Annotated in this window: 52 protein-coding genes, 2 tRNA genes, 2 rRNA genes and 3 pseudogenes (1 of these 59 running past the window's edge); 33 read left to right on the top strand and 26 right to left on the bottom strand. The window is 59.7% G+C overall.

Annotated features, from left to right (window positions below):
* Positions 1–458 precede the first annotated feature (458 nt).
* Positions 459–1,967 (top strand): malate dehydrogenase (quinone), encoded by a 1,509-nt coding sequence (mqo, locus tag ACYZTK_RS19945; protein WP_462011404.1) that lies wholly within the window; start codon positions 459–461, stop codon positions 1,965–1,967.
* Between the two features lie 172 nt (positions 1,968–2,139).
* Here the strand turns inward: mqo and ACYZTK_RS19940 are convergent, their stop codons facing one another.
* The 4 genes from ACYZTK_RS19940 to ACYZTK_RS19925 form a co-directional block, all read right to left on the bottom strand.
* Positions 2,140–2,427: a PA4642 family protein gene (locus ACYZTK_RS19940; protein WP_462011403.1), complete on the bottom strand. Its 288-nt coding sequence runs from the start codon at positions 2,425–2,427 to the stop codon at positions 2,140–2,142.
* Between the two features lie 63 nt (positions 2,428–2,490).
* Positions 2,491–2,976, bottom strand: a complete 486-nt coding sequence (locus ACYZTK_RS19935; protein ID WP_462011402.1) for a hypothetical protein — start codon at positions 2,974–2,976, stop codon at positions 2,491–2,493.
* 157 nt (positions 2,977–3,133) lie between these two features.
* Positions 3,134–3,607, bottom strand: a complete 474-nt coding sequence (locus ACYZTK_RS19930; protein ID WP_462011401.1) for a WbuC family cupin fold metalloprotein — start codon at positions 3,605–3,607, stop codon at positions 3,134–3,136.
* Between the two features lie 3 nt (positions 3,608–3,610).
* Positions 3,611–4,168, bottom strand: a complete 558-nt coding sequence (locus ACYZTK_RS19925; RefSeq protein ID WP_462011400.1) for a hypoxanthine-guanine phosphoribosyltransferase — start codon at positions 4,166–4,168, stop codon at positions 3,611–3,613.
* Between the two features lie 175 nt (positions 4,169–4,343).
* Here ACYZTK_RS19925 and upp point away from each other — a divergent pair, with 175 nt between their 5' ends.
* Together upp and ACYZTK_RS19915 are read left to right on the top strand one after the other, a co-directional pair.
* On the top strand, positions 4,344–4,982 hold the full coding sequence (gene upp / locus ACYZTK_RS19920) for a uracil phosphoribosyltransferase (protein ID WP_462011399.1): 639 nt from the start codon (positions 4,344–4,346) through the stop codon (positions 4,980–4,982).
* 2 nt (positions 4,983–4,984) lie between these two features.
* Entirely contained in the window at positions 4,985–6,259 is a 1,275-nt protein-coding gene (locus tag ACYZTK_RS19915; RefSeq protein ID WP_462011398.1) for a uracil-xanthine permease family protein, read from the top strand.
* A 114-nt stretch (positions 6,260–6,373) separates the two neighbouring features.
* On the opposite strand, the gene hemH is transcribed toward ACYZTK_RS19915, so the two are convergent.
* Positions 6,374–7,399 (bottom strand): ferrochelatase, encoded by a 1,026-nt coding sequence (hemH, locus tag ACYZTK_RS19910; RefSeq protein ID WP_462011397.1) that lies wholly within the window; start codon positions 7,397–7,399, stop codon positions 6,374–6,376.
* Positions 7,400–7,412: 13 nt separating this feature from the next.
* Complete coding sequence (locus ACYZTK_RS19905) at positions 7,413–8,315, bottom strand: TIGR01777 family oxidoreductase (protein ID WP_462011396.1); 903 nt, start codon at positions 8,313–8,315, stop codon at positions 7,413–7,415.
* A gap of 195 nt (positions 8,316–8,510) precedes the next feature.
* Between ACYZTK_RS19905 and ACYZTK_RS19900 the strand changes: the two genes are divergently transcribed.
* The 11 genes from ACYZTK_RS19900 to ACYZTK_RS19850 all read left to right on the top strand — a co-directional run bounded on the left by ACYZTK_RS19900 (position 8,511) and on the right by ACYZTK_RS19850 (position 18,325).
* Complete coding sequence (locus ACYZTK_RS19900) at positions 8,511–9,497, top strand: NAD(P)/FAD-dependent oxidoreductase (RefSeq protein ID WP_462011395.1); 987 nt, start codon at positions 8,511–8,513, stop codon at positions 9,495–9,497.
* Positions 9,494–9,709, top strand: a complete 216-nt coding sequence (locus ACYZTK_RS19895) for a TIGR02450 family Trp-rich protein (RefSeq protein WP_462011394.1) — start codon at positions 9,494–9,496, stop codon at positions 9,707–9,709. The genes ACYZTK_RS19900 and ACYZTK_RS19895 overlap by 4 nt, the downstream gene beginning before the upstream one ends.
* A 228-nt stretch (positions 9,710–9,937) precedes the next feature.
* Positions 9,938–10,897: a YbgA family protein gene (locus tag ACYZTK_RS19890; protein ID WP_462011393.1), complete on the top strand. Its 960-nt coding sequence runs from the start codon at positions 9,938–9,940 to the stop codon at positions 10,895–10,897.
* Positions 10,897–11,838 (top strand): MerR family transcriptional regulator, encoded by a 942-nt coding sequence (locus ACYZTK_RS19885; RefSeq protein WP_462011391.1) that lies wholly within the window; start codon positions 10,897–10,899, stop codon positions 11,836–11,838. Before ACYZTK_RS19890 ends, ACYZTK_RS19885 begins: the two co-directional genes overlap by 1 nt.
* A gap of 20 nt (positions 11,839–11,858) precedes the next feature.
* On the top strand, positions 11,859–13,304 hold the full coding sequence (gene phrB / locus ACYZTK_RS19880; RefSeq protein WP_462011390.1) for a deoxyribodipyrimidine photo-lyase: 1,446 nt from the start codon (positions 11,859–11,861) through the stop codon (positions 13,302–13,304).
* A gap of 69 nt (positions 13,305–13,373) precedes the next feature.
* A complete protein-coding gene (locus tag ACYZTK_RS19875; protein ID WP_462011389.1) occupies positions 13,374–14,156 on the top strand; it encodes an SDR family NAD(P)-dependent oxidoreductase in 783 nt (260 codons plus the stop codon).
* Entirely contained in the window at positions 14,153–15,400 is a 1,248-nt protein-coding gene (locus tag ACYZTK_RS19870; protein ID WP_462011388.1) for an NAD(P)/FAD-dependent oxidoreductase, read from the top strand. Before ACYZTK_RS19875 ends, ACYZTK_RS19870 begins: the two co-directional genes overlap by 4 nt.
* Complete coding sequence (locus tag ACYZTK_RS19865) at positions 15,397–16,212, top strand: DUF1365 domain-containing protein (RefSeq protein WP_462011387.1); 816 nt, start codon at positions 15,397–15,399, stop codon at positions 16,210–16,212. The genes ACYZTK_RS19870 and ACYZTK_RS19865 overlap by 4 nt, the downstream gene beginning before the upstream one ends.
* Positions 16,199–17,470: a class I SAM-dependent methyltransferase gene (locus ACYZTK_RS19860; RefSeq protein ID WP_462011386.1), complete on the top strand. Its 1,272-nt coding sequence runs from the start codon at positions 16,199–16,201 to the stop codon at positions 17,468–17,470. Before ACYZTK_RS19865 ends, ACYZTK_RS19860 begins: the two co-directional genes overlap by 14 nt.
* On the top strand, positions 17,463–17,966 hold the full coding sequence (locus ACYZTK_RS19855; RefSeq protein WP_462011385.1) for a DUF2878 domain-containing protein: 504 nt from the start codon (positions 17,463–17,465) through the stop codon (positions 17,964–17,966). The genes ACYZTK_RS19860 and ACYZTK_RS19855 overlap by 8 nt, the downstream gene beginning before the upstream one ends.
* Before the next feature lie 53 nt (positions 17,967–18,019).
* A complete protein-coding gene (locus ACYZTK_RS19850; RefSeq protein ID WP_462011384.1) occupies positions 18,020–18,325 on the top strand; it encodes a YkgJ family cysteine cluster protein in 306 nt (101 codons plus the stop codon).
* A 55-nt stretch (positions 18,326–18,380) separates the two neighbouring features.
* Here ACYZTK_RS19850 and ACYZTK_RS19845 read toward each other — a convergent pair whose 3' ends face one another.
* The 6 genes from ACYZTK_RS19845 to hemA form a co-directional block, all read right to left on the bottom strand.
* Positions 18,381–18,899, bottom strand: coding sequence for an acyloxyacyl hydrolase (locus ACYZTK_RS19845; protein WP_462011383.1), 519 nt, complete (start codon positions 18,897–18,899; stop codon positions 18,381–18,383).
* A gap of 118 nt (positions 18,900–19,017) precedes the next feature.
* Complete coding sequence (gene murI, locus ACYZTK_RS19840; RefSeq protein ID WP_462011382.1) at positions 19,018–19,809, bottom strand: glutamate racemase; 792 nt, start codon at positions 19,807–19,809, stop codon at positions 19,018–19,020.
* Positions 19,802–20,557: a molybdopterin-synthase adenylyltransferase MoeB gene (locus ACYZTK_RS19835; RefSeq protein ID WP_462011381.1), complete on the bottom strand. Its 756-nt coding sequence runs from the start codon at positions 20,555–20,557 to the stop codon at positions 19,802–19,804. Before ACYZTK_RS19835 ends, murI begins: the two co-directional genes overlap by 8 nt.
* Positions 20,551–21,381 (bottom strand): peptide chain release factor N(5)-glutamine methyltransferase, encoded by an 831-nt coding sequence (gene prmC, locus ACYZTK_RS19830; protein WP_462011380.1) that lies wholly within the window; start codon positions 21,379–21,381, stop codon positions 20,551–20,553. Before prmC ends, ACYZTK_RS19835 begins: the two co-directional genes overlap by 7 nt.
* Positions 21,382–22,464, bottom strand: coding sequence for a peptide chain release factor 1 (prfA, locus tag ACYZTK_RS19825; protein WP_462011379.1), 1,083 nt, complete (start codon positions 22,462–22,464; stop codon positions 21,382–21,384).
* The gene (gene hemA / locus ACYZTK_RS19820; RefSeq protein WP_462011378.1) at positions 22,461–23,750 is read right to left on the bottom strand and encodes a glutamyl-tRNA reductase; all 1,290 of its coding nucleotides are present in this window, start codon (positions 23,748–23,750) and stop codon (positions 22,461–22,463) included. The genes prfA and hemA overlap by 4 nt, the downstream gene beginning before the upstream one ends.
* A 319-nt stretch (positions 23,751–24,069) precedes the next feature.
* Between hemA and ACYZTK_RS19815 the strand changes: the two genes are divergently transcribed.
* The 8 genes from ACYZTK_RS19815 to ychF all read left to right on the top strand — a co-directional run bounded on the left by ACYZTK_RS19815 (position 24,070) and on the right by ychF (position 30,995).
* On the top strand, positions 24,070–25,794 hold the full coding sequence (locus tag ACYZTK_RS19815; protein ID WP_462011377.1) for a tetratricopeptide repeat protein: 1,725 nt from the start codon (positions 24,070–24,072) through the stop codon (positions 25,792–25,794).
* A gap of 4 nt (positions 25,795–25,798) precedes the next feature.
* Positions 25,799–26,416 (top strand): lipoprotein insertase outer membrane protein LolB, encoded by a 618-nt coding sequence (lolB, locus tag ACYZTK_RS19810; protein WP_462011376.1) that lies wholly within the window; start codon positions 25,799–25,801, stop codon positions 26,414–26,416.
* A 2-nt stretch (positions 26,417–26,418) separates the two neighbouring features.
* A complete protein-coding gene (gene ispE / locus ACYZTK_RS19805; protein ID WP_462011375.1) occupies positions 26,419–27,270 on the top strand; it encodes a 4-(cytidine 5'-diphospho)-2-C-methyl-D-erythritol kinase in 852 nt (283 codons plus the stop codon).
* A 37-nt stretch (positions 27,271–27,307) separates the two neighbouring features.
* Positions 27,308–27,382, top strand: a tRNA-Gln gene (locus tag ACYZTK_RS19800).
* A gap of 46 nt (positions 27,383–27,428) precedes the next feature.
* Positions 27,429–28,370, top strand: coding sequence for a ribose-phosphate pyrophosphokinase (locus ACYZTK_RS19795; RefSeq protein ID WP_003208392.1), 942 nt, complete (start codon positions 27,429–27,431; stop codon positions 28,368–28,370).
* 141 nt (positions 28,371–28,511) lie between these two features.
* A complete protein-coding gene (locus ACYZTK_RS19790) occupies positions 28,512–29,117 on the top strand; it encodes a 50S ribosomal protein L25/general stress protein Ctc (RefSeq protein ID WP_462011374.1) in 606 nt (201 codons plus the stop codon).
* 169 nt (positions 29,118–29,286) lie between these two features.
* The gene (gene pth, locus ACYZTK_RS19785; protein ID WP_462011373.1) at positions 29,287–29,871 is read left to right on the top strand and encodes an aminoacyl-tRNA hydrolase; all 585 of its coding nucleotides are present in this window, start codon (positions 29,287–29,289) and stop codon (positions 29,869–29,871) included.
* A gap of 23 nt (positions 29,872–29,894) precedes the next feature.
* Positions 29,895–30,995, top strand: coding sequence for a redox-regulated ATPase YchF (gene ychF / locus ACYZTK_RS19780; RefSeq protein ID WP_462011372.1), 1,101 nt, complete (start codon positions 29,895–29,897; stop codon positions 30,993–30,995).
* A gap of 142 nt (positions 30,996–31,137) precedes the next feature.
* On the opposite strand, the gene ACYZTK_RS19775 is transcribed toward ychF, so the two are convergent.
* Entirely contained in the window at positions 31,138–32,355 is a 1,218-nt protein-coding gene (locus ACYZTK_RS19775) for an MFS transporter (protein ID WP_462011371.1), read from the bottom strand.
* A gap of 294 nt (positions 32,356–32,649) precedes the next feature.
* Between ACYZTK_RS19775 and ACYZTK_RS19770 the strand changes: the two genes are divergently transcribed.
* The 3 genes and pseudogenes from ACYZTK_RS19770 to ACYZTK_RS19760 form a co-directional block, all read left to right on the top strand.
* Positions 32,650–32,726 (top strand) — tRNA-Met (locus ACYZTK_RS19770).
* A gap of 138 nt (positions 32,727–32,864) precedes the next feature.
* Positions 32,865–34,697, top strand: coding sequence for a gamma-glutamyltransferase (gene ggt, locus ACYZTK_RS19765; RefSeq protein ID WP_462011370.1), 1,833 nt, complete (start codon positions 32,865–32,867; stop codon positions 34,695–34,697).
* Between the two features lie 184 nt (positions 34,698–34,881).
* Positions 34,882–35,046 (top strand): annotated as a pseudogene (locus ACYZTK_RS19760) (transcriptional regulator); the annotation flags it as partial.
* 53 nt (positions 35,047–35,099) lie between these two features.
* Here the strand turns inward: ACYZTK_RS19760 and ACYZTK_RS19755 are convergent.
* The 4 genes and pseudogenes from ACYZTK_RS19755 to ACYZTK_RS19740 all read right to left on the bottom strand — a co-directional run bounded on the left by ACYZTK_RS19755 (position 35,100) and on the right by ACYZTK_RS19740 (position 38,485).
* Positions 35,100–35,699, bottom strand: coding sequence for a flavin reductase family protein (locus ACYZTK_RS19755; protein ID WP_462011369.1), 600 nt, complete (start codon positions 35,697–35,699; stop codon positions 35,100–35,102).
* A 54-nt stretch (positions 35,700–35,753) separates the two neighbouring features.
* Positions 35,754–36,188 (bottom strand): annotated as a pseudogene (locus ACYZTK_RS19750) (methyl-accepting chemotaxis protein); the annotation flags it as partial.
* A 153-nt stretch (positions 36,189–36,341) separates the two neighbouring features.
* Positions 36,342–36,980: pseudogene (locus ACYZTK_RS19745) on the bottom strand (PAS domain-containing protein); the annotation flags it as partial.
* Positions 36,981–37,171: 191 nt separating this feature from the next.
* The gene (locus tag ACYZTK_RS19740) at positions 37,172–38,485 is read right to left on the bottom strand and encodes an MFS transporter (protein WP_462011368.1); all 1,314 of its coding nucleotides are present in this window, start codon (positions 38,483–38,485) and stop codon (positions 37,172–37,174) included.
* A 170-nt stretch (positions 38,486–38,655) separates the two neighbouring features.
* Here ACYZTK_RS19740 and panB point away from each other — a divergent pair, with 170 nt between their 5' ends.
* Complete coding sequence (panB, locus tag ACYZTK_RS19735) at positions 38,656–39,474, top strand: 3-methyl-2-oxobutanoate hydroxymethyltransferase (RefSeq protein WP_462011367.1); 819 nt, start codon at positions 38,656–38,658, stop codon at positions 39,472–39,474.
* Here panB and ACYZTK_RS19730 read toward each other — a convergent pair.
* A complete protein-coding gene (locus ACYZTK_RS19730) occupies positions 39,459–40,856 on the bottom strand; it encodes an aminotransferase-like domain-containing protein (protein ID WP_462011366.1) in 1,398 nt (465 codons plus the stop codon). The two genes, panB and ACYZTK_RS19730, sit on opposite strands and share 16 nt — an antisense overlap.
* A gap of 56 nt (positions 40,857–40,912) precedes the next feature.
* On the opposite strand from ACYZTK_RS19730, the gene ACYZTK_RS19725 reads away from it, so the two are divergent.
* From ACYZTK_RS19725 to ACYZTK_RS19715, 3 genes are all read left to right on the top strand, one after another.
* Positions 40,913–41,047, top strand: coding sequence for a hypothetical protein (locus ACYZTK_RS19725; RefSeq protein ID WP_462011365.1), 135 nt, complete (start codon positions 40,913–40,915; stop codon positions 41,045–41,047).
* A gap of 105 nt (positions 41,048–41,152) precedes the next feature.
* Entirely contained in the window at positions 41,153–41,473 is a 321-nt protein-coding gene (locus ACYZTK_RS19720) for a hypothetical protein (RefSeq protein WP_462011364.1), read from the top strand.
* 70 nt (positions 41,474–41,543) lie between these two features.
* Entirely contained in the window at positions 41,544–42,716 is a 1,173-nt protein-coding gene (locus tag ACYZTK_RS19715) for a hypothetical protein (protein ID WP_462011363.1), read from the top strand.
* Positions 42,717–42,728: 12 nt separating this feature from the next.
* On the opposite strand, the gene can is transcribed toward ACYZTK_RS19715, so the two are convergent.
* On the bottom strand, positions 42,729–43,364 hold the full coding sequence (gene can / locus ACYZTK_RS19710) for a carbonate dehydratase (RefSeq protein ID WP_462011362.1): 636 nt from the start codon (positions 43,362–43,364) through the stop codon (positions 42,729–42,731).
* Positions 43,365–43,505: 141 nt separating this feature from the next.
* On the opposite strand from can, the gene ACYZTK_RS19705 reads away from it, so the two are divergent.
* The gene (locus ACYZTK_RS19705) at positions 43,506–43,910 is read left to right on the top strand and encodes a serine kinase/phosphatase (RefSeq protein ID WP_462011361.1); all 405 of its coding nucleotides are present in this window, start codon (positions 43,506–43,508) and stop codon (positions 43,908–43,910) included.
* Between the two features lie 122 nt (positions 43,911–44,032).
* Here ACYZTK_RS19705 and rimI read toward each other — a convergent pair whose 3' ends face one another.
* Both rimI and ACYZTK_RS19695 read right to left on the bottom strand, forming a co-directional pair.
* Positions 44,033–44,485: a ribosomal protein S18-alanine N-acetyltransferase gene (rimI, locus tag ACYZTK_RS19700; RefSeq protein ID WP_462011360.1), complete on the bottom strand. Its 453-nt coding sequence runs from the start codon at positions 44,483–44,485 to the stop codon at positions 44,033–44,035.
* A complete protein-coding gene (locus ACYZTK_RS19695) occupies positions 44,478–45,218 on the bottom strand; it encodes an energy transducer TonB (protein ID WP_462014937.1) in 741 nt (246 codons plus the stop codon). Before ACYZTK_RS19695 ends, rimI begins: the two co-directional genes overlap by 8 nt.
* Positions 45,219–45,425: 207 nt before the next feature.
* Here ACYZTK_RS19695 and mksB point away from each other — a divergent pair, with 207 nt between their 5' ends.
* From mksB to mksF, 3 genes are read left to right on the top strand one after another with little or no spacing between them, the layout of a single operon-like run.
* A complete protein-coding gene (gene mksB, locus ACYZTK_RS19690) occupies positions 45,426–46,700 on the top strand; it encodes an Mks condensin complex protein MksB (protein WP_462011359.1) in 1,275 nt (424 codons plus the stop codon).
* Positions 46,690–47,391 (top strand): Mks condensin complex protein MksE, encoded by a 702-nt coding sequence (gene mksE / locus ACYZTK_RS19685; protein ID WP_462011358.1) that lies wholly within the window; start codon positions 46,690–46,692, stop codon positions 47,389–47,391. Before mksB ends, mksE begins: the two co-directional genes overlap by 11 nt.
* A complete protein-coding gene (gene mksF / locus ACYZTK_RS19680) occupies positions 47,388–50,228 on the top strand; it encodes an Mks condensin complex protein MksF (RefSeq protein ID WP_462011357.1) in 2,841 nt (946 codons plus the stop codon). The genes mksE and mksF overlap by 4 nt, the downstream gene beginning before the upstream one ends.
* Positions 50,229–50,399: 171 nt before the next feature.
* Here the strand turns inward: mksF and ACYZTK_RS19675 are convergent, their stop codons facing one another.
* The 5 genes from ACYZTK_RS19675 to ACYZTK_RS19655 all read right to left on the bottom strand — a co-directional run.
* Complete coding sequence (locus ACYZTK_RS19675; protein ID WP_462011356.1) at positions 50,400–52,703, bottom strand: PqiB family protein; 2,304 nt, start codon at positions 52,701–52,703, stop codon at positions 50,400–50,402.
* Entirely contained in the window at positions 52,696–53,319 is a 624-nt protein-coding gene (locus tag ACYZTK_RS19670) for a paraquat-inducible protein A (protein ID WP_462011355.1), read from the bottom strand. The genes ACYZTK_RS19675 and ACYZTK_RS19670 overlap by 8 nt, the downstream gene beginning before the upstream one ends.
* A complete protein-coding gene (locus ACYZTK_RS19665; protein ID WP_462011354.1) occupies positions 53,306–53,965 on the bottom strand; it encodes a paraquat-inducible protein A in 660 nt (219 codons plus the stop codon). The genes ACYZTK_RS19670 and ACYZTK_RS19665 overlap by 14 nt, the downstream gene beginning before the upstream one ends.
* Before the next feature lie 147 nt (positions 53,966–54,112).
* Positions 54,113–54,228: ribosomal RNA gene (gene rrf / locus ACYZTK_RS19660) — 5S ribosomal RNA — on the bottom strand.
* Between the two features lie 169 nt (positions 54,229–54,397).
* Positions 54,398–56,258, bottom strand: a 23S ribosomal RNA gene (locus ACYZTK_RS19655) (it continues 1,031 nt past the right edge of the window).

Below are 56,258 nucleotides of genomic sequence, written 5' to 3'. Positions count from 1 at the left end.
CATGAAGGCAATCCATCCGGGCACAGTGCCAGGCTGGGACAGCCCTTTTTGAGGTTCACGTCTTCAAAAGAGCGTGAAAAAAACGGGTTTTCACAACTTCACAAGAGTGTGGCGAGCAAATGAATAGTTTTGCGTCTGAACATGCACCATTAGCGTCTGATACAGCCCAACGACACAGGACCGAGTACTCCTCGAACACCGGAGCCTGAAGCCTGTCCGCTACGGATTTGGTTGCACAAACGGACGTATCGACCATAAGTCGAATTGCCTCCCGCGCGCTTAAATGAGTTCATGTAACCCATAAGCCCGGCCGGTAGCGTCCGTCGAAGTTGCGATAAATTGCGAAGATTCGGACATGGCGATCCTGGCCATGGGTACCTGGGGCATCACTGTCACGCCCCGTCACTCCTGGCAGCCATGCCGACAAATTGGTGCTGCAGATTTTGGAGACGCGTTAAATGGCGCATAACGAAGCAGTCGACGTAGTACTGGTTGGGGCCGGCATCATGAGTGCCACCCTCGCCGTACTGCTCAAAGAGCTCGACCCCGCGATCAAGCTGGAAGTCGTCGAGCTGATGGATTCCGGTGCTGCGGAAAGTTCCAACCCGTGGAACAACGCCGGTACCGGCCACGCCGGGCTGTGTGAGCTGAACTACACGCCACAGGCCGCCGACGGCACCGTCGACATCAAGAAAGCCGTGCACATCAACACCCAGTTCGAGGTGTCGAAACAGTTTTGGTCGTACCTGACCCGCAAGGGCACGTTCGGCTCGTGCAAATCCTTCATCAGCCCGGTGCCGCACCTGAGCTTCGTGCAGGGTGACAGCGGCGTTTCCTTCCTCAAGGAACGCTTCAACGTCCTCAGCAAGCACCACGCTTTCTCGGATATGGAATACACCGAGGACAAGGCCACCATGGCCGAGTGGATGCCATTGATGATGCCGGGGCGTCCGGCCGGTGAAGTCCTGGCCGCCACCCGTGTGATGAACGGTACCGACGTCAACTTCGGCGCGCTGACCAATCAATTGCTCAAGCACCTGACCAGTGCACCCGATGCCCAGGTCAAGTACTGCAAGCGCGTCACCGGCCTCAAGCGCAACAACGGTGGCTGGACCGTCAGCATCAAGGACGTCAACAGCGGCAGCACCCGCGAAGTCGACGCCAAGTTCGTCTTCCTTGGCGCTGGCGGCGCGGCCCTGCCGTTGCTGCAGGCTTCCGGCATCGAGGAAAGCAAAGGCTTCGGCGGCTTCCCGATCAGCGGCCAGTGGCTGCGTTGCGACAACCCGGAAGTGGTCAAGCACCACCAGGCCAAGGTCTACAGCCAGGCTGCCGTGGGTTCGCCGCCGATGTCCGTGCCGCACCTGGACACTCGCGTAGTCGACGGCAAGAAGTCCCTGCTGTTCGGGCCTTACGCCGGTTTCACCACCAAGTTCCTCAAGCACGGTTCCTTCATGGACCTGCCGCTGTCGGTTCGCGCCGGCAACATCGGCCCAATGCTCGCCGTGGCGAAAAACAACATGGACCTGACCAAATACCTGGTCAGTGAAGTCATGCAATCGATGGAGCAGCGCCTGGATTCCCTGCGTCGCTTCTATCCCGAGGCGAAAGCCGAAGACTGGCGCCTGGAAGTGGCCGGCCAACGGGTGCAGATCATCAAGAAGGATCCGAAAAAAGGCGGCGTTCTGCAGTTCGGTACCGAACTGGTCGCGTCCAAGGACGGTTCTCTGGCGGCACTGCTCGGTGCTTCGCCGGGTGCTTCGGTGACTGTTTCGATCATGCTGGAGCTGATCGAGAAATGCTTCCCGAACAAAGCTGCCGGCGAGTGGGCGACCAAGCTGGCGGAAATCTTCCCTGCTCGGGAAAAAGTCCTGGAAACCGATGCTGCGTTGTATCGCAAGATCAATGTGCAGAACAACGTTGCGTTGGAGCTGGTTGAAGCCAGTAGCGAGACTGAAAGCTACGCTTGATTTGCGCCCCATGAAAAATGCCCCGTATGTCGGGGCATTTTTTTGTGTAATCAAAAGATCGCAGCCTCGTTTCACTCGACAGCTCCTACACGGCTCCCACATGAAATTGGGTATATCCGTAGGAGCTGTCGAGTGAAACGAGGCTGCGATCTCTTGATCTTGTTTATTACCTTCAGCCACGAGCCTTGTTGATGAGCTCGATGTATTCGGCCGCATTACGCTGATCCTTGATCACCGCAACAAAATCCTGACCCTGCTCATCCTTGCCATCAAGGTCGTATCCGGCCTCGACAAAAAACGTCAGAAAACGCTCGAAATCATCGATCCGCAAACCGCGGTAAGCCTTGATCAGCTTGTGCAGCGACGGCGAAGTGGCGTCGACCGGCTCGAAATTGAGAAACAACTTGATCTGCTCATCGCCAATCTCGTCACCAATCACTTGTTTCTTATCTTTACGCATCGCCGACTCCAGCTCGCAGACATTTCACGGGGCGGGCAGTTTACCCCTCACTTGGCGCCTCACTCAACGCGGACGAACGCTGCCAGTGTGCAGATCGGCCCAGATATGGCCATTGGCATAGCTGAGGAACTGGCAATACACCGTGTCGTTGCGCAACAAGTCGATCACTACCCGGTATTGCGCCATGGGGTAGAAGAGCGTCAGGGTTTTGCTCGAACTGTCGTAGGTCGGTTTCTTCAGGCTTTTGCTTTCGCCGTCGAAGTTGACCAGCACTTGATTGATGGTCGCGCCCTTGTTCAGGGGTTTGCCCTTGAGGCGGATCATCAGCGGTGAGGTGACGGGGATGGGTTGCTGGTTGGACTGGCGCTGGCTGGCGACGACCACTGAGTATTCGGTGACCTGGAGCAGTTGTTGCTGTTCGGGTTCTGCGCCGCGCAGGGTCAGGTCGTCCGGGGGCAGGAACTGTGCGTGCATTGGCGCCGGGGCGGCCACAAGTGGCAGGCTGAATGTGAGCAACAAAAAGGCGCAGCTGCGAATCAAAAGGCTCATGACAGGCTCCCGGGATGAAGCCGAGCACTTTAGCATGTGGAAATAGAACTCACTGTGGGAGCGGGCTTGCTCGCGAAGGCGGTGTGTCAGGCAACATATTTGTGGCTGACACACCGCTTTCGCGAGCAAGCCCGCTCCCACATTGGAGTGGTGTTTATCAATCGAACTGCGCGCGCATCCAGGCCTGGTATTCAGCCACGCCAGGCTCACCTTCACGCGGTGCCCAATTTGGGAGCTCACCCTCACCTACGGGGCGATACGGGCCGGCCTTGCACTCGAACATCAAGCTGTCGGCTTCCAATACCACAATGGCGTGAAATACACCGGTAGGCAGATCAACGCCAATACTGTCGCCACCCGCCTGCAGGATGCGTTTGCTCACCACCGCGCCGGCCTCATCAAAGATCAACAAGCCAAGACGCCCCTTCAATACCAGCAAAGTCTCGGCCTTGTTATCACCCAAATGCCGATGAGGCGGAATATAGGTGCTTGGCTGCAAGCCTACCGCCATGCGGTGGCAGGCATCTTCCATCTGGTGGAAGTTGTGATGCTGGCGTCCGCGCGGATTCGCCGCAGCTTTCTCGGCCAGTTCAGCGAACAGCGTTTGATCAAGAAAGCTCGGCGTGGTCATTGCTTACATTCCTTTGACGGCAAAAATGCCGTTGGCGTTGCGCCAGTAGCCTTTGTAGTCCATGCCATAACCGAAGATATAGCGGTCGATGCATGGCAGTCCGACGAAATCGGCTTTCAGGTCCGGGCGCGCCTTGCGGTTGTGGTCCTTGTCGATCAGCACGGCGGTGTGCACTTTGCGCGCGCCGGCGTGTTTGCAGAAATCGATGATGGCGCCCAGGGTGTGCCCTTCATCGAGGATATCGTCGATGATCAGCACGTCACGGTCGATGAACGACACTTCCGGCTTGGCTTTCCAGAACAGATCGCCGCCACTGGTTTCGTTGCGATAACGAGTGGCGTGCAGGTAGGACGCTTCCAGCGGGAAGTGCAAATGAGTGAGCAGCTTGCCAGCGAAAATCAGGCCGCCGTTCATCACGCAGAACACCACCGGGTTAGTGTCAGCCATTTGTTCGTTGATGTGCGCACCGACGCGGGCGATGGCCGCCTCGACTTCAGCTTCGGTGTACAGGCAGTCAGCCTCTCGCATGATTTGACGGATATGCTCGAGATCAGCGGACATGGTGCTCTCCTGGGGGTGGTATCGGGGGGGCTAAGTACGGAAAAGCGGGCAAAGGTACGCATCAAGCCCGGCCAGATCAAGCCTTTGTGGACTAACGTACTCTATGTCTATAGGACAACACCCTCGGATAGATTAATCTAGGCCGGTTTTTTTGCCCGCCGCCGGAGCTTTTCCCATGCCCATCCTCGAGATCCGCCATCCGCTGATCCGCCATAAACTTGGCCTAATGCGCCGCGCAGACATCAGCACCAAGAATTTCCGCGAGCTCGCTCAGGAAGTCGGTGCCCTGCTGACCTATGAAGCCACCAAAGACCTGCCCCTGGAATCCTACGATATTCAAGGCTGGTGCGGCACCGTGTCGGTCGAGAAAATCGCCGGCAAGAAAATTACCGTGGTGCCGATCCTGCGCGCCGGTATCGGCATGCTCGAAGGCGTGCTCAGCCTGATCCCGGGCGCCAAGGTCAGCGCTGTAGGCGTAGCCCGCAATGAAGAAACCCTGCAGGCTCACACCTACCTGGAAAAACTGGTTCCGGAAATCAACGAACGTCTGGCGATGATTATCGACCCGATGCTCGCTACCGGCAGCTCCATGGTTGCGACCATCGACCTGCTGAAGAAAGCCGGCTGCCGCGACATCCGCGCCATGGTCCTGGTGGCAGCGCCAGAAGGCATCGCTGCTGTGGAGAAGGCTCACCCGGACGTGACCATCTACACCGCCTCGATCGACGAGCGCCTGAACGAACACGGTTACATTATCCCGGGCTTGGGCGATGCCGGTGACAAGATCTTCGGCACCAAGCAGAAGGACGCTTGAGCATGCAGGATGAGTTCAACGATCCGCTCTGGCGCACCGTACTGTCGGGCGCGCAGATGCTGTTCGTGGCCTTTGGCGCCCTGGTATTGATGCCATTGATTACCGGCCTTGACCCGAACGTGGCGCTGTTCACCGCCGGTCTGGGGACGATTCTGTTCCAGATCGTCACCGGCCGTCAGGTTCCGGTATTCCTGGCATCGAGCTTCGCCTTCATTACCCCGATTATTCTTGCCAAGGGCCAATTCGGCCTTGCGGCGACCATGGGCGGCGTGATGGCGGCAGGTTTCGTCTACACCTTCCTCGGCCTCGCCGTGAAGATCAAAGGCACCGGCTTCATCGACCGTCTGCTGCCACCGGTGGTGATTGGCCCGGTGATCATCTCCATCGGCCTGGCCATGGCGCCGATTGCCGCTAACATGGCGATGGGCAAGGCTGGCGACGGCAGCGAACTGATTCATTACCAGACGGCAATGCTGATTTCGATGCCCGCCCTGCTCACCACCCTGATCGTTGCAGTGTTCGGCAAAGGTATTTTCCGCCTGGTGCCGATCATCTCCGGCGTGCTGGTAGGCTTTGCCATGGCGTTCTACTTCGGCGTGGTCGACACGGCGAAGATCGCCGCCGCACCCTGGTTTGCGATCCCGCACTTCACTGCGCCCGAGTTCAACTGGCAGGCGATCCTGTTCATCGTTCCGGTTGCCCTGGCGCCCGCCATCGAGCACATCGGCGGCGTGATTGCAGTCGGCAGCGTGACCGGTCGCGACTACCTGAAGAAGCCGGGCCTGCACCGCACTCTGCTGGGTGACGGCATTGCGACCACGGCAGCCGGCCTGTTCGGCGGTCCGCCCAACACCACCTACGCCGAAGTGACTGGAGCGGTGATGCTGACCAAGAACTACAACCCGAAAATCATGACCTGGGCGGCGGTCTTCGCGATCAGCCTGGCGTTCGTCGGCAAGTTCGGCGCACTGCTGCAAAGCATTCCAGTACCAGTGATGGGCGGGATTCTCTGCCTGCTGTTCGGCTCAATCGCTGCGGTGGGGATGAACACGTTGATTCGCCACAAGATCGACCTGGGCGAGGCGCGTAACCTGGTGATTGTCTCGGTGACCCTGGTATTTGGTATTGGCGGAGTGCTGGTCGGCACCGGCACTGGTCCGGATGACTTCGGCCTGAAGGGCATTGCGCTGTGCGCGGTGGTGGCGATTGCCTTGAACCTGTTGCTGCCGGGGAATGACAGCTGGAAGCACAAGAAGGCGGATGAGCCGCTGATTTAAGCAGGCTCAAGGTTTTCACAGGCTGACAGGACGCTTTCGCGAGCAAGCCCGCTCCCACACTGGACATGTGTCGTTAACATATCCCCTGTGGGAGCGGGCTTGCTCGCGAAGCTTTTACAGCGCCAAAGGCGCTCTTTCGCACAACGTGTTCAACGCCTTCGCCCACTGCGGATCATCGTTCAGACAAGGCACCAGCACCAACTCCTCGCCCCCCGCTTCGCGGAACTGCTGCAAGCCGCGATCTCCGATCTCTTCCAGGGTCTCGATGCAATCGGCGACGAACGCCGGGCACATCACCAACACCTTTTTCACTCCCATCCCGGCCAGCTCATCAAGGCGTGCCTCGGTGTAGGGCTCGATCCACTTCGCCCGGCCCAAACGCGACTGAAATGCCACCGACCATTTGCCGTCCGGCAGCCCCATGCGCTTGGCGAATTCCGACGCCGTGCGCAGGCATTGGGCGCGGTAGCAGGTGGCCAATACTTCTGGCGAAGCATTCTTGCAGCAGTCTTCGTTCTTGAAGCAATGCTGCCCCGTGGGATCGAGCTTGGTCAGGTGCCGTTCGGGCAAGCCGTGGAAACTCAGCAACAGGTGGTCGTGGTCCTGCGCAATATAAGGTTTGGCACTGGCGACCAGCGCGTCGAGGTATTCCGGCTGATCGTAAAACGGCTGCAGGATCGAAAACTGCACATCGAGCTTCTGCTCGCGCACCACTCGCCGGGCCTCTTCAATCACCGTGGTCACGGTGCTGTCGGCGAACTGTGGATAAAGCGGTGCGAGGGTAATTTTCTTGTGGCCCTTGGCAGCCAGTTGCACCAGCTGCGTTTCGATCGACGGCTCGCCGTAGCGCATGGCCAGTTCAACCGGGCCCTGTGTCCACTGCGAAGTCATCGCCTGCTGCAGGCGACGGCTAAGCACTACCAGCGGCGAGCCCTCCTCCCACCAGATCGAAGCGTAGGCATGGGCCGACTGTTCCGGACGCTTGATCAGGATCAACGACACCAGCAGGCGTCGCACCGGCCACGGCAAGTCGATCACGTACGGGTCCATGAGAAATTGATTGAGGTAACTGCGCACATCCGCCACCGAAGTGGAGGCAGGCGAGCCCAGATTGACCAGAAGCAACGCGTGATCGGTCATGCAACGTCCTATTTCAAAGGCGGCTGGACAAGTCGTCCAGAGCCGCGCGCAAATCGGTGAACTGGAAAGTGAAACCCGCTTCCAGCAAGCGCACCGGCATGGCCTTCTGGCCACCCAGCAACAGCAGGGACATTTCCCCCAGACACACTTTCAGCGCCAGGGCCGGCATCGGCATGAACGCAGGGCGATGCAGCACGGCCCCCAGGGTCTTGGCGAATTCGCTATTGCGCACCGGTTTCGGCGCGCAGGCATTATAAGGACCGCTGGCAGTGTTCTGGTGCAGAAGAAAATCAATCAGGGCGATCTGATCCTTGATATGGATCCACGGCATCCATTGCCGCCCATTGCCCAGAGGCCCGCCCATAGCGAGTTTGAAGGGCAGCAGCAGGCGCGACAAAAAGCCGCCATCAGCCGACAGCACCAGCCCCGTTCGAATCAGGATTACCCGAATGCCCAAGACTTCCGCGCGCTGGGCAGTCTCTTCCCAGGCAATACACAGCTGACTGGCAAAATCGTCTATCACCGGCGCCGATTCCTCGGTCAGCTCGCGCTCACCGCCGTCGCCGTACCAGCCGACAGCGGAGCCGGAAATCAGCACTGCAGGTCTATGCTTGCGGCTTTCCAGCCAGGCCAGCAAGGTTTCAGTCAAAGTGATGCGACTGCTCCACAGCAGCGCCTTGCGCCTGGATGTCCAGGGTCGATCGGCGATCGGCGCGCCCGCCAGGTTAATCACGGCGTCGACAACTGCCTGTCCGAGGTCTTCCAGGCGCGCCACCGCACGCACTTGCTCGCCACAGATTTTCGCCACTTTGTCAGGCTGGCGACTCCAGACAGTCAGCGTGTGTCCTTGGCTCAACCAGTGTCGGCAGAGTTGGCGTCCGATCAAACCAGTACCGCCGGTCAGCAATATGTGCATGACTTCTTCCTCGCGTGGCCTTTTATCCTGCTCACTAGTCTATTTTTATAAGCAGGGATCTTTGGTATCGGGCAGTGTCTGTTTTAACAATAGGCCAAGCTGTCAGAACTAGAACGCTAAAAGCTATACCAAAAAACAATATTGTACAGGTTTAATCCACGGCGTAGTCTGTACAGAAAGGTAAACGAGGCCCCTATGACTGTACCTATCGCAATCATCGGCACCGGCATCGCCGGGCTCTCCGCCGCCCAAGCCCTGACAGAGCTCGGGCACGTTGTTCAACTCTTCGATAAAAGCCGCGGCAGTGGCGGTCGCATGTCGAGCAAACGCAGCGATGCGGGGGCTTTGGACATGGGTGCGCAATATTTCACTGCCCGCGACCGGCGCTTCTCCACCGAAGTGCAGCGTTGGCAAGCCCAGGGCTGGGTCGCCGAGTGGACGCCGCAGCTGTATACCTTCCACGGCGGCCAGCTCAACCTGTCCCCGGATGAACAGACTCGGTGGGTGGGTACGCCGCGCATGAGCGCGATAACCCGCGGGCTGCTGGGCGATCTGGAAGTGCAGTTCGGCTGCCGGATTACCGAAGTCTATCGCGGTGAACAACACTGGCACCTGCAGGACGCCGAGGGCTTTACCCATGGGCCGTTCAGCCATGTGGTGATCGCCACCCCTGCCCCGCAGGCGACCGCCTTGCTGGCTTCGGCGCCGAAGCTTGCGGGTGCCGCCGCCGGGGTGAAAATGGACCCGACCTGGGCCATCGCCCTGGCGTTCGAGCGGCCGCTGGATACGCCGATGGAAGGCTGCTTCGTCCAGGACAGCCCGCTCGACTGGCTGGCCCGCAACCGCAGCAAACCCGGGCGTGATACCACGCTGGATACCTGGGTACTGCATGCCACCAGCGCCTGGAGCCGGCAGCACATTGACCTGCCCAAGGAAGCCGTGATCGAACAATTGCATGGCGCGTTCGCCGAATTGCTGCACAGCGCGATGCCCGCTCCAACCTTCAGCCTGGCCCACCGCTGGCTCTATGCCCGGCCTGCCAGCAGCCACGAATGGGGCGCCCTGGCCGACGCCGACCTGGGCCTTTATGCCTGCGGCGACTGGTGCCTGTCCGGCCGCGTCGAAGGCGCATGGCTCAGCGGCCAGGAAGCTGCGCGCCGTCTGCACGAGCACCTGCAGTGAACCGCATCAACCCGAGCAAATTGCTGCTGTCGAAGTGGACGGCAGCCCAGCCGCAACACCGCGAGAAACATTTTCTGGTAACCGAGTTGTTCCGGGATGAGGAAGGTGTGGTTCTGGAAGTTGAGTTGCAGGCGGTGTTGACCAAGCGCGGCCAGCGGCTGGATTGGCAAACCCTGAAAAACAGCGACGCCTGGATCCTGGGCTGGAATTAAACCCTCTGTAGGAGCGAGCTTGCTCGCGAAGAACCTACCGAAGCCGTGTACATTCAGTTCCCTGCGTCATCGTTGACGACCATCGCGAGCAGGCTCGCTCCCACAGTGAGCGCAAACACCTCGCATAAAACCTGTACAAATCATTTGACTTGTACAGCTTCGAATCTATGATGAAGACATGTTGTACAGATCTCATGATTTGTACAGGTCTGGATTCGAGGTGCCCCGATGTCCCACTCCGCCGTGAAACCGAAGATCGCCATCAGTGCCTGCCTGCTGGGCGCCGAAGTGCGCTTCAACGGTGGCCACAAGGAATCGCGGCTGTGCAGTCGCACCCTCACCGAATATTTCGACTTCGTGCCACTGTGCCCGGAAGTCGCGATTGGCTTGGGCATCCCGCGCCAACCAATTCGCCTGGTCGGCGATCCCGATCATCCCCAGGCCATCGGCACCGTCGACCCTGAGCTTAATGTCACCGAGCCGCTGGCAGCCTATGGCGAAAAAATGGCCGCCGAACTGGACGACATCTGTGGCTACATCTTCATGCAGAAATCCCCGTCCTGTGGGCTGGACCGGGTCAAGGTCTATCACGCCAACGGGGCGCCGGTCGATGGCGGCGGGCGCGGCATCTACGCCCAGGCCTTTTGCGCGCGCCATCCAGACCTGCCGGTGGAAGAAGACGGCCGGCTCAATGACCCGGTGCTGCGCGAGAACTTCCTGACCCGCGTGTTCGCCTACAGCGCCTGGCAGCAATTGCTGCAAGAAGGCCTGAGTCGCCGCGGCCTCACCGACTTCCACTCGCGCTACAAATACCTGCTGATGGCCCACAACCCGGTGCAGTACAAGACTCTGGGCAACCTGCTGGGCAGCATGGGTCAGACCGCCCCTGAAACAATCGGCCCGCGCTATTTCACCGAGCTGATGGCAGCCTTGAAAAAGTGCGCCACCCGGCGCACCCACTCCAATGTCCTGCAGCACATCAGCGGCTACCTGAAACAGGCCATCAGCGCAGAAGACAAACAGGAAATGCAGCACGTGATTGGTCAGTACCGCCACGGCATCGTGCCGCTGGTAGTGCCCATGACCCTGCTCAAGCATCACTTCCGCCAACACCCCGATCCTTACATCGCGCAACAGGTTTACCTGCAACCGCACCCGGAAAACCTCAGCCTGCGAAATGCGATCTAATGATTAATCAACTCGACACCAGCGCCAGCGAAGACCTCGGCGATGATTTCAAGAAAGCCCTGGATGAAGGCTGGCTGCCGATCCGCGAAGTGGCCCGGCAAACCGGGGTTAACGCCGTCACCCTGCGCGCCTGGGAACGGCGCTACGGCCTGATCGTGCCGCAACGCACGCCCAAGGGGCATCGGCTGTTCTCGGCCGAGCATGTGCAACGCATCCTGACCATTTTGACCTGGCTCAATCGCGGCGTGGCCGTGAGCCAGGTCAAGCAACTGCTCGACACTCCGCAAGTCATCAGCGAACCGATCGAGAACGACTGGCACGTGCTGCGCCAGACATTGCTGCAGGCTGTCACTGGCTTGAACGAGCGCACCCTTGACGACACCGTCAATCAGGCGATGGCGCTGTATCCACCACGCACCTTGTGTGAACAACTGTTGATGCCGCTGCTCAATGAGCTGGAACAACGCTGGCAGGGGCAGTTCGGCGCACAAATGGAGCGAGGTTTTTTCTATTCCTGGCTGCGCAGCAAGTTCGGCGCGCGCATTTACCACAACAACCGCCAGCTGCGCAGCGCGCCACTGTTGTTGGTCAACCAGTCAGACCTGCCACTGGAACCCAACCTGTGGCTCACCGCCTGGCTGATCAGCAGCGCCGATTGTCCGGTCGAAGTGCTCGACTGGCCGCTGCCGACCGGCGAACTGGCCCTGGCAGTCGATCACCTGCAAGCGCGCGGCGTGCTGTTGTATTCCAGCAAGGCGATGAACCTTGCACAGCTGCCGAAACTTTTGAATGGAATCAGTTGCCCAAAATTTATTGCCGGACCGACGGTGTGTATCCACCACGCTGAATTGCCTGCAAGAACCTCCGAAATTGCCGGGTTGTTCCTCGCCGAAGATCCCTTGTCGGCGCAGCAGGAACTGGTGTTGCGGGGGGTCATCTGATGCGTTCAGCGGATACCAGCATGCAATTGATCTGGCTGCGCAGCGACCTGCGCCTGCATGACAACACCGCCCTCTCGGCTGCCGCTGCTCGCGGCCCGTGTGTGGCCCTGTACCTGTTAAGCCCGCTGCAATGGCTGGAACATGACGACGCCCCCTGCAAAGTGGATTTTTGGCTGCGCAACCTTGGCGAACTGAGTCGCTCACTGGGCGAACTGAACATTCCCCTGCTGATCCGCACCGCGTCGCATTGGGATGAAGCGTCGAAAGTATTGCTCGACCTGTGCCAGCAACTGAAGATCGACGCGGTGCACGTCAACGAGGAATACGGCGTGCACGAAAGTCGCCGGGACGAGCAGGTGGCCGAGGCACTCCGGGCCACCGACATCGATTTCTACAGCTACCTCGACCAGCTGTTCTTCAAGCCCGGCAGCGTATTGACCAAAACCGGTACCTACTTTCAGGTCTTCAGCCAATTCCGCAAAGTCTGCTACGAACGCCTGCATCGCTCGCTCCCAGGACGGGTTCCGGCGCCCGCACCTCAGAACCCGATGAACATAAAGAGCGACAAGGTGCCGGTGAGCGTTGAAGGCTTCGCCACCCCGAGCGAACACTTGCGCTCGCTGTGGCCTGCCGGTGAAGCTGAAGCCCAGCGTCGCCTGGACACCTTTGTTGACGCGCAGATCGACTACTACAAAAGCGAGCGTGACTTCCCCGCCAAACCTGGTACCAGCCAGCTGTCCGCCTACCTGGCTGCCGGGGTGATTTCCCCTCGCCAGTGCCTGCACGCGGCCTTGCAAAGTAATCAGGGCGAGTTCGAAAGCGGCAAGGTCGGTTCCGTGACCTGGATCAACGAGCTGCTGTGGCGCGAGTTCTACAAGCACATCCTGGTTGGCTATCCGCGAGTTTCCCGGCATCGCGCATTCCGCCCGGAAACCGAAGCGCTGGCCTGGCGTGACGCGCCTGAAGAACTGCTGGCCTGGCAAGAGGCGCGTACCGGTTTGCCGATTATTGATGCAGCCATGCGCCAGCTGCTGGAAACCGGCTGGATGCATAACCGCCTGCGCATGGTGGTGGCAATGTTCCTGACCAAGAACCTGCTGATCGACTGGCGCGAAGGCGAGCGCTTTTTCATGCGCCACCTGATCGACGGCGACCTGGCGGCGAACAATGGCGGCTGGCAGTGGAGCTCGTCCACCGGCACCGACTCGGCGCCGTATTTCAGGATTTTCAATCCGCTGAGCCAATCGGAAAAATTCGACGGCGAAGGGGTGTTCATCAAACAGTGGCTGCCGGAACTGGATGGGCTGAACAAAAAGGAAGTGCACAACCCGGCGAACGTGGGCGGGCTGTTCGGCGTCGCTGACTATCCGTCGCCGATCGTCAACTTGAGCACTTCCCGCCAGCGGGCGCTGACCGCGTTCAAGAATCTGCCGTCGAGGCGGGCAGCCGGTGGCGACCATGAATGATTTCGCGCGGCGCTTTGCCGAACAGTTTGCCAGGGGCCCGGTGATCGCCGGACTGCAAAGGAGAATGGGATGAGTCTTACACCTCCACGCCGTTACTGGCTGACCGGCGCCAGCAGCGGTATTGGCGCCGCACTGGCCGAAGAAATACTCAAGACCGGCGCCCACCTGGCCGTCAGCTCACGCTCGACGGCGCCGTTGAAAGTGCTGGCTCAACGTTATCCCGGGCAGGTCCTGGTCGTCGCCGGCGACCTGACCAACAGCCAGACGGTGCGCGAAATCGGTGAAGAGATCGCCGAGCAATGGGGATCACTCGACACCGTGATCCTAAATGCCGGCACCTGTGAATACGTCGACGCCCAAAAATTCGACGCCTCGATCATCGAGCACGTGGTGCGCACTAACCTGCTCGCCAGCGCCTACTGCGTTGAAGCCGCCCTGCCCCTGTTGCGCGCCGGCTCCGCGCCGCACCTGGTGGGCGTGGCCAGTTCCGTGACCTACCTGCCACTGCCGCGGGCCGAGGCCTACGGCGCTTCAAAAGCAGGGTTGCGCTACATGTTCGAATCCCTGCGCATCGACCTGGCGTCCGAAGGCATCGAAGTCACGGTGGTCAGCCCGGGATTTGTCGATACACCGCTGACGGCGAAAAACGATTTTCCGATGCCCCTCAGCTGGCCTGTGGATAAAGCGGCGCGGCACATTTTCGCAAAATTGAACAACCGGCCACTGGAGATCGCCTTTCCGGCGCTGTTCATGGCTGCCCTGTGGCCGCTATCGAAGATGCCCAACGGGATCAAACTGGCGATCGGCAAACGCATGGTGCGCAGCAATCCACCCATCCAGGATGTCCCGTGAATATCGCCATCATCGGTAGCGGCATCTCCGGGCTGACCAGCGCCTACCTGCTGAACCGCAGCCACGAGATCACCCTGTTCGAAGCCAGTGACTGGCTCGGCGGGCACACCCACACGGTCGATGTCACCGTGGACGGCCGCGATTACGCGGTGGACACCGGTTTCATCGTGTTCAACGACTGGACCTATCCGAATTTCATCCGTCTGCTTGGGCTGCTCGGCGTGAGCTTCAAGCCGACGGCAATGAGTTTCTCGGTCAGCGATCCGGACAGCGGGCTGGAGTACAACGGCAACAACCTCAACAGCCTGTTCGCCCAGCGCCGCAACCTGCTGTCGCCGGGATTCTGGGGCATGCTGCGCGACATTTTGCGCTTCAATAAAGAGGCATTGCGCGACCTCGAAGAACAGCGCATCAGCGTCGACACCACCCTTGATCAGTACCTCAAGGCCGGCGGCTACGGTGAGCGGTTCATCCTGCATTACATCGTGCCGATGGGCGCGGCGATCTGGTCGATGCCCATGGCCGACATGCTGGGTTTTCCGCTGCTGGCATTCGTGCGCTTCTTCAAGAACCACGGCCTGCTCTCGGTGAGCAATCGCCCGCAGTGGCAGGTGATCGAGGGTGGTTCCAGCGCCTACGTCGCACCTTTGACCGCTTCCCTGGGTGATCGCATCCGCTTGAGCTGCGCGGTAACGCGAGTCGAGCGCGACGAGGACGGAGTACTTATCCACAGCCCAATCGGCATCGAGCGCTTCGACAAGGTGGTATTTGCCTGCCACAGCGATCAGGCGCTGAAGCTGCTGGCCGCACCAAGCGCTGCCGAGCAATCGATCCTCGGCGCCTTGCCCTACGCCGACAACGAAGTGGTGTTACATACCGACACGCGCCTGTTGCCGGAGCGCAAGCTCGCCCAGGCGGCCTGGAACTACCGGCTCAACGGCGCCGGCCATACATCCGCTGCCGTCACCTACGACATGAACCTGCTGCAAGGGATTCAGAGCGATACCCGGTTCTGCGTCAGCCTGAACCAGAGCGCCGGCATCAGTCCGTTCAAGGTGCTCGCCAAATATACCTACGCGCATCCGCAGTACAGCCTGTCCGCCGTCACCGCCCAGGCTCGCTGGGAAGAATTGAATGGCGCCAACCACAGCTGGTATTGCGGTGCCTACTGGGGCAACGGATTCCATGAAGATGGCGTAGTCAGCGCACTGCGCGTGGCTGCGGCGTTGGGAGAAACCCTGTGAACAGCGCCCTTTACAGCGGCTGGATCGCCCATCGGCGCTTCAGTCCCCGGCGCCACGCCTTCCGTTACCGGATCGGCTTGCTGTACCTGGACCTCGACGAGCAGGACGCCGTACTCGGACTCTCACCCCTGTCGGGGCACAGCCGCCTGGCGCCGTTCTCGTTTCGTGAAACCGATTACCTGAAAACCTTCACCGGCAACGGCATGCGCCTGATCGATGCGGTGCGCCAACAGGTCGGTCAGGCCATCGGGCATGAACCGCAAGGTGCAATCTGCCTGCTGACCCAAGTGCGCAGCTGGGGCCTGTCGTTCAACCCGGTGAGTTTTTTCTATTGCCATGAAGCCGATGGTCAACTGGCAGCGATTCTCTGCGAAATCACTAACACCCCCTGGCACGAGCGCTATCACTACGTGCTGCCGGCCAAACCTGCGCAAAGCCTGGCGGATTTTCACCAGCATTTCGCGGTGGCGAAGGCGTTCCATGTGTCGCCTTTCCTGCCCCGGGATCTTGAGTACCGGATGAGCTTCAGCCCTGCCGCCGCAAAATTGGGCGTGCACATGGCGGACTGGCAAGGCGAGCTGAAGTTGTTCGACGCCACGCTCAACCTCGAACGCGAAGTCCTCGACCGCGCCAGCCTGCACCGTTACTTGCGGCGTTTTCCCTGGATGACCGCGAAAACCTGCCTGGCGATTTACTGGCAGGCCATTCGCCTGCTGCTCAAGGGTGCACCTGTTTTTGCTCATCAACCTGCCAACGGCAGCGTTCAAACCGCCACTGTTGTCCCCAAGGACTGCCGCCATGAAATCCCCTGACGTTTCGGCCAAGGCCTCCCTGTTCAATACCAACGGCATCACGGGACAGTTGCTGCGTCGCGGGGTATTGCGGCAATTGGCGCACCTCAAGCACGGGCAGTTGGTCATCGTCGAAGACGGCGAGCGCCAGCTGTTCGGCAGTCCTGGCAGTCATTTGCTCGGCGAGATACAGATTCTCGACGCTGCGGTCTGGGGCCTGGTCGCAAGCAACGGTTCGATTGGCGCCGGGGAAGCATTCATTCACGGCTACTGGAGCTCCCCGGACCTGACCGCCGTGGTCAGGGTGTTTGTCAGCAACCTGGAAGTGCTGGACGCGCTGGAGGGCGGCCTGGCGAAACTCGGTCGGCCGCTGGTGCGCGGTTTGCACTGGATCAACCGCAATACCCGCAAGGGCTCGCAGAAGAACATCGCCGCCCATTACGACCTGGGCAATGACCTGTTCGAGCAGTTTCTCGACCCGACCATGATGTATTCCGCCGCACAGTTCCTCACGCCCGAGGACACCCTTGAACAGGCGCAGCTGAACAAGCTCGAGCGCATCTGCCAGAAGCTCGCCCTCAAGCCGACCGATCACCTGCTGGAAATCGGCACGGGCTGGGGCAGCATGGCGCTGTACGCCGCGCAGCAATATGGCTGCAAGGTCACGACCACTACGCTGTCCAAAGAGCAGTTCGCCTTTACCGCGCAACGGATTGAGGCACTGGGGTTGCAGGGCCAGGTCACGCTGCTGCTGTCCGATTATCGCGACCTCACCGGCCAGTACGACAAGCTGGTGTCGATCGAGATGATCGAAGCCGTCGGCCACCGCTTTCTGCCGACCTACTTCAAGCAATGCGCGCAGTTGCTCAAGAGCAACGGGCTGATGCTGTTGCAGGCGATCACCATTCGCGACCAGCGCTACGAGCAGGCCAAGAGCAATGTCGACTTCATCCAGCGCTACATTTTTCCCGGGGGCGCCCTGCCCTGCGTGCAGAAAATGCTCGAGATCGTCAGCCGTGACACCGACATGAACCTGCTGCACATGGAGGACTTCGGCCTGCACTACGCGAAGACCCTGCGCCTGTGGCACGAGAATTTTCGCCGGGCGCACAACCGCCTGGGCGAGTTGGGTTACGACGATCATTTCCTGCGTTTATGGGAGTTCTACCTGTGCTACTGCGAAGGTGGCTTCCTAGAGCGCACCATCGGCACCGCGCAGATGCTGTTGGCCAAACCGGCGGCAATCACTGCCCCGCTGCTGGGTCGATTTGATGCTTGAACGCCTGGCCAACGCCGTATTGTTCCAGGTGGGCTGGTTCGCTTGCGTATTGGGTGGCGACAGTCTGTGGTTGCTGGTAGCACTTGCAGCTCTGGTGATCCATCTGCTGTGGGTAAGTCGCTGGAGCGATGAAGGCCGCTTGATTCTCAGCGTGGTCCTGCTGGGTACGACCGTCGACAGTACATTGCGCTGGCTGGGCGTGTTCGATTTCACCGAAGTTACGCCCTTGATTCCGCTGTGGCTGATGGTGTTATGGGCGCTGCTGGCCACGACCTTGCGCCACTGCCTCGCTTGGAGCGCCAGCCCCTGGTGGCTGGCCAGTGGACTGGGTGCGTTCGGCGGGCCGCTGTCGTATTACGCCGGCAGCCAGCTGGCCGGCGTGCAGTTTCCTTTTGGGCCCTGGCCGACGCTGGTGGGCATCGGCGTGCTCTGGGCGCTGCTGTTTCCGGCGTTGCATTTCATGGCACGGCGCCTCGCATCGGACACTCCCGGTTAAACGTCTGTCAGGCCTTTCACACTCGCGCCGCCCACTGCCTTACACTGCGCGCCATGAAAACCATTCCCCTCACGCCAATTTCCGAGCCTGCAGTCACCTGCTCGACCTGTGCAGCCTGCTGCTGTCAGCTCGAAGTCATGCTGATTACCGACACGGGCGTGCCCGAGCGTTTTATCGACACCGATGATTGGGGTGGGGAAGTCATGCTGCGTCTGGATGACGGCTGGTGCGCCGCGCTGGATCGCAACAGCATGATGTGCACGATCTACGAAAAACGTCCGCTGATCTGCCGGGAGTTCGAGATGGGGGCACCGGAGTGCATCGAGGAACGCCAGGGAATTACCACGGCGTATCGTTGAAAACAGATCCATGTGGAACCCGGCATAGCCCGGTCCCACAGGAGTTTTCCCGGTGTTACAACGGCATCGTGTAATGCAGGGCGTAGCTTTCTACGCCATCGTTGCTGCTGCTCAGGCCGGCGTTGGAATAGTGCGTCGCACGGATTCCAACTTCGTGCCCGCCCGCGAAGCGCAGGCCAAAACCGAGCCGGTCTTCAAACTGGAAGGACTGGCCGATATTGTTGTCTTCAAGCTGAGTGTTGGAGAAGAACGCGACACCCACCCCGGCCTCAATGTATGGCTTGACGTTCTCGCCGGCAAACTCGTAAACGAACACTGGCGCGAACGACAGGCTGTTGTTGCTGGAAGTCTTGTCGCCTTCCCAGTGGGTATAGGCGCCGCTCCAGAAACCGGTCAGACGACCCGTGTCGGTCCGCCACCAGCTCTTGTCCCAATCAAACTGCATGCCCAACCGATAAGTCATGGTTGAATCGCTCGTGGCCCCGACTCCGAACTCCACGCCTGCCGCCTGTGCGTTAAAACTGTGCCCCATTAGTGCGGCCGCAATCGCGGCCAAGCAGAATAGTCGCTTCACTAGAAACATCCTTTTCCGAACGAATTCGTATGGTTTTTTGGTGTAGCTAACAATCACAGCTGTAGAAGGCAGCGCATAGTCAGAAGTTCAGACTACTTCGGTACATTTCACATTTTTTTTACAAGTCGAAACTACGCACAACTCCGGAAGAACTCCAGAGTAATGGCAAGATATTGCTGAAATGTTCCGGATCGGCACTGGTCCAGAATTGCGCGGCCCGCGACGGGCCTTCGGCGAGCAGCTCACGTTCCGCCAACAGACGCTGAAGCTGGCGCGCTACTGCAGCACCCGTATCGATGAGGCTGATGTGTTCGGGGATCATCTGCCTGAGCAGAGGCTTGAGGAAGGGATAGTGGGTGCAGCCGAGAATGATCGTGTCGCAACCCGCATCCAGCAGGGGTTGGACGTAGCCGTGCAGTAACTTGCACAGGTCGGGGCTATGCAGGTCGCCGTTTTCGATCAGCTCCACCAGGCCAGGGCATGGCTGGGTAATCACCCGCACATCAGTGGCGAAGCGGTCGAGCAAGGCGGCGAACTTGGCACTTTGTAATGTGCCGGTCGTGGCGAGTACCCCGACCACACCACTGCGAGTGGCTGCCGCCGCGGGCTTCACCGCAGGCTCCATGCCGACGATGGGCCAGTGCGGATAATCGCGGCGCAAATCGGCCACGCCCGCCACCGTTGCGGTATTGCACGCCAGCACCAGCGCCTTGGCACCCTGCTGCTGGAAAAACTCAGCCATCACGCTGCAGCGCTGGCGGATAAACTCCGGGGTCTTCTCGCCGTAGGGCACATTGCCGCAATCGGCGACGTACAACAAAGACTCGCCGGGCAATAAACGCTGGATCTCGGCCAGCACCGAAAGCCCGCCGACTCCGGAGTCGAACACGCCGATGGGCGCCTCACGCACGGGCAGCACCGCAGACTGCGCAACCCGGATCGCGCTTGACCCGCAGCTCGCGAAAGCGCGTGCCCAGGGCATCGATCAGTAACAGGCGTCCTACCAGCGGCTCGCCAAACCCCGCCAACAGCTTGAGCGCTTCAAGCGCTTGCAGGCTGCCGACCAGGCCTACCAACGGACCGATCACTCCAGCCTCACTGCAGGTCAGTTCGGCTTCGCTGCCGTGGCCGTACAAACAGTGGTAGCAGGGGCTCTCGGGGCGACGCGGGTCGAACACCGACAATTGCCCTTCGAGGCGAATGGCGGCGCCACTGACCAGGGGTTTGCCGGCGATCACGCAGGCCGCATTGACCGCTTCGCGGGTGGAAAAATTGTCCGAGCAGTCGAGTACCAGATCCACCGCCGCAACGGCAGCCGCCAGGGAATCCTGGTCCAGCGCGGTGCGATGGGCGATCAGTTGGACTTCAGGATTGATCGCGCTCAGTCGGCGCATCGCCGAGTCGACCTTGCTCACGCCGACGCTGTCGGTGTCGTGAATGATCTGCCGCTGCAGGTTGGTCAGGTCGACCGTGTCGAAGTCCGCCAGGTGCAGTTCGCCAACACCCGCAGCCGCCAGATACAGGGCCACCGGCGAGCCAAGGCCGCCAAGACCGACGATCAATACACGGCTGGACTTGAGCCGCAGCTGGCCGTCTATGTCAACGTGCTGTAGCAGGATCTGCCGGCTGTAGCGCAACAGCTCCTGATCATTCAGCACGGCAGGCATCCCAGGCTGATACGTTCGTGGCCGCCCAGGTCCGTGCGACTGTGGACTTGTTCAAAACCACGGTTCAGCAGCAAATCACGCACGGCGACAGCCTGATCGTAGCCGTGTTCGAGCATCAGCCAGCCGCCGGCATCGAGATGGTCTGGCGCCTGGTCGACGATCAGGCGCAGGTCGTCGAGCCCATCGATGCCGGCGACCAACGCGCTGGCGGGTTCGAAGCGCACGTCACCCTCGGCCAGGTGCGGATCGGCGCTGGCGATGTACGGCGGGTTGCTGATGATCAACTCGAAGCGCTGGCCTTCCAGCGCGCTGAACCAGTGGCTGCTCAGCACAGTGGCGTTGTTCAGGTGCAGGCGCTGGCGATTGCGCTCGGCAAGCGCGACGGCTTCCTGCACGCGATCCACCGCGGTGACTTGCCACATCGGACGCTCGCTCGCCAAGGCCAGGGCGATGGCGCCGCTGCCGGTGCCCAGGTCGAGGACCTTGGCAGGTAAAGCTGGCAACAGTTCCAGCGCGGCCTCCACCAGCAGCTCAGTGTCCGGGCGCGGGATCAGGGTATGTGGGGCCACTTCCAGGTCGAGTTTCCAGAACCCCTGCTGGCCCAGGATGTAGGCCACTGGCTCGCCACCGCGCCGACGCTGCAGATATCCGGCAAACTTCAGCGCCGCGTCACTGGGCACGATGCGCTCCGGCCAGGTGTGTAAAAAGCTTCGCGACTTGCCCAGTGCTGCGGCCAGCAACAGCTCGGCGTCCAGGCGCGCGGTAGGCGAGTCCGGTAGATCGGCGGCGCGTAACAAACTGGCAATGATCGTCATTTACTCACCTATCGCTGCCAATTGGTCAGCCTGGTATTCGGCCAGCAACGGCTCGATCACCGCATCGACGCCCCCGGTGAGGATTTCATCCAGGGAGTACAGCGTCAGGTTGACCCGGTGGTCGGTGACCCGGCCCTGGGCAAAGTTGTAGGTGCGAATTCGCTCGGAGCGATCGCCCGAGCCTACCAGCAGCTTGCGCTCGCTGGCGATGGCATTGGCGGCGGCGCTGGTCTGCTGGTCGTTCAGCTTGGCCGACAGCCAGGACATGGCGCGCGCACGGTTCTTGTGCTGGGAACGTTCTTCCTGGCACTCGACCACGATGCCCGACGGCAAGTGCGTGATGCGAATGGCCGAGTCAGTCTTGTTGACGTGCTGGCCGCCGGCGCCGGAGGAGCGATAGGTATCGACTCGCAGGTCCGCCGGGTTGATCTCGATCGCTTCCTGTTCGTCCGGCTCGGGCAATACCGCAACCGTGCAGGCCGAGGTGTGAATCCGGCCCTGGGATTCAGTGGCGGGAACCCGCTGCACGCGATGCACACCGGATTCGAACTTGAGCTTGCCGTAGACGTTGTCACCTTCGACCCGGGCGATGACTTCTTTATAGCCGCCGTGTTCGCCGATGTTCTCCGAGAGAATCTCCACTCGCCAGCCACGCCGCTCGGCGTAGCGCGAATACATGCGGAACAGGTCGCCGGAGAAAATCGCCGCCTCGTCACCGCCGGTACCGGCACGGATTTCGAGGAACACGTTGCGTCCGTCGTTCGGGTCCTTGGGCAACAACATGCGCTGCAGGCTGGCTTCGATTTCGAGCAGTTGCTCTTTGGCTTCGCGGACTTCTTCCACGGCCATCTCGCGCATGTCCGGGTCGCTGTCCTTGAGGAGCGCCTGAGCGCCTTCAAGATCACTCTGAACCTTGAGCAACTGTTTATAGGTTTGCACGATCGGTTCGACTTCCGCGTATTCCTTGGAATAGGTGCGGAATTTAGTCTGGTCGGAAATGACTTCGCCGTCGCCCAGCAAGGCGGTCAGTTCTTCGAAACGGTCCTGGAGGATGTCCAGCTTATTAAGCAGTGAAGCTTTCATTGCGGTTTCTTATCCGAAAAGCTATCCGATGAGCCCTCACCGAGGGCAAAGAGTTCCTGGGCCATGGCCAGCGCATCAAGGCGGCCTTCGGCAGAAAGCTTTTTCAACTGCACGCTCGGGGCGTGCAGGAGTTTGTTGGTCAGGCCGCGCGCCAGTTGAATCAATACGTCTTCGGCGCTACTGCCGTTGGCCAGCATGCGCTGGGCCTTGTGCAGTTCTTCGTCGCGCAGGCGTTCGCTTTGCTGGCGGTAGGCCTTGAGCACGTCCACCGCCGCCAGCTCTCGCAGGCGCACCATGAAGTCTTCGGCGCCGATCGAGACCATCTCTTCCGCCGCTTGCGCCGCGCCCTGACGACTCTTGAGGTTTTCGGCGACCACTTCGTGAAGGTCGTCGACGCTATACAGGTAGACGTCGTCGAGTTCTCCGACTTCCGGCTCGATATCCCGTGGAACAGCGATGTCCACCATGAAGATCGGCTTGTGTTTGCGCAGCTTCAAGGCGCTTTCCACCGCACCCTTGCCGAGGATCGGCAACTGGCTGGCAGTGGAACTGATGACGATGTCACTGCGCACCAGTTCGGCCGGGATGTCCGACAGCAGCACTGCATGGGCGCCGAACTGCTCGGCGAGGATGCTCGCGCGCTCCAGCGTGCGGTTGGCGACCACGATGCGCTTGACCCCCAGCTCATGCAAATGACGGGCGACCAGGGTGATGGTTTCGCCGGCGCCGATCAGCAAGGCCTGGCTGCGTTGCAAGTCGCTGAAGATCTGTTTCGCCAGGCTGACCGCGGCAAATGCCACGGACACCGGGTTTTCGCCAATGGCAGTGTCGGTGCGCACTTGCTTGGCCGCATTGAAGGTGGCCTGGAACAACCGCCCAAGTAACGGCCCGATGGTGCCGGCCTCCCGGGCCACGGCGTAGGCCGATTTCATCTGGCCGAGAATCTGCGGCTCACCCAACACCAGCGAATCGAGCCCGGAGGCGACTCGCATCATGTGACGAACTGCCGCATCATCTTCGTGCACATAACTGCTCGCGCGCAGCTCTTCGAGGCTCAAATGGTGATAATCGGCCAGCCAGCGCAGCACAACGTCGGATGAAAGGTGATCCTGTTCTATATAGAGTTCACTGCGATTGCAGGTGGAGAGGATCGCAGCTTCGCGGCTGTCGGTCAGTCGGCAGAGCTGCTGCAACGCCTCAACCAGCTGCTCAGGGGTAAAGGCCACGCGCTCGCGGACGTCTACTGAAGCAGTCTTGTGATTGATACCGAGTGCGAGGAAGGCCATTCAAGGTCGCTGATAGTGACGTGAAGCCGGCAATTGTCCTACTTCGACAGATTCAGAACAACTACTCGATATCTATTGGGCTTGTAGGCGACACCGCGGATTGAGATCGGTTCTCGTTGTAGGAGCTGCCGAAGGCTCGGGCCGCGATCGGACGATCTTTGCTTTTATGACAGCAGATCAAAAGATCGTCCGATCGCGGCCCGAGCCTGCGGCAGCTCCTACGAATATTGAACGTACGGGTAAATTGCCGGGCCGGTTATGTTTGGCCGAAGGCTTGTGTCATGATGATCCGACCGCAGGTTAGTCGTCCTCTTCCTATATGAATAGATCCTCCGCGTTGCTCCTTGCTTTTGTCTTCCTCAGCGGCTGCCAGGCCATGGCCCCCGTTTCGCCGGACGATTCGTCGCCGGTCGAAGACAGCACTCCAGCCCCTGAAAAGCCCAAGGTCTACAGCTCATTCAGCGAAGAAACCATCTTCAGCCTGTTGAGCGCGGAGCTGGCTGGCCAGCGCAATCGTTTCGACATTGCGCTGGACAACTACGTGACCCAGGCCATCAACACCCAGGATCCGGGAATTTCCGAGCGGGCATTCCGTATCGCCGAGTACCTGGGCGCCGATCAGGCAGCCCTGGACACCGCGCTCATCTGGGCGAAAAACGCTCCGGACGATCTCGAGGCGCAACGGGCAGCAGCCGTACAACTGGCGCGTGCCGGGCGGTATGACGACTCCATGGTCTATATGGAGAAAGTCCTGCAAGGCAAAGGCGACACACACTTCGACTTCCTCGCCCTGTCTGCGGCCGACACCGACCAGGACACACGCAACGGCTTGATGCAAAGTTTTGACCGCTTGTTGCAACGCCATCCAGAGAACAGCCAGCTGATTTTTGGCAAGGCGCTGTTGCTGCAACAGGACGGCGATGCCAAGGGCGCATTGGCGCTGCTGGAAGATCATCCGCCGGAAGATGGCGAAATTGCCCCGATCCTGCTGCGCGCGCGCCTGCTGCAGGCGCTTGATCGTGGCGATGAAGCCCTGCCGCTGCTGCGCAAAAGCATCAAGCAGTACCCGGACGACAAACGCCTGCGCCTGACCTACGCGCGCATGCTGGTTGAACAGGACCGCATGGACGACGCCAAGGTCGAGTTCTCCAGCCTGGTCCAGCAGTACCCTGAGGATGACGAGCTGCGTTATTCCCTTGCGCTGGTTTGCCTGGAAGCCAAGGCCTGGGAAGAAGCCAAGGGCTACCTGGAAGACTTGATCGCCCGGGACAGCCACGTCGACTCGGCACACCTGAACCTGGGGCGTATCGCTGAAGAGCGCAACGATCCGCAAGGTGCGCTGGCCGAGTACGCACAGGTGGGGCCGGGCAATGATTACCTGCCGGCGCAACTGCGCCAGGCCGATATCCTGATGGACAACGGCAAAACCGCCGAGGCCCAGAGTCGCCTGGCGACGCAACGGGACGAGCAACCCGATTACGCAATTCAGCTGTATCTGATCGAAGCCGAAACCCTGTCTGCCAACAAGCAGCAGGACAAGGGCTGGACCGTGCTGGAAAAAGCCTTGCAGCAGTATCCGGACGATCTGAACCTGCTGTACACCCGCGCCATGCAGGCGGAAAAACGCAATGACCTGGCGCAAATGGAGAAGGACCTGCGCCTGATCATCAAGCGCGACCCGGACAATGCGATGGCCTTGAACGCCCTCGGCTACACCTTGTCTGACCGTACGACACGCTACGCCGAAGCCAAGGCCCTGATCGAACAGGCGCACCAGATCAATCCGGAAGACCCGGCGGTTCTCGACAGCCTCGGCTGGGTGAATTTCCGCCTGGGTAATCTCGACGAGGCCGAGCGCTACCTGCGCAAGGCCCTGGAGCGTTTTCCCGATCAGGAAGTCGCCGCGCACCTGGGCGAAGTCCTGTGGGCCAATGGCAAACAACGCGAAGCGAAGCAAATCTGGGGCAAGTTCCTCAAGGAACAACCCGACAGCCCAATACTGCGCGGCACCATCAAGCGCCTGACCGGATCAGAGACTCTTTAAGATTATGTTTTTGCGCCATTTCATCGTATTCAGTTTCATCGCCCTGCTCGCCGGTTGCGCGGGCTTCGGCGCTCGCGAATCAGTCCAGGGCAAAGGCGACCCGGGCCAGTGGCGCGAGCATAAACAGCAGCTGACAGGCCTGGACGGTTGGCAGATCAACGGCAAGATCGGCATTCGCGCGCCGAAAGATTCCGGCAGCGGCACCCTGTTCTGGCTACAACGCCAGGATTACTACGACATTCGCCTGTCCGGCCCCCTGGGTCGTGGCGCTGCCCGCCTGACCGGCCGCCCGGGCAAGGTCTCGCTGGAAGTTGCCAACCAGGGTCGTTACGACGCACCGAACCCGGAAATCCTCCTCGAAGAACAACTTGGCTGGAAGCTGCCGGTATCCAACCTCGCATGGTGGGTGCGCGGGCTTCCCGCCCCGGACAGCAAAAGCCGCCTGACACTGGATGCCGACAGCCGCCTGGCGAGTCTCGATCAGGATGGCTGGCAGGTTGAGTATTTGAGCTATGCCGAACAGAACGGCTACTGGCTGCCTGACCGGATCAAGCTGCATGGCACCGACCTTGACGTCACGCTGGTGATCAAGGAATGGCAACCACGCAAACTGGGGCAGTGAACATGACTGCTCCGCGCCTGACCCTGCCCTCGCCAGCCAAGCTCAACCTGATGCTGCACATCCTCGGCCGTCGTGAAGACGGTTACCACGAGCTGCAGACTATTTTTCAGTTCCTGGATTACGGTGATGAAATCACTTTTGCCGTGCGCGAAGACGGGGTAATCCGTCTGCACACGGAATTTCCCGGCGTGCCGCACGACAGCAACCTGATTGTTCGCGCCGCGAGAAAACTTCAGGAGCAGTCCGGTTGCTCACTGGGTATCGACATCTGGATCGACAAGATCCTGCCCATGGGCGGCGGGATCGGAGGCGGCAGCTCGAATGCGGCGACCACCCTGCTCGGCCTGAACCACCTTTGGCAGCTCGGCTGGGATGAAGATCGCCTGGCTTCACTGGGCCTGACCCTGGGCGCTGACGTCCCGGTTTTCGTGCGTGGACATGCGGCTTTTGCCGAGGGCGTGGGTGAGAAACTGACCCCTGTAGACCCCGAAGAACCGTGGTATCTCGTACTGGTACCGCAAGTATCTGTAAGTACAGCAGAAATTTTTTCAGATCCGCTGTTGACACGTAACACTCCTCCCATTAAAGTGCGCCCCGTTCCCAAGGGAAACAGTCGAAATGACTGCTTACCGGTGGTAGCAAGGCGTTATCCAGATGTTAATAACGCATTGAATTTGTTAGGTAAATTTACCGAAGCAAAACTCACCGGAACTGGAAGTTGTGTGTTTGGGGGCTTCCCAAGCAAAGCTGAAGCTGATAAAGTCTCGGCCCTTCTTACAGAGACCCTTACAGGGTTTGTCGCAAAGGGAAGCAACGTTTCGATGTTGCATCGCAAGCTGCAAAGTCTGCTCTAAAAGGAATCGAGTACTGGGTACTCGTTGCAACAGATACAGGGGCGTCGCCAAGCGGTAAGGCAGCAGGTTTTGATCCTGCCATGCGTTGGTTCGAATCCAGCCGCCCCTGCCATTTTCCTATACTCATCCAGGTTACCCTCAGCCTCTAGGTACTGCGCGTGTCCAAGATGATGGTCTTTACGGGGAACGCCAACCCCGATCTGGCTCGGCGTGTTGTACGTCAGCTGCATATCCCTCTCGGTGACATCTCTGTCGGCAAGTTTTCCGACGGCGAAATTACAGCCGAGATCAATGAAAACGTCCGCGGTAAAGATGTCTTCATTATTCAGCCGACTTGCGCTCCGACCAACGATAACCTGATGGAACTGGTAGTGATGGCTGATGCCTTCCGCCGCTCCTCGGCTACTCGTATCACTGCTGTTATTCCTTACTTTGGTTATGCCCGTCAGGATCGCCGTCCGCGTTCCGCACGTGTGGCTATCAGCGCGAAAGTCGTTGCTGACATGCTTACCGTAGTCGGCATCGATCGTGTTCTCACGGTTGATTTGCATGCTGACCAGATCCAGGGTTTCTTCGATATTCCGGTAGATAACATCTACGGCTCCCCGGTTCTGGTGGATGACATTGAAGATCAGCGCTTCGAAAACCTGATGATCGTATCCCCGGACATTGGTGGCGTCGTGCGTGCACGTGCTGTTGCCAAATCTCTGGGCGTGGATCTCGGGATCATCGACAAACGCCGTGAGAAAGCCAATCACTCTGAAGTGATGCATATCATCGGTGATGTCGAAGGGCGTACCTGTATTCTGGTCGATGACATGGTCGATACCGCCGGCACTCTGTGCCACGCGGCCAAGGCCCTGAAAGAGCATGGCGCTGCCAAGGTTTTCGCCTACTGCACACACCCTGTGCTGTCCGGTCGGGCGATCGAAAACATTGAAAATTCCATGCTGGACGAACTGGTGGTGACCAACACCATCCCGCTGTCCGCTGCTGCTCAAGCCTGCTCGCGTATCCGTCAACTGGATATCGCGCCGGTAGTTGCCGAAGCGGTCCGCCGCATCAGCAATGAAGAATCGATCAGCGCGATGTTCCGTTAAGGGCCCTGCCCTTCTCGAATGTCTCGTTGACGAAAAGCGCCCCGCCCCGGCATTCCTGTCGGGGCGGGGCTTTTTTGCCCATATCGCCTTTAGCGCTGGTCGCAAACGCTGGGGCGAATGTGGTTATTTTGGAGATACAACATGAACGATTTTACCCTGAATGCTGAAGTGCGTTCCGACCTGGGGAAAGGTGCGAGCCGCCGCCTGCGTCGTCTCGCAAGCCTGGTACCAGCTGTAGTTTACGGTGGCGAAAAAGCCCCTGAATCCATCAGCATGCTGGCTAAAGAAGTTGCCAAACTGCTCGAAAACGATGCGGCCTACAGCCACATCATCGAGCTGAACGTTGGCGGCACCAAGCAAAACGTAATCATCAAAGCTCTGCAGCGCCACCCGGCCAAAGGCCACGTGCTGCATGCTGACTTCGTACGCGTTGTAGCTGGCCAGAAACTGACCGCTATCGTGCCTGTACACTTCGTTGGCGAAGAAGCTCCGATCAAGAAAGGCGGCGAAGTTTCGCACGTCACTTCGGAAATCGAAGTGAACTGCCTGCCGAAAGATCTGCCTGAGTTCATCGAAGTCGACCTGTCGAACGCTGAAATCGGCTCGATCATTCACCTGTCCGACCTCAAAGCCCCTAAAGGCGTTGAGTTTGTTGCTCTGGCACATGGTGACGACAAGGCTGTGGCCAACGTTCACGCTCCACGTGTTGCTCCAGAAGAAGCTGCTGAAGAAGGCGCTGCAGAGTAATTTCACTCTGTTCGCCGGAGTGACCGGTAACATCGCGGACTAGTACGTAGCGAGAAAGCGGGCGAGAACGCGGAGTTTACATAATGGTAAATGAGCACTTGTCGTCCACTTTCGCCGCACACACTGATTGCGGCGATGTTAACCACCACTCCAAGGAAGGGCCCCTATCGTGACCGCCATAAAACTGATCGTTGGCCTGGGTAATCCAGGCGCTGAATACGAACAGACCCGGCATAACGCAGGGGCCCTTTTTGTTGAGCGCATCGCGAACGCACAAGGCGTCAACCTTGTGGCGGATCGCAAATATTTCGGCCTGACCGGGCGCTTTTCGCGTCAGGGTCAGGATGTTCGCCTGCTGATTCCCACCACCTACATGAACCGCAGCGGCCAGGCCGTCGCGGCACTCGCAGGATTCTTCCGCATCAAGCCCGAAGAAATCCTGGTGGCGCATGACGAACTCGACCTGCCTCCGGGCGTTGCCAAACTCAAACTGGGCGGCGGCCATGGCGGTCACAACGGGTTGCGCGACATCATTGCGCAACTGGGCAATCAGAATACCTTCTACCGCTTGCGGCTTGGCATTGGCCACCCGGGCGTAGCCAGTATGGTTTCAAATTTCGTCCTGGGTCGTGCGCCACGCGCCGAACAGGAAAAACTCGATGCCAGCATCGACTTTGCCCTCGGCGTGCTGCCGGATATCCTCGCCGGTGAATGGAACCGCGCGATGAAAAACCTGCACAGCCAGAAGGCCTGACTTTTACCCGAAGGGGAAACACCATGGGATTCAATTGCGGCATCGTCGGCCTGCCTAACGTCGGCAAGTCCACCCTGTTCAACGCCCTGACCAAATCCGGGATCGCGGCCGAGAACTTCCCCTTCTGCACCATCGAACCGAACACCGGTATCGTGCCGATGCCGGATGCGCGCCTGGAAGCCCTGGCTGCCATCGTCAATCCGAAGCGCATCCTCCCGACCACTATGGAATTCGTCGACATCGCGGGCCTGGTTGCCGGCGCGTCGAAAGGTGAAGGCCTGGGCAACAAGTTCCTGGCCAACATCCGTGAAACCGATGCCATCGCTCACGTGGTCCGCTGCTTCGAAGACGAGAACGTGATTCACGTCTCCAACAGCGTCGACCCGAAACGCGACATCGAGATCATCGACCTGGAACTGATCTTCGCCGACCTCGACAGCTGCGAAAAGCAACTGCAGAAAGTCGCGCGCAACGCCAAGGGCGGCGACAAGGATGCTGTGGTTCAGAAGGCACTGCTTGAGCAATTGATCGCTCACTTCACCCTGGGCAAGCCTGCACGTACCCTGATGAAGACCATGGGCGCCGACGACAAGGCCGTGATCCGTGGCTTCCACCTGCTGACCACCAAGCCGGTCATGTACATCGCCAACGTCGCTGAAGACGGTTTCGAGAACAACCCGCTGCTGGACATCGTCAAGGCCATCGCCGAAGAAGAAGGCGCCATGGTGGTTCCGGTCTGCAACAAGATCGAAGCCGAAATCGCCGAGCTGGATGACGGCGAAGAGAAAGACATGTTCCTCGAAGCCCTGGGTCTCGAAGAGCCCGGCCTGAACCGGGTAATCCGCGCCGGCTACGAAATGCTGCACCTGCAGACCTACTTCACCGCTGGTGTCGAAGAAGTCCGCGCCTGGACCGTCCGCGTCGGTGCCACCGCACCACAAGCCGCTGGCGTGATCCACACCGACTTCGAAAAAGGCTTCATCCGCGCCGAAGTGATCGCCTACGACGACTTCATCCAGTACAAGGGTGAAGCCGGTGCCAAGGAAGCCGGAAAATGGCGTCTGGAAGGCAAGGATTACATCGTTAAAGACGGCGACGTGATGCACTTCCGTTTTAACGTGTAAGACTCGCACCCAAGAAAAAGCCGCGCAAATGCGCGGCTTTTTTGTGCCTGAGAAACTGTCAAAAGATCGCAGCCTTCGGCAGCTCCTACAGGGGATCTAGGTGCACCTGTAGGAGCTGCCGAAGGCTGCGATCTTTTGATCTTCAGGCTTTTTTGGTTCTCGGCAGGAAGATCGCCAGCACACCCAGCAACGGCAGGAACGAGCACAGGTAGTACACGTACTCAATCCCGTGCGCATCCGCCAGATACCCCAGCAGCGCCGCGCCAATCCCGCCAAAACCGAACATCAGGCCAAAAAACACCCCCGCGATCATTCCGACATTGCCCGGCACCAGTTCCTGGGCGTACACCACGATGGCGGAGAACGCCGAGGCCAGGATAAATCCGATGACTACGCTCAGGACGCTGGTCCAGAACAGGTCAACGTGCGGCAGGAGCAAAGTGAACGGCGCAACGCCGAGGATCGAGAACCAGATCACGGCCTTGCGTCCAATCTTGTCGCCGATCGGTCCGCCAAAGAAGGTCCCCGCCGCTACTGCGCCAAGGAACAGAAACAGATGCAGCTGCGAACTGGCCACCGAGAGGTCGAACTTTTCGATCAGGTAGAAGGTGTAATAGCTGGTGAGGCTGGACATGTAGAAGTACTTGGAAAACACCAGCAGCCCGAGTACCACCAGTGCGCTGATCACTCGCCCCTTGGACAGGCCATGGGTCGCCGCCTGGCCTTGCTTGAGCTTGAACAGGCTCAGGTGATTGGCGTACCAGCGACTGATCCGATAGAGCACAAACAGTGCAAACACCGCGAACAGGCCAAACCAGGCAACATGGCCCTGACCGAACGGAATAATGATGGCCGCAGCGAGCAATGGACCGAACGCCGAGCCCGCATTGCCGCCGACCTGAAAGGTCGACTGCGCCAACCCGAATCGCCCGCCCGACGCCAGTCGTGCTACGCGGGACGCCTCCGGGTGAAAAGTCGAAGAGCCGATGCCGATCAGTCCGGCCGCCAGCAGGATCATAGGGAAGCTGCCGACCACCGACATCATCAGGATGCCGATCAAGGTGCACACGGTGCCGGCAGGCAGCAGCCATGGCTTGGGATGGCGATCCGTGTGGTAGCCAACCCAGGGTTGCAGCAGCGAGGCCGTCAGCTGGAAGGTCAGGGTAATCAGGCCGACCTGGGTAAAGGTCAGGCCGTAATTGGCCTTGAGCATCGGATAGATCGAAGGCAGGACTGATTGGATCAGGTCGTTGATCAGATGCGCCAGCGCCACCGCGCCGATGATGCGCATGACCAGAGGGCTGCTTTGAGAAGTCGCTGATGCCGGCGCGGCGCCGGTCTGGGCATTGCTGATAGCCATGAGAGTTTCCGAACAACGGGTGGGTGCAAACGGGCAGGTACGTCAATGTGCCATTTTTCGGTGCGCCAGCGCCATCCCCTTAGCCTGCTAACGACATCTGCTTACAAGAATGATGCTGCGGCACCACCTGATCTTCTGCCCTGCCCAAAGCCAAACAGGCAGATTTACACCCTGACAGCCCCCTCTGCGGCCACGATTTATCGCGCCAAGTGGATAAGCGGTTGAAAGCGTAGAGAAATATTTTAAATTTACGCTTGACGCATCCCCGTTACCGGTGAATAATGCGCGCCACTTGGCTACATAGCTCAGTTGGTTAGAGCATAGCATTCATAATGCTGGGGTCCGGGGTTCAAGTCCCTGTGTAGCCACCAAGTACTAAAAACGGCTTACCGCGAGGTAGGCCGTTTTTTTATGCCTGCGAAAAAGTGCCTGCCTGCTGCACGGGTTTGCTTCACAGGGAGTCGGCCGATACAGTCGCCGAATCTTTTGCCACGGACGGAGTGCCTAACGTGTCCCCTCCTTTCCACTTGAGTCGCTACCGCCTTTGCGCGCTGTCGCTGGTTGCCTCTGCGCTGACGCTGGTCGCCTGCAATGCCCCGCCGACTTCAACGCTGCCCGTTGCGCCGGAAAACGCCTCGGGCTATCGCAGTGATCTGCAGACCCGCTACGCCAGCAAACACATGGCCGCTGCGGCGAATCCGCTCGCCGCCGAGGCCGGGCGGGAGATGTTGCGCCAGGGTGGTTCGGCCATCGACGCGGCCATTGCGATGCAGGCGGTGCTGACCCTGGTCGAGCCGCAGTCTTCAGGCATCGGCGGAGGCGCACTGATTGTGTTGTGGGATGGCAAGAAAGTCCGCACATATGACGGTCGCGAAACCGCCCCCGCCGGTGCCAGCGAAAAACTGTTCCTGCAAGCCAACGGCAAACCGATGCCGTTCACCCAGGCGCAGATTGGCGGTCGTTCGGTGGGCACACCTGGGGTGCTGCGAGCGCTCGAACTGGCGCATCACAAACACGGACGCCTGCCTTGGGCGAAGCTATTTGAGCCCGCCATCAAGCTCGCGGAACAGGGCTTTGCGATTTCCCCCCGGTTGCATCAACTGATCGCTGCGGACTCCTCCATGAGGCGTTCACCCGACATGATGGCTTACTTCCTGAATGCCGACGGCAGCCCGAAAGCGGCCGGCACGCTGCTGAAGAATCAGCCGCTGGCCGCAGCGTTCAAACGCATTGCCAAGGAGGGTCCGGATGCCTTGTACAAAGGGGCCGTCGCCGAGGAAATCGTGGCCAAGGTGCAAAGGCATGCTAACCCGGGGAGCTTGTCGCTGAATGATCTGCAAGGCTACCAGGCAAAAGAGCGCGAGCCGCTGTGCACCGACTACAAGCGCTGGCAGGTGTGCGGGATGCCACCACCATCATCGGGAGGCATCGCGATCGCGCAGATCCTCGGCACACTCGAGGCCCTGGAAACCCGCGATCCGCGCTTGGCCCTGGCGCCGATGAAACCCCGTGAAAGCTCCGCTCCAGCAGGCATCGAACCGACTCCTGAAGCCGTGCACCTGATTTCCGAGGCAGAGCGCCTGGCCTACGCCGACCGTGCGCAATACGTCGCCGATGCCGACTTCGTGCCAGTGCCGGTCCAGGGTCTGCTGGACCCGCATTACCTTGCAAGCCGCGCGGCGCTGATTGGCGAGCGCAGCATGGACACGGCCGAACCTGGTACACCACCGGGCATCCAGGTGGCCTACGCGCCAGACCGTTCGCCGCTGCGCATATCCACCTCACAAGTGGTCGCGGTCGATGACCAGGGCGGTGCGGTCTCCATGACCACCACCGTGGAATCCGCCTTCGGCTCTCACCTGATGGTGCAAGGTTTCCTACTCAATAACCAGATGACCGACTTCTCGTTCATCCCGGAAGAAAACGGCCAGAAAGTCGCCAACCGCGTCGAGCCGGGCAAACGCCCCCGCTCCTCCATGGCGCCCACGCTGATCTTCGATCGCCAGAGCGGCGAGTTCCTGGCCACTCTCGGCTCGCCGGGCGGCTCGCAGATCATCGAGTACGTCGCCAAATCGACCATCGGCCTGCTCGACTGGAACCTCGACCCGCAAGCGGCCATCAACCTGCCCAACTTCGGCAGCCGCAATGGTCCGACGGAACTGGAGCGGAGGCAGTTCAGCCCCGCGCTGATTCAGGCGCTGAAGGACAAGGGCCACAGCGTGAACGAGATTGATATGACGAGCGGCACCCAGGCGATTGTTCGGGTCAAGGATGCACAGGGGAAAGCGTCGTTGGCAGGCGGTGCTGATCCGCGACGCGAGGGTGAAGCGCTGGGGGATTGAGCGGTTTGCAGGGGTGTGAAAGGGCTTACCGGGTGGTAGGCCCTTTTTTATGGGAAGTGCATCCTGATCGGTCGATACGAGTGGAGTTTTCCTACAGGACTGGACTCATTAACTGTGTAGAGTCGAGTCCCTACCCAAAACTTTTTGGAAACGACAGATCGTCCAGGATTAAAAGGAGTAACACATGGACATTCGTCCGATCCATACCGAAGAGGACTACCGTTCCGCCATCAAGGAAATCTCAGCACTATTCGACGATGAACCAGTGCCAGGGACTTCTGAAGGAAATTCTTTCAACATCATGATTACGCTGATTAGCGCATATGAAACAGAGCAGTTTCCGGTCGACAGTTCACCTACTGTCCCGACATCGAACTAGTGCCGGGAGCCGTGGCGCCCGATTCAACCCGGCAGAACCTTCCCATCCACCGGATCACCGATCTTCAGGAAATGCCCGCCTGCCACGTGGTGCAGGGTGCGCAGGGTGTCCTGGCCTTCGAAGTGCCAGCGGCCGTCGCTGAACACCCGATCATCGGCCTGGGCGGCGATGACTTCGGCGAGGAACAGGTCGTATTGTTGATGATTGCCGGGCTCCGGCAGCAGGCGGCACTCCAGCCAGGCGACGCAGCCTTCGAGCATGGGCGCGGCCACCTCTTCGCCACTGAAGGTCTGCAGGCCGTAAGCCTGGAATTTGTCCTTTCCCTGTCCTTGGGTGATTTCCAAGCCGGAGGTCGAACCCACGGTCTGGACGATGTCGGCCTGGGCGGCGCAAGGCACGTTCAGCACGAAAGTCCCCGAGGCTTCCAGCAGTTGTCGGGTCCAGGTGGACTTGTCCAGCACCACGGCAATTTTTGGCGGTTCGAAATCCAGCGGCATGGCCCACGCCGCCGCCATGATATTGCGCTGGCCGTCGTGGGCCGCGCTGACCAGTACGGTCGGCCCGTGATTGAGCAGGCGGTAGGCCTTGTTCAAGGGAACGGGCCGGCGATGGGAAGCGTGCATGCTGTCTGCTCCTGGAGAAAAAGCCGATTGTAGCGGGATCCGCCTGGGTCCTGCTTAGCTTGCCAATTGATTGGCGAACTGGCCCACCGCGTCGACCACCTTCTGCGCGCCGTCCTGGATCTCGACAATCACCGTACCCGCCTCTGCGGCTAGCGCCAACCCCTGCTCCGCCTGGAGTTTGCCTTCGGTCATCAGGGCGACCGCGTGACGTGCCATGTCCTGGTTCTGGCGCACCACGCCGACAATTTCATCGGTGGCCTGGCTGGTCCGCGAGGCCAGCTGCCGCACCTCATCCGCCACCACGGCAAAGCCGCGGCCCTGTTCGCCAGCACGCGCCGCTTCGATGGCCGCGTTGAGCGCCAGCAAGTTGGTCTGCTCGGCAATGCCGCTGATGGTCTTGACGATGGTGCCGATCACCAGCGACTGGTCGTTCAGCGCTTCGATTCCCTCGCTGGCGGTTTGCATGTGTTTGGCCAGGTCGCGCATCACCTCGACTGCCTGGGTTACCACGGCGTTGCCGCGCTGGGCGCTGTCATCGGTTTGCCGGGAAGTGCTGTAGGCAATGTTGGCCGCCTCGGCGACTGCCTGTTCCTGATTGACCTGGTCGGTGATCACGGTGGCGAACTTCACCACCTTGTAGAGTTTGTTGTTGGCATCGAGTACAGGGTTGTAGGAGGCTTCCAGCCAGACCGTACGACCGTGACTGTCGATACGCTTGAACCGGTCAGCGACGAACTCTCCGGTATTCAACCGACGCCAGAAGCCCTGGTAAGCGGCGCTGGAGGATTCATCCGGTGTGCAGAACATCCGGTGATGTTTGCCCTTGATCTGCGCCAGGCTGTAGCCCATGCCGCTGAGGAACCGGTCATTGGCGGTCAGCACGTTGCCATTGAGGTCAAACTCGATCACCGCCGTCGAGCGCACCAGGGCGCCAATCAGGTTCTCGTGCTCCCGGGACGCCTCGATGGTGCGGGTCAGGTCGCTGGAGTAGATCGAGTAATGCCTGATGCGCCCGTCCGCCGAGCGCACCGGCTGCACGATTGAACGCAGCCACGCTTCCTCGCCATTGCCGCGCAACAGGCGCACGGCACCGGCAAAGTGCTCGCCACGTTGCAGCGCCAGTTTGAAGCGATGGTGGAATTCATCGGATTTGACATGGGCGGGAACCATCTCTTCGATGGGCCGACCGCGCAGGTCCTGGCCCTTGTAGAGCATTTCGTCGATGAAGTTCTGATTGACCGACTGAATCCGTCCGTCCGTATCGAGGGTCAGCACCAGCATTTCGCTTTCCAGGCTTTCCTTCACTTGCTGAAGGCTGGAGAGTTCTTCACGAAGAGCCGACAGCTCCTGCTTCAAGCGTTTATTGAACATGGAATGCACCGATGGACAGGGGTAGAAAGCGAAATGCAGCCTAGCCATCGGCCTTGGGGATATTTTCTGAAGAGCGTTTCAGGGTTGTCCTACAAAAATAGTTACGCCGCGCCAGGCGCCGGGCATCGGCCGACGCTCGGCATGCGCGCACCAAAATAGGCGGCACTGCTGACCCCCACTACGCCCATGACTGCGCTGAAAATCACACAGACCCATGGACTCCAGGGCATCAGGCCGATCAGCAGCAGCGGAGTGATACTGGCCCAAGCGGCGTAGGCAATGTTGTAGGTGAAGGAAATACCCGAAACACGAATCCGCGCCGGGAACAGCCCAACCATCACCGAAGGCACCGCGCCGACCACGCCACAACACAAACCGGCGATGGCATACGCCAGGCCAATCCAGCTACCGCCATTGATCAGGCAGGTGTAGAGCACCGCGATGCCCAGCGGCAGCAGCAGGCTGTACAGCATGACTGTGCGCCAGGCGCCGATGCGATCGACCAGCACGCCGGCGAGTACACAACCAATGTTGAGGAACACGATACCCAAGGCGCTGAGGCCGAAGGTGTAGCTGGCGGTCATGCCGAAAGTTTTCTGCATCATGGTCGGGGTGATGACCACGAACACCACCACTGCCGAGGTCAGCACGCAGGTCAGGATCATCGCCGGCACCATCGCCAGGCGATGTTCACGCAGCACTGTGCGCAGGGGCAGCTCGACCGCCGCTTCGCGCCTGGCCTGCATCGCCATGAATACCGGAGTTTCGCTGAGCCAGCGGCGCAACCAGACGCCAATCACGCCGAATAGTCCGCCCAGCAGGAAGGGATAACGCCAGGCGTAATCGAGGATTTCTGCCGGGGTGAACGCCTGTGCCAGGAACGTCGCCGCCAAAGCGCCGATCAGGTAGCCGAAGGTCAGGCCCGCCTGCAGGAACCCCAGGGCATAACCGCGATGCCCGGCCGGCGCGTGCTCGGCGACGAACACCCAGGCGCTCGGCACTTCGCCGCCAACTGCCGCGCCCTGCAGGATGCGCAGTGCCAGCAGCAGCAACGGTGCGAAATAGCCGATCTGCGCGTAGGTCGGCATGATCCCGATCAGCAGGCACGGCAGCGCCATCATCAGGATGCTCAGGCTGAAGACCTTCTTGCGTCCCAGCCGGTCGGCGAAGTGCGCCATCAGGATGCCGCCCAATGGCCGCGCCAGGTAACCGGTGACGAAGATCCCAAAGCTTTGCAGCAGGCGCAGCCACTCGGGCATTTCCGGCGGGAAGAACAGCTGGCTGAGGGTCAGGGCGAAAAATACGAAAATGATGAAGTCGTAGATTTCCAGCGCCCCGCCGAGGGCGGCAAGGCCGAGGGTCTTGTAGTCCGAGCGGGTGAACGGCGCCGGGCGCACATCGGTTTGGGCAGTCATGAAAAAAACTCTGGCACGGGCAAAAATCCAAGGCGCCCATGGTCTACGCAAAAGCGCCGGTGGACAAGCCGATCAGGTCCCTGGGTTGGTTTTTAGCGCGTTTCTGTGCATTGAATTCAGCCTCGCGACGCCAATAATCGGGCACTTTCCAACCCCACAGGAAAGCCGCCATGAGCAGCCATACCCGCACCCGACGCCTGACCGTGCCCCAATTGGTGAGCATGAAAGGCCAACAGAAAATCGTCTCCCTGACCGCTTACACCCGCTCGATGGCCGAATTGATGGACCCGTTTGTCGACTTCGTGCTGGTCGGCGACTCGACCGCCATGGTCGGCTACGGCCGCACCTCGACCCTGGACATGAGCCTGGAGGAAATCATCGGCCATACCCGCGCGGTGGTCACCAGTACGCGCCTGGCCTGCGTGATTGCCGACATGCCGTTCGGCAGCTATCAGGAATCCCCGCAGCAGGCTTACCGCAATTGCGCTGAAGTCCTCGCCCGCACCGGCTGCGATGCACTGAAGCTCGAAGGCGGCAAAGCCATGGCCAGCACCGTGGAGTTCCTGGTGCAACGCGGCATTCCGGTAATGGCGCACATCGGCCTCATGCCGCAGTACGTCAACGTGATGGGCGGCTTCAAGGCCCAAGGCCTGAATGACAGCACGGCTATCGCCATCGAGGAGGATGCGCGGGCACACCTTGCAGCCGGCGCGTTCAGCCTATTGCTGGAAGGCGTGGCCGAACCGCTGGCCCGGCGCATCAGCGATTTCTCGGTGATGCCGACCATCGGCATCGGCGCGTCACCGGCCTGCGACGGACAAGTACTGGTGACCGAGGACATCCTCGGACTGGGTGGCGAATACGTGCCGCGCTTCGTCAAATCCTACGCAGATGCAGGCGCGCTGATCAGCCAGGCGTTCGAGTGTTTTGCCGATGAAGTGCGTAACGGTCAGTTCCCGCAAATGCAGCACTGTTACGGCGTCAGCTGACGCTCCTGGTAGATGACGCCGGCCAGCGTCTTGACTGCCGAACCGATGTCCTTGCTCCAGTCCACGGTGTAGCTCAGGCGCAGGCAATCGCGCCACAACCCCTGCTGGCTGAACATCGAACCGGGCGCAATCACGATTCCGTTGGCCAACAGGCGCTCGCACACCCGCCGCATGTCCACCGGGTGCACGGATTGCGCCCACACCGTTGCGCCACCGACCGCTGGCACCACCTTGAGCTGGTCGGCGGCGTGCTCGTTCAGCAGCGCGTTCATCTGCATCATGCGCTCCACCAGCAGACCGCGCAGGGCCTGGGTGTGCTGGTCGACCCGCCGCGAGCCGTATAGGCGCGCGAGGGCTTTTTGCCGGATCGGCGAGAGGCGGAAAGCGCGCTCCAGGCACTGGCGCTGCATCGCGGCTTCCTGCCCACGGATCAATACGTAACCGAACGGCGCTTCCGCACCGATGACCTTGTCGAAAGTGGAAAACACCACCAGCCGTTCGGGGTCGGCGTAATCCCGATACCGCGGCTGCTCAGGCAGAAATCCGAACTCACCATAGCTGTCGTTCTCGAACAGCCATGCCCCCCGCTCGCCCAGCCACTGGCACAGCTGCTGTTTGTCGGCCGCCGGCATCTGGCTGCCGTGGGGAATACTCACACCTGACGAGAACACCGCCAGCGCCACGGCTTCACGCTGTAACAGGGCGAAAACCTGTTGCAAGTCGAAGCGGCCATCGACGTGTAGCGGCAATTCGATCACCCGGATGTTCGCCGCCTGCAACTGGCGCAGGATCGCCCAGGAACACGGCGACTCTACCAGCGCCACGCTACCCTGCAGTTTCAACGCAGTGAGCGACATGTCCAGCACACTGCGCAGGTCGGCACCGATATACACCTGTTCCGGCCGCCAATAATCCCCGGTCGAACGGGTGTAGCGCTGCGCCAATACCGTACGTAATTCGAGCTCGCCAAAGGGTTGATATAACGGCACCGTTGCGCGGGGGTATTGGCGCAACAGTTCGCGCTCGGTCATCAGCAGCGGGTTTTCCAGGGACAGCAACATGGATGGCGCATCGCTACTCAGCGCCAGCATGCCGGGCTGCCGCGCGCTGGCGTAAATGTTGTCGAGCAAATCGCCAGCGATTGCCGGGGGCGGCAGCGCAGCCGCCTGGCAGAAATAGCCGAGCTTGGGCCGGGAATAGACGCGGCCCTCATCTTCAAGCAAGGCATAAGCGTACTTGGTGGTGGATACCGAGACATTCAGGCGCAGTGCCAATTGGCGCAACGACGGCAGTTTCAACTCGCCTTGCGTGCGGCTCGAGTCGATCAGCTCCACCAGGTAGCGGTATACGGCCTGATAAGCGAATGTGCTGTCCTTGTTCAAACGCGGTCATCCTGAGGGGGCACGGCGCAGCATCCTCCCCTTTCGGGCGTGATGCAATGTGCGCCCGATTCCTGGGCTGGGCCGTGCAGATCTACAACGCCGCCGAAGCCTTGCCCAATCTGATCCCGCTTTCATTGTGGCGACTGAACGGGTTGGGGATTATTCCTACTTGTTGGTTCACCATCCCCTGACATCAATACAAGGCGCCTCTGACATCGCCAGCCAGCGGGCTGCAGTAGACTTCGACAGTGCCAACATTTCTCCTCTCCCCACACTGTCCAAGGATGATTCAGTCAATGTCTTTTATCTCTAAATCGCTTGAAGAAATGCTCAATGAAATCTACCAGGATGGCCGGATCTCATTCACCGAATACCGAGTGCTGCGTGATGATGCCGATCGCCGAATGGAGGCTGTCACTCAGGAGCTTGGGCATCACAACAACTTGACGGCTTTCCAGAAAGCCATGGATGTGGCGATGCAGTTACTGCAACAGAGCATTATCGATGCCAAAAAAGCCGAGTTGACCGACACCGGTGAAGCCCTGGTCAAGGATGCCGTTGTCGCGCAGGTCGAATACTTGCGCGCTGGGGCTCATTTGGCGCTGCGTTTGTTGTAAGCCTTCGTTCCGAGCCGCCACCCTGGTGTGGCGGCTGCTTGCAGGGACAGACGCTAAAAAGGATCTGAGCATGTTAAAACGCGCAGGACTGACCCTCGCGGCACTCACCCTGAGTGCCGCCGCCCATGCCGATGTCGATCTGAAACTAGGCAGCACCGAACGCGTCACGCGGCTGTTCGCCTACCCTAACAACTGCAGCGTAATCTGCTTTCGCAACTGGACGCTGGAGCAAACCGTCGAGCATTACCTGACCCAAAGCGTGCAGCGCGATGGCTACGGCTCGGCGAAGGTCCGGGTCTCAACCGATAACGATCAGCTCTACGCGCAAATCAGCGGAGTGCCCGCCGGATATGATAAACCCCTGGCAGCGCTGCTCGACGCCGGGGACCTGGCCTGGTCCGCTGCCAACCGGCTGAACACCGATGGTAAGTGGGCGTACAACTGGTCACTTTTCCTGCCATTGGGCATGGCGTTGAACAATCGCAAAAGTGTTGAGTTGCTGCACTTCCCGCCGGATTACTCGCTGACCCAGGCCCAGGATTACCTGCGCTCGGCCACTACCGATCGTTGGGCCACGCTGCTGACCGCCAACGGCATTCCTGCTGCGCAAACGCCGGGCTACCAGACCATCATCGACATTGCTCCGATTGCCGCGCCAGCCACTGCGGGCAAGGACCTGGAAGGCGTCTACCAGTACTTCACGGACTACCAGACCACCATGGTAAAAGAGCTCAGCCGCAACGCCAGCGGCGCGGCATTACCCATGGTCGCGTTTGGCGCGCCGGTACGGAACTGGATCAAGGCGCAATACGGACCCACCGTCAACGTGCTGGGGCTGGCCACGATCAACCCGAACGCCGGGGCAAAGGTGCCAGTGCTGGGTGCAAATCATCCGAGTTACATCTGGTACGCAGCGAATCCTGCGGCTTACTCAGGAAACGATGCCCAGGCCAAGGCGGATGCCGCCGGGCTGAAAGTCATGGGCCAGGATTTGAGCGCGGCCTGCTGGCAGGCCGGCATGGGCAGTACGCCCGGCAAGGATCCGGCCGCACAACTGACGAGCTGTACCCAGACCTGGCAAGTCAGCCGTACGGAGAAAACCTGCGAACTGTTCTACACCTCAATCCGCAACCTGCCCCTGCACCAGGCCGTCGCCAAATGTGCGTCGGCGCCGATCAAATCTCAGCTCAGACAGCTGAAGACTTCGGCCCCGACGGCGGCGAAACCTGCGCAGGGGCAGTAATCGCGAGGAGCGTTACAGCGGACGCAGGCGATACTGCGGCGGCAACTGTTCGAAACCACTGATGGTCGCGTTCAGGCTTTTCCAGCGGCCATCCTTGATGCCGTAGATACAGCCATGGATCGACAGTTTCTGTCCGCGGTGCCAGGCGTTTTGCACAATGCTGGTGTGACCGACGTTGGCCACTTGCTGGACCACGTTCAGTTCGCAGAGGCGGTCAACCCGCTCTTCTTCAGTCGGCAGCAGGGCCAGCTCTTCGCGCTTTTCGTAGTACAGGTCACGAATCGAGCGCAGCCATCCATCGATCAGGCCCAGCTGGCGATCCTGCATTGAGGCCCGCACCCCGCCGCAGCCATAGTGGCCGGTGACGAGGATGTGTTTAACCTTGAGCACGTCGACTGCGTACTGGATCACCGACAGGCAGTTGAGGTCGGTGTGCAGCACCACGTTCGCCACGTTGCGATGGACGAACAGATCGCCAGGCAGCATGCCCACGATTTCATTCGCCGGTACACGGGCGTCGGAGCAACCGATCCACAGGTACTCCGGTGTCTGTTGACGGGCCAGCTTGGAGAAGAAGTCCGGATCTTCCTGTTTGATCGCCTCGGCCCAGCGTTCGTTGTTATCAATCAGATCTTGTAATTCGTTCATGCTGTAAAGCCTCAAGAATGGTGCGATTGTTTGACAGACAACCACCCGTCGGGGTCACGCGATTGATGCAACTAAGGTGGGTGGAATTCTCGCCAGCCCTGTGGGTCCACCTTAGTAAGGCCCACAGTATGAGGAAATACCATGACTGATTCACGACGTCCTTTCGATGCGACTCAGCCAGAGCCCATCGATGACAACGAAGACCGCATGGGTTCGATGCATGAGCTGGATTTTGACGAAGAAGAGCCCAGCGCGAGGATTGGCGACGAGATTGCGGAAAACGAACGCGAGAAGTTGATGCCTGCTGAGCGAGTTCGGGAGGCTGGTCTGACCGGTGCTTCAACCGAAGATCATGAATCGACGGATGATGACATGAGCCCGGAAACGCTGATCCGCGAGGATGGTGCGCGGGATGCCAAAGAAGCGGGTGAGGATGGACAGGCGGACTGGGATTTGAGCATTGTCGATGAAGATGACATCGGTGGTGGTAACGGGCTGGATGAGGCGGAGCTGGCGCAGCGGGATCCGTTGGATGGGAATCGCTGATCTCCCGTAGGAGCTGCCGCAGGCTGCGATCTTTTGATCTTGATGTCGTTTTTCAAGATCAAAAGATCGCAGCCTTCGGCAGCTCCTACAGGAAATATGTGTTCAATCCATGCAATTGAAGATCAATCCACCAACGTGCAGGCCATGACCACAGCATCTTCGCGTCCACCAACCGCCGGATAATAATCCCGACGCCGGCCAATCTCGTTAAACCCATACCGCTCATACAACCTGAATGCCGAACGATTGCTGTCCCGCACCTCCAGGAAACACTCCCGCGCCTCGGCCTTGTAGGCAATCGACATCAGATGCTCCAGCAGCGTCAGGCCCAGCCCACGCCCCTGGTTTTCCGGCTTGACCGTGATGTTCAGCAAGTGCGCTTCATCAAGAATGATCTGCACCACACCATGACCGACCTGTTGCTGACCTTCGAACATCAACCAGATCTGGTACTTGCACAGCCCATCTAGAAAAATCCCGCGGGTCCAGGGGTGGCTGTACGCCGCATATTCGATCTTCAGGACAACGTCCAGGTCCGCCTCGGTCATCGGGCGAAACGATACAGCGTCACTCATTGGGTTCTTTCCAGCGCGCCATCAGCCGACGCATGGCTTGCCAGACATCAGCCTTACGCTGTGGCTCTTCCATTAATAATTCCAGGCCCGGCAGGGCCCAGACCGAGCCCAGGCCTTCGACCTGGAGTTCACGGTTGAACGATTCGGCATTTTCCTCGCCAGCGAAACGCACCGCCGGCAGACCAATCAGCCAGACGCAGGCGCACGGCGCATCTTCCAGTCGAGCTGACAGGAAGCCCTGCACGAAGTCGCGAGCGGCCTCCGGGCCCTGTTCCATCGTGCCCCGGACCAGCAGCGGCCAGCGCACCGGGTCGCCGACGATCTGCGGGCTGTCCGGCAGGCCGGCAGCGCGCAGCATGTCCTTGAGCAACAGGTAGGCAGGATCGCGGGTTTGAAACGCTTCACCTGTGGGTAACTCGACCAACAGCAGGCAGCGACCGGCGCGCAGCAATTGCAGGGCGAAACGCGGCGGTGGCACAACCGGCGCCTTGACGACGACAGGTGCCTGCTCTTCCTCGGCCTTGGCATTGCTGCGCGTGCTGGCCAACGAAGGCCGCTGCACCTCGATCTTTATGCGCTCGGCGGGCCTGACCACCGGCTCCACGGGCTCGGCAGCCACCGGAACCAGCAATACCGGGGTAACGACCAACGGTTCTGGCGCCTCCAGCAGTTCAGGCCGCGACGGCGCAGCAAAGGGCAATTCGGTGCGCGGCAGCCAGTTGACCACCTGCATGGCGGTCAGATAGGCGCGGCGACGGGACTCGATTAGCAAAGGTCGGCCACTTGTGGATAACTGAAAGTGCGGTGATTCTACCGCCCTTCGCCGAAGATCGCCCGCGCTTGATCGATAGAAAGCCGACTGTCCGTCCCGAGAGTTAATAGCAACCAGCGCGATGCAGTACAATCGCTGCTTTTATTCGCCAACCAGCCGGCCATTCCGATGATCGAACCCAAGCGCGTCTTGCGCGCCCTCGCTGAACACTGGGCACTTCTGGAGCCACTGTGCGAGCACTTCGACCAGGGCACCTTGAGCCTCAACGAACTGCGCACGCAACTCGGCGCCCAGCAACTGGACAGTACACCGCAGGACATCACCAGCCTGCTGGACGTGTGGATTCGCCTCGACATCCTGGTTCCCGTGGCGAAAAGCCCGAACCGTTTCGAGCTGAATGCGCAGATCCATGACTTCCTGGCTTACCTGCGCCGCGAACACCGCCTGGGTCTGTGCCTGGAGATCGAAGCCTATCTGCGCCACCTCGAGCGCCTGGCCGGTTATATCCAGGATGCGTTCGACATTCGCGACGGCCACGACCTGGCGCGCCAGTTGCGTCTGCTGGACATGCGCGTGCGCGATGTATTGAAGAAGCTCGCCAACGATGAGCAGGCCCTGGTGGCCGTGGCCGAGCGCGCCAAGACCAGCGACCGGCAGATTCCGCTGCGCCAGCGTTACGCTGAAGTGCTGGCGACCTGGGACGAATACGTCGAGCCGATGATCCAGCTGGTGAACGCCGACGGCGCCTTCGAACAAGGTGTGCGCAAGGTCGAGAATGTCCTGCTGAAGATGCTCACCGAACAACAACGACTGGGCCATCTGGTCGACGACGACATGCTGCTGCGCACCCACGCGCGCATCCTGGAAATGCAGACCAGCGCCCAGTTGACCCTGCGCCATGCCCGCGAACTGCTGCTGCCCCTGCGTGAAGAGGCTCGTCGCCACAACGCCGTGACCCGTGGCGCGGCGCTGGCCTTGTCGGCCATTCGTCGCAAAGGCCTGGATGCGGTGCCGCAAGCTGCGATGCCGATGTTCACCCGGCCGCAAAGTACCTTCCTCGGCAGCGCCAGTCAGGTTGAAGCCTACGTGTACGCGCTGGCCCGTTTCGAACCGAAACCGGCACGTTTCCCCAAGGCTCACAAGACCCAGAAAGGTGAGGCACCACGGGCGCCACGCACCGTTCGCGAGATGCTCGAACGCTGCGAAGACGCGCTGCCGATGCCGGACCTGATGACCTGGTTGCTGGAGCAGGAACCAGACGGCGCCACCGATGAATTGCTGTATTGGTTCTCGCGCCTGTCGCGGGAAAAACGCTTTAAACGCGAGCGTCTCGAACGCCGCGATTACCACACTCATGAGCACCAGGTCAGCCTGCGCTCCTTCGCCCTGCTCTCGGCCCGCGACAGCGCCGAGGATTCTGCGAGCATCCCCAATGCATCTTGATCTATCCGAACTGTCCCAGCTGGCACCGATCTTTCGCGAGCTGTTCAAGGGCTACCACGTCAGTCGCCGCGATCCGGAACTGTACGCGCAACTGTCGAACTTCCAGGACCAGTACCGCACGCTGTTCAGGGCGCTGGGCTATGAGCTGGTCTGCGACACCCGTGGGTTCTATTACTTTGTCCCGGACCTCGCTGCGGCGGCGGTGAACAAGACCGCGCAACGCCTGGCGCTGTTCACGTTCATCCTCGTCGAGCATCTGGCCGACCAAGGCCGCGATCCGGTCGCCGTACTGGATGGCGGCAGCCTCGGCCGTGATGAACTGCCGTCGCTGCTGGAGAAGTACCGCGACCTGTTCATTCAGGCCGAAGTGCAGACCGTCGAAGAACTCGAAGAAAAAATCATGCGCCGCATGACACAGCTCGGTTTCGCCGGCGAAGAAAACGGCATCTACCGCTTCCTGCCGCCGATGCACCGTTTCCTCGATGTCTGCCTGTCGGTGCAGCAGGACCGCGACCTGGCGGCCAGCCTGCACAGCGTGCTGCCACTGCCGGCGCCGGTGTTGATCGATGACGACAGCGACGAAAAATTGCTGCAAACCGACGATCCGCTGGACCTTGGCGAGTTCGCCGAAGAAAGCGAAGAAGATGCCATGGCCCGCGCCATTGCCGAAGAACAGGAGACTAACGCATGAGCAAGGAACGCTACGGCATTCGCCGCTTCGCCCTGTTGAACACTGCGGGCTACAGCCTGGGCCTGTTCCCGCTGGAAGAACCGCTGTCGGTGTACGGCGCGAACAACCTCGGAAAATCCGCCTCGATCAACGCCCTGCAATTCCCGATCCTGGCGCGCATGTCGGACATGAGCTTTGGCAAATACAGCCTGGAGCAATCCCGGCGCTTCTACTTCGCCTCGGACACCAGTTACATCCTCGTGGAAGTATCCCTGCCCCACGGCCCGCACGTGATCGGCGTGGTCGGCCGCGGCCCGGGCGGTGGTTTCGGCCACCAGTTCTTTGCCTATGCGGGCAAGCTGGACCTGGCGCACTACCAGAAAAACGACACTTGCCTGCGCCAGAAAGAGCTGTTCACCAACCTCGAGCGTGAAGGCCTCAAAGCCTACGAGCTCAAGCCGGATGAACTGCGCCGGTTGCTGGTCGGCGGACACACGTCGATCCCGCTGGACCTGACTCTGATCCCGCTGCGCTCCACCAGCGAGCAGAGTCTGAAGACTTTCCGCGCGCTGTTCATCAACCTGCTGCACATGCGCGAAATCACCGCAGCCAAGCTCAAGCAACTGTTCCTCGATGCCTTCGAGCACAGCTTGCGTTCCGGCAGCGTGGACTACATCGCCGCGTGCGAAGAAGCGTTCCGCGATGTACGACGCATGGAGCAGGACTACAACTCGCTGGTCACCGCCGGCCCGCTGGTCGAGGCGCTCGCAGCCGGCGTCACCCAGCGCAATATTCTGCGCGGCAAACTGCACCGCATCTCGCCGCTGCTCGACTCCCTGCTGGGCACCTGGTCCGATTACGCCGGTGCGCGCAAGGAAGAGCTGACCATCCAGGCCGAGCATTATCGCAACGAACAGGACTCGCTGCAAAACGACCAGCGCGGCGGTACTCAGGAGCTGATGCGCCTGGAGCGGGAAATTTCCGGCATCCAGCGCTGGCTCGGTGAACTGTCGGTGCTCAAGCATCGCTTCGCCCTGGTCGATGACGTCAAGGTCCTCGAACAGCAGTTGCTGGCAGCCAAGGATGCGCACGATGAACTGGCCGGTGCGCTGGCGCAGTCGCGGCAATTCAGCGCCGAAGACCTCGAAGAGCGTCTGCGCGACCTGGAAAAACGCCTGAAGTCGGTCAAGCAGCAACTCGATCATGCCGACAACAACAGCTATGCCCGTCTGCGCGAAGAGTTCTCGCAGCAGGACGTCGAGCGCCTGATGCGCCTGTTCAACAGTGCGTTGTTCAGCCTGCCGCTGGGTGAGCACGGCATCACGCTGGACGAGGATGGCCAGTGGGTCAAATCCATCGAGCTGATCCTTGATGGCTTCAAGGGCGAGCGCTTTGAAGTGCCAGGCCTGTCCATCGACATCTCGCACATCGAGCCGCCGGCACTGCAAGCGTTGGCTGACCGCGCCGCCTTGCGTGATCAGAAAGAACGCCTCGACAAAGAACTCAAGCAGCTGAAGACCCAGGCAGCGGTAGCGGCCGATCGCTCGGCCAGCAAAACCCAGACCGAAGCGCTGTATCAGCAAGTGCTAGACGCACAGAAGGCCCTGGAAGATTTCCGCCGGGCGCAGACCTTGAGCGCCGAGGAAGGCGACAAGCTGGAACAGTTGGCGCAGATGGAAGCCGCGCAGGACGAACTGAAGCGCTCCAGCGATGCCTTCACCGAGCGGGTCCAGCAGCTGTCGGCCAAGCTGCAATTGGTCGGCCGGCAGATCGGCGACATGGAAGCCAAGCAGCGCACCCTCGACGACGCCTTGCGCCGCCGCCAGCTGTTGCCCGCAGACCTGCCGTTCGGCACGCCTTTCATGGACCCGATCGACGATTCCATGGACAACCTGTTGCCGTTGCTCAACGACTATCAGGATAGCTGGCAAGGTCTGTTGCGCAGCGACGGGCAGATCGAAGCGCTATACGCTCAGGTGCGCCTCAAGGGTGTCGCCAAGTTCGATAGCGAAGACGACATGGAGCGACGCCTGCAGTTGCTGATCAACGCTTATGCGCACCGCACCGATGAAGCGTTGACCCTCGGCAAGGCTCGCCGCGCGGCGGTCACCGACATCGCCCGGACCCTGCGCAACATCCGCAGTGACTACGACAGCCTTGAGCATCAACTGGCCCTGTTCAACCGCGAGATCAACAAGCGCCAGGTCTCTAACCTGCAGAGCTTCCGTATCGTGCTCGCGCCGAACAAGGAAGCGTTGAAGCACATAGATCAGATTATCCACAGCGCCGGCCAGTACGAAGAAGGTGAAACCCTCTCCGTGTTTGACCTGAGCCAAAGCGCCGATCAGGACAACAAGAACGAAGAGGCCAAGGAATATCTGGCGCGGCTGGTGGCAGCGAATCACAACCAACTCGGCCTCAAGGACCTGTTCGAACTGGCATTCGAGATCACCAAGGTCAACGGTCAACCGGTGATCCATACCGACATCGATGGCGCGGCGTCCAACGGCACCACGATGACCATCAAGGCGCTGACCAACATGTACCTGTTGCTGCACTTGATGGACCGCGATCAGGCCGGCCGGGTGCGCCTGCCCTACTATCTCGACGAAGCGGCAGACATCGACGAGAAGAACCAGGCCGCACTGCTGGAAACCAGCCTGCAATTGGGTTTCGTGCCGATTCTGGCGAGTGTGAAACCGCAGGTTTGCGCCAGTGTCGCCATCGACCTGGAAGGTGGTAGCGGGCCGAACGGGATTTACATCGACGAGGCGGATTGGAAGTACATCCGCCGTCACGATGAGGTGAAGCCTGTGGTCAGTGTTGCAGCGGATGAACCGGAGCTGGATGCAGTCTGATCCGCATTAATCCGAGCCAATGAAAAAGGCCGCGATCCAATGGACCGCGGCTTTTTTTGTGGGAGCTTTTTGTCGGATGTCAGGGCCTCATCGCGAGCAGGCTCACTCCTACTGTTAGATCTCTGTAGGAGTGAGCCTGCTCGCGATGGCGGCAGCACAGGCGCCAATAAACTACTTACCAATCGCGATCTTCGGCGCCCAGGTCAGCCACTCATCTTCAAACTTATCAAACAACGCAAAAGTCTGCTCCGCACGCGCGGGATTACCCATCCTGTCACCATCCGGCGTAGCAAAAGCGATCCCGCCCTGAATCAATGTCTCCAACGATTCAGTGCGCATCGTCGCCCCTTTGAACAAGCCGTAATCAAAACCGAATCCACTGGAATTCCAGAACCGCGTACCACTGCGCACCAGGGGCGCGTACTTGGGTTCGATCAGGATGTGAATCAGTACGCGGTCAGCAGTCTGGCCCAGCTCATAACCTGTCACCTTGCCCACGGTCACTTCGCGATAGGTCACCGGCACACCGGTTTTCAACGATCCACGACGGGCAGCGCTCAACACCAGGCTCAGGCCGGGTTCGACCTTGGCAAGTTCCGGCGGGCTTGGCAACGCGACGAAACTCTTCTGCGGGCCAAGGCTCTTCGGCGCCGGTTGGACTTCGATGTATTGGCCAGTAACGAGGGTTTCGAGGTTCGACGTTTTGATCAGGCCCAGTTCCGGCTTGACCACCCAGAACTGACTGCCGACCCGGGCGATGCGCTCCGGCACTTCGGTGATGCGCGCGGTGAGCACCACGGACTGCAGGTCATCGGTGAGATCGACGTCTTCGATCTTGCCAACATCCAGGCCCTTGAACCGTACGGGAGTACCCGTGCGCAAACCATCGGCGCGGTCGACCTTGATCGTCACCACGGCGCCCTTCTGGTTGGCCGCGTCGTGGTCGGGGAACAGCCGGAACCGAGGAATGCGCTTCTGCAAGGGTGCTTTGGCCTCCGGGGTTTCAAAAGCAATACCACCGGCCATCAAGCTTTGCAGGGACTCGCTTTTGACCTGGATGCCACCGGTCAGCCCACCAGTGAGCGTAACGCCGCTGGCGTTCCAGAAACGGGTGGATGCGTTGACCAGGCCTTCATACTCTTTCTCGATGTGAACGCCGATCACCAGCTGTTTCCGGGTCTTGGAGAACTGATAGCTCTGGACCGACCCGACCTTCACCTGCTTGTACAGAATCGGGCTGCCCACTTCCAGCGAGCCGAGGCTTTCGGTAAACAGCACCAGGTGCAAGCCAGGCGAGCGCAGGTCCAACGGCGGCGCCTTGGGCCGGGCGACGAACTCGCGTTGTGGTGCAGAGCCCTTGTCACCGGGACGAATGGCAATGTAGTTACCTTTCACCAAGGCTTCCAGGCCGGTGATGCCAGCGAGGGATATCGACGGTTTGACCACCCAGAACTGCGTGCCCTCGACCAGGTAGTCTTCAGCCAATGGGTCCAGGGTCAATTCGGCAGTTGCCGCCGTCAGGTCCGGATCGACCTTGAGCGCCTTCAGGTTGCCGACCTGGATCCCCTTGTACATGACCGGCGTACGACCAGCCTGCAACCCTTCGAAATCGCTGAGCTTGACCTTGATGCGGATACCGGCAGCGGCAGCGTCGAAATCTTCGTAGAGCCGGAACGGCAGGCTCGGATCGGTTGGCGGGCTGTCCTTGCGGTTTTCCGGTGTGGCGAATGCAATACCGCCGGCAACGATACTGGCCAAGGACTCGCTGCGCACTTTCACACCGGAGAGGTTGGCGTCGATGCTGATGCCGCTGGCGTTCCAGAAGCGGGTGTGTTTACGCACCAGATTGGCGTAGGTAGGCTCAATGAAGACCTTGAGTTCGACGGTGCTTTGATCTTCAGAGAGCAGGTAGCTTTTGACCTGCCCCACCTTGATCTGCTTGTAGAACACCGGGCTGCCACGGTTCAGCGAACCCAGACGATCGGCCTTGATGGTCAGGTGCAAACCGGGCTTGGCGTCGGATAGCGGCGGCTCCTCGGCGAGCGCCTTGAACTTGCGGGTAGGCTCGCCTTCGCCTGGACTGATCGCAACATAGTTGCCCGATACCAGGGTTTCCAGGCCAGTGATGCCTGCCAGGGTAACGCTCGGCTTGACCAGCCAGAAACGGGTGCTGGTGCGCAGGTACTGTTCCACGTCCTTGTTCATCTCGACGGTGGCGATCACGCCCTTGGACGCGCCTTCGTCGTCGAGCTTGAGGGTCTTGACCTTGCCCACCGACATGCCTTTGTAGACAACCTCGGTCTTGTTGGCCTGGATGCCTTCGCCACTTTCGAAACGCACCTGAACCTCGAGGCCAGTCTCGTTGTAGGCTCGCCAGCCGAGCCAGCCGCCGATGATCAGGGCGATTAGGGGTAACACCCAGATAGCCGACCAGTTCGAGGCCGGTCGGGTTCTTGCTGTAGGCAAATCAGTCATGGTCGTCGTCCGACTCCGTATTATCCCAAATCAGTCGGGGATCGAAAGTAACTGCGGCAAGCATCGTCAGGATCACCACACTGGCGAAGGCGATGGCGCCAAGATTGGCTTCGACGCTGGCAAGCCGTCCGAAATTCACAACTGCCACGAGGATGGCAATCACAAAGATATCCAGCATCGACCAGCGCCCGATGAACTCGATAAAACGGTACATCAGAATGCGCTGGCGGGCAGATAGTGGCTGGCGACGTTGTACCGAGAACAGCAGCAAGGCAATGCCCACCAACTTGAAGGTCGGCACCACGATGCTGGCAATGAACACCACGGCCGCGATCGGAATCATGCCGTGTTGAACCAGCTGGATCACCCCGGACATGATAGTGCTGGGATCACCCTGGCCCAGGGAAGTGACAGTCATGATGGGTAATACATTAGCCGGGATGTACAGGATCGCGGCCGTGATCAGCAATGCCCAAGTTCGCACCAGGCTGTTCGGGCGGCGGTCATGTACCAGCGCACCACAACGAGTACAGACCTGCTCGTCGGTGTCAGCTTCCTGCCTGTTCAACTCATGGCATTCCGTACAAATCAGAATGCCTGCATCAATCGCCCGCATGGGCATCCTCTCCTGATAGAGCCTGCCAGATCTGATGCGGTGACATCACCACCTCCAGCCAAACCTGGACCAACAACAAACTGATGAAACACGCGAGGCCCAGGCCGACGGTAATCGCTGCCATATCTGCCAGCTTTACAATCGCAACCAGTACGCCCATGAGGTATACCTCGAGCATGCCCCAATCACGTAAATGATGATAAATGCGGTAGAGCAACAAGCCGTAGCTGCGGCCGACATCGAACTGAATACTAAGTAACACGGCCAGCTGGCAGAGCAACTTGAGCAACGGGATCGCCATGCTGCACAGGAACACTACAACCGAAACGCCTTGCATGCCGGTGTCGAATAACCCGACAACCCCACTCCAGACAGTGTCTTGCGCCGATTGCCCGAGTAGATTGAGTTCCATGATGGGCAGAAAGTTCGCCGGGATGAATAACAGAAGAGCGGCGATGACCAAAGCGAGACTGCGCTGCACGACGTTGTGGCGATGGGCATAGAGTTCGTAGCCACAACGGGGACACAGTGCTTTCTCGCCATGGGCGAGTTGGGGCTTGCGCATCAACAAGTCGCACTCATGACAGGCTACCAGGGCGTCCAGTGGTAATTCTGACAGCCCTTGGGCGTCAACCGAATCTGGCATAAAGGCTCTGACTCCGAAATAGTTGGACCTATTCTAGTGTCCTGAACTGAAAATAACTGTGCCTATTTGTGCTACAAACTGATGCTTTTGTTCCAGGCAAAAACAAAACCCCTACCTGCATACGCAGATAGGGGTTTCGGAATTTAATCTTGACGATGACCTACTCTCACATGGGGAAACCCCACACTACCATCGGCGATGCATCGTTTCACTGCTGAGTTCGGGATGGGATCAGGTGGTTCCAATGCTCTATGGTCGTCAAGAAATTCGGGTACCGAATCGTGGCCAGCTGGCCGCGCTTCAGCAAAGTGGGTATGTGATAGTTTTCGGTGTTTGTGAGCATCGAACTTTCGGTTCATTGCGTCTTCACACACCGCAATCTAGTGCTCTTTCGCTTTTCAGCTCGAAGCAAGCAAATTGCTTGGGTGTTATATGGTCAAGCCTCACGGGCAATTAGTATTGGTTAGCTCAACGCCTCACAGCGCTTACACACCCAACCTATCAACGTCGTAGTCTTCGACGGCCCTTCAGGGGACTCAAGGTCCCAGTGAGATCTCATCTTGAGGCTAGTTTCCCGCTTAGATGCTTTCAGCGGTTATCTATTCCGAACATAGCTACCCGGCAATGCCACTGGCGTGACAACCGGAACACCAGAGGTTCGTCCACTCCGGTCCTCTCGTACTAGGAGCAGCCCCTCTCAAATCTCAAACGTCCACGGCAGATAGGGACCGAACTGTCTCACGACGTTCTAAACCCAGCTCGCGTACCACTTTAAATGGCGAACAGCCATACCCTTGGGACCGGCTTCAGCCCCAGGATGTGATGAGCCGACATCGAGGTGCCAAACACCGCCGTCGATATGAACTCTTGGGCGGTATCAGCCTGTTATCCCCGGAGTACCTTTTATCCGTTGAGCGATGGCCCTTCCATACAGAACCACCGGATCACTAAGACCTACTTTCGTACCTGCTCGACGTGTCTGTCTCGCAGTCAAGCGCGCTTTTGCCTTTATACTCTACGACCGATTTCCGACCGGTCTGAGCGCACCTTCGTACTCCTCCGTTACTCTTTAGGAGGAGACCGCCCCAGTCAAACTACCCACCATACACTGTCCTCGATCCGGATAACGGACCTGAGTTAGAACCTCAAAGTTGCCAGGGTGGTATTTCAAGGTTGGCTCCACGCGAACTGGCGTCCACGCTTCAAAGCCTCCCACCTATCCTACACAAGCAAATTCAAAGTCCAGTGCAAAGCTATAGTAAAGGTTCACGGGGTCTTTCCGTCTAGCCGCGGATACACTGCATCTTCACAGCGATTTCAATTTCACTGAGTCTCGGGTGGAGACAGCGCCGCCATCGTTACGCCATTCGTGCAGGTCGGAACTTACCCGACAAGGAATTTCGCTACCTTAGGACCGTTATAGTTACGGCCGCCGTTTACCGGGGCTTCGATCAAGAGCTTCGCGTTAGCTAACCCCATCAATTAACCTTCCGGCACCGGGCAGGCGTCACACCCTATACGTCCACTTTCGTGTTTGCAGAGTGCTGTGTTTTTAATAAACAGTCGCAGCGGCCTGGTATCTTCGACCGGCATGAGCTTACGGAGCAAGTCCTTCACCCTCACCGGCGCACCTTCTCCCGAAGTTACGGTGCCATTTTGCCTAGTTCCTTCACCCGAGTTCTCTCAAGCGCCTTGGTATTCTCTACCCAACCACCTGTGTCGGTTTGGGGTACGGTTCCTGGTTACCTGAAGCTTAGAAGCTTTTCTTGGAAGCATGGCATCAACCACTTCGTGTTCTAAAAGAACACTCGTCATCAGCTCTCGGCCTTAGACTCCCGGATTTACCTAAGAGTCCAGCCTACCACCTTAAACTTGGACAACCAACGCCAAGCTGGCCTAGCCTTCTCCGTCCCTCCATCGCAATAACCAGAAGTACAGGAATATTAACCTGTTTTCCATCGACTACGCTTTTCAGCCTCGCCTTAGGGACCGACTAACCCTGCGTCGATTAACGTTGCGCAGGAAACCTTGGTCTTTCGGCGTGGGTGTTTTTCACACCCATTGTCGTTACTCATGTCAGCATTCGCACTTCTGATACCTCCAGCAAGCTTCTCAACTCACCTTCACAGGCTTACAGAACGCTCCTCTACCGCATCACCTAAGTGATACCCGTAGCTTCGGTGTATGGTTTGAGCCCCGTTACATCTTCCGCGCAGGCCGACTCGACTAGTGAGCTATTACGCTTTCTTTAAAGGGTGGCTGCTTCTAAGCCAACCTCCTAGCTGTCTAAGCC

The sequence above is a fragment of the Pseudomonas sp. LB3P31 genome, from assembly GCF_054897945.1.
Note: the sequence above shows the minus strand (reverse complement) of the source record. Positions and strands in the feature narration are given on the sequence as shown.

What these genes read in the sequence shown, in the direction of transcription:
- ACYZTK_RS19740 (WP_462011368.1), bottom strand. Translation starts at nt 38,485, where the DNA reads ATGACTGCCCAAACCGATGTGCGCCCGGCGCCGTTCACCCGCTCGGAC.
- mksF (WP_462011357.1), top strand. Translation starts at nt 47,388, where the DNA reads ATGAGCAAGGAACGCTACGGCATTCGCCGCTTCGCCCTGTTGAACACT.
- ACYZTK_RS19695 (WP_462014937.1), bottom strand. Translation starts at nt 45,218, where the DNA reads ATGCAGGTGGTCAACTGGCTGCCGCGCACCGAATTGCCCTTTGCTGCG.
- prmC (WP_462011380.1), bottom strand. Translation starts at nt 21,381, where the DNA reads ATGACGATCATTGCCAGTTTGTTACGCGCCGCCGATCTACCGGACTCG.
- ACYZTK_RS19670 (WP_462011355.1), bottom strand. Translation starts at nt 53,319, where the DNA reads ATGCGGGCGATTGATGCAGGCATTCTGATTTGTACGGAATGCCATGAG.
- hemA (WP_462011378.1), bottom strand. Translation starts at nt 23,750, where the DNA reads ATGGCCTTCCTCGCACTCGGTATCAATCACAAGACTGCTTCAGTAGAC.
- mksB (WP_462011359.1), top strand. Translation starts at nt 45,426, where the DNA reads ATGATCGAACCCAAGCGCGTCTTGCGCGCCCTCGCTGAACACTGGGCA.
- ACYZTK_RS19900 (WP_462011395.1), top strand. Translation starts at nt 8,511, where the DNA reads ATGACTGTACCTATCGCAATCATCGGCACCGGCATCGCCGGGCTCTCC.
- mksE (WP_462011358.1), top strand. Translation starts at nt 46,690, where the DNA reads ATGCATCTTGATCTATCCGAACTGTCCCAGCTGGCACCGATCTTTCGC.
- ychF (WP_462011372.1), top strand. Translation starts at nt 29,895, where the DNA reads ATGGGATTCAATTGCGGCATCGTCGGCCTGCCTAACGTCGGCAAGTCC.
- ACYZTK_RS19885 (WP_462011391.1), top strand. Translation starts at nt 10,897, where the DNA reads ATGATTAATCAACTCGACACCAGCGCCAGCGAAGACCTCGGCGATGAT.
- upp (WP_462011399.1), top strand. Translation starts at nt 4,344, where the DNA reads ATGCCCATCCTCGAGATCCGCCATCCGCTGATCCGCCATAAACTTGGC.
- phrB (WP_462011390.1), top strand. Translation starts at nt 11,859, where the DNA reads ATGCAATTGATCTGGCTGCGCAGCGACCTGCGCCTGCATGACAACACC.
- ACYZTK_RS19720 (WP_462011364.1), top strand. Translation starts at nt 41,153, where the DNA reads ATGTCTTTTATCTCTAAATCGCTTGAAGAAATGCTCAATGAAATCTAC.
- lolB (WP_462011376.1), top strand. Translation starts at nt 25,799, where the DNA reads ATGTTTTTGCGCCATTTCATCGTATTCAGTTTCATCGCCCTGCTCGCC.
- ACYZTK_RS19915 (WP_462011398.1), top strand. Translation starts at nt 4,985, where the DNA reads ATGCAGGATGAGTTCAACGATCCGCTCTGGCGCACCGTACTGTCGGGC.
- ACYZTK_RS19715 (WP_462011363.1), top strand. Translation starts at nt 41,544, where the DNA reads ATGTTAAAACGCGCAGGACTGACCCTCGCGGCACTCACCCTGAGTGCC.
- can (WP_462011362.1), bottom strand. Translation starts at nt 43,364, where the DNA reads ATGAACGAATTACAAGATCTGATTGATAACAACGAACGCTGGGCCGAG.
- ACYZTK_RS19815 (WP_462011377.1), top strand. Translation starts at nt 24,070, where the DNA reads ATGAATAGATCCTCCGCGTTGCTCCTTGCTTTTGTCTTCCTCAGCGGC.
- ACYZTK_RS19790 (WP_462011374.1), top strand. Translation starts at nt 28,512, where the DNA reads ATGAACGATTTTACCCTGAATGCTGAAGTGCGTTCCGACCTGGGGAAA.
- ACYZTK_RS19935 (WP_462011402.1), bottom strand. Translation starts at nt 2,976, where the DNA reads ATGAGCCTTTTGATTCGCAGCTGCGCCTTTTTGTTGCTCACATTCAGC.
- ACYZTK_RS19940 (WP_462011403.1), bottom strand. Translation starts at nt 2,427, where the DNA reads ATGCGTAAAGATAAGAAACAAGTGATTGGTGACGAGATTGGCGATGAG.
- ACYZTK_RS19850 (WP_462011384.1), top strand. Translation starts at nt 18,020, where the DNA reads ATGAAAACCATTCCCCTCACGCCAATTTCCGAGCCTGCAGTCACCTGC.
- prfA (WP_462011379.1), bottom strand. Translation starts at nt 22,464, where the DNA reads ATGAAAGCTTCACTGCTTAATAAGCTGGACATCCTCCAGGACCGTTTC.
- ACYZTK_RS19875 (WP_462011389.1), top strand. Translation starts at nt 13,374, where the DNA reads ATGAGTCTTACACCTCCACGCCGTTACTGGCTGACCGGCGCCAGCAGC.
- hemH (WP_462011397.1), bottom strand. Translation starts at nt 7,399, where the DNA reads ATGACCGATCACGCGTTGCTTCTGGTCAATCTGGGCTCGCCTGCCTCC.
- ACYZTK_RS19705 (WP_462011361.1), top strand. Translation starts at nt 43,506, where the DNA reads ATGACTGATTCACGACGTCCTTTCGATGCGACTCAGCCAGAGCCCATC.
- mqo (WP_462011404.1), top strand. Translation starts at nt 459, where the DNA reads ATGGCGCATAACGAAGCAGTCGACGTAGTACTGGTTGGGGCCGGCATC.
- rimI (WP_462011360.1), bottom strand. Translation starts at nt 44,485, where the DNA reads ATGAGTGACGCTGTATCGTTTCGCCCGATGACCGAGGCGGACCTGGAC.
- ACYZTK_RS19775 (WP_462011371.1), bottom strand. Translation starts at nt 32,355, where the DNA reads ATGGCTATCAGCAATGCCCAGACCGGCGCCGCGCCGGCATCAGCGACT.
- ACYZTK_RS19755 (WP_462011369.1), bottom strand. Translation starts at nt 35,699, where the DNA reads ATGCACGCTTCCCATCGCCGGCCCGTTCCCTTGAACAAGGCCTACCGC.
- ACYZTK_RS19930 (WP_462011401.1), bottom strand. Translation starts at nt 3,607, where the DNA reads ATGACCACGCCGAGCTTTCTTGATCAAACGCTGTTCGCTGAACTGGCC.
- ACYZTK_RS19725 (WP_462011365.1), top strand. Translation starts at nt 40,913, where the DNA reads ATGTGCGCCCGATTCCTGGGCTGGGCCGTGCAGATCTACAACGCCGCC.
- ACYZTK_RS19855 (WP_462011385.1), top strand. Translation starts at nt 17,463, where the DNA reads ATGCTTGAACGCCTGGCCAACGCCGTATTGTTCCAGGTGGGCTGGTTC.
- ACYZTK_RS19675 (WP_462011356.1), bottom strand. Translation starts at nt 52,703, where the DNA reads ATGACTGATTTGCCTACAGCAAGAACCCGACCGGCCTCGAACTGGTCG.
- ACYZTK_RS19890 (WP_462011393.1), top strand. Translation starts at nt 9,938, where the DNA reads ATGTCCCACTCCGCCGTGAAACCGAAGATCGCCATCAGTGCCTGCCTG.
- ACYZTK_RS19925 (WP_462011400.1), bottom strand. Translation starts at nt 4,168, where the DNA reads ATGTCCGCTGATCTCGAGCATATCCGTCAAATCATGCGAGAGGCTGAC.
- ACYZTK_RS19860 (WP_462011386.1), top strand. Translation starts at nt 16,199, where the DNA reads ATGAAATCCCCTGACGTTTCGGCCAAGGCCTCCCTGTTCAATACCAAC.
- panB (WP_462011367.1), top strand. Translation starts at nt 38,656, where the DNA reads ATGAGCAGCCATACCCGCACCCGACGCCTGACCGTGCCCCAATTGGTG.
- ACYZTK_RS19665 (WP_462011354.1), bottom strand. Translation starts at nt 53,965, where the DNA reads ATGCCAGATTCGGTTGACGCCCAAGGGCTGTCAGAATTACCACTGGAC.
- ACYZTK_RS19905 (WP_462011396.1), bottom strand. Translation starts at nt 8,315, where the DNA reads ATGCACATATTGCTGACCGGCGGTACTGGTTTGATCGGACGCCAACTC.
- ispE (WP_462011375.1), top strand. Translation starts at nt 26,419, where the DNA reads ATGACTGCTCCGCGCCTGACCCTGCCCTCGCCAGCCAAGCTCAACCTG.